Source organism: Desulfovibrio sp. SGI.102 (assembly GCF_050314315.1).
Lineage (GTDB): Bacteria > Desulfobacterota > Desulfovibrionia > Desulfovibrionales > Desulfovibrionaceae > Desulfovibrio.
Genome location: NZ_JBNPNC010000006.1, coordinates 1 through 56236, shown reverse-complemented (window position 1 = coordinate 56236; position 56236 = coordinate 1). Strand labels below are relative to the sequence as shown.

The 56236-nt window shown below is 65.1% G+C and carries 47 protein-coding genes, 1 tRNA gene and 1 pseudogene; 14 read left to right on the top strand and 35 right to left on the bottom strand.

What is annotated here, in order from left to right; genetic code table 11:
- Positions 1 to 69 precede the first annotated feature (69 nt).
- On the top strand, positions 70 to 2763 hold the full coding sequence (locus tag ACQRCJ_RS02830; protein WP_303994971.1) for a heavy metal translocating P-type ATPase: 2694 nt from the start codon (positions 70 to 72) through the stop codon (positions 2761 to 2763).
- A gap of 287 nt (positions 2764 to 3050) precedes the next feature.
- Here ACQRCJ_RS02830 and mutL read toward each other — a convergent pair whose 3' ends face one another.
- Positions 3051 to 5231: a DNA mismatch repair endonuclease MutL gene (gene mutL / locus ACQRCJ_RS02825; RefSeq protein ID WP_427799331.1), complete on the bottom strand. Its 2181-nt coding sequence runs from the start codon at positions 5229 to 5231 to the stop codon at positions 3051 to 3053.
- A 24-nt stretch (positions 5232 to 5255) separates the two neighbouring features.
- Between mutL and ACQRCJ_RS02820 the strand changes: the two genes are divergently transcribed.
- Positions 5256 to 5630 (top strand): hypothetical protein, encoded by a 375-nt coding sequence (locus ACQRCJ_RS02820; protein WP_239463824.1) that lies wholly within the window; start codon positions 5256 to 5258, stop codon positions 5628 to 5630.
- 110 nt (positions 5631 to 5740) lie between these two features.
- Here ACQRCJ_RS02820 and ACQRCJ_RS02815 read toward each other — a convergent pair whose 3' ends face one another.
- Positions 5741 to 6655, bottom strand: a complete 915-nt coding sequence (locus tag ACQRCJ_RS02815; protein ID WP_239463823.1) for a DMT family transporter — start codon at positions 6653 to 6655, stop codon at positions 5741 to 5743.
- A 281-nt stretch (positions 6656 to 6936) separates the two neighbouring features.
- Between ACQRCJ_RS02815 and ACQRCJ_RS02810 the strand changes: the two genes are divergently transcribed.
- Together ACQRCJ_RS02810 and ACQRCJ_RS02805 are read left to right on the top strand one after the other, a co-directional pair.
- Complete coding sequence (locus ACQRCJ_RS02810; protein ID WP_168935319.1) at positions 6937 to 8079, top strand: DegT/DnrJ/EryC1/StrS family aminotransferase; 1143 nt, start codon at positions 6937 to 6939, stop codon at positions 8077 to 8079.
- Positions 8080 to 8172: 93 nt separating this feature from the next.
- Positions 8173 to 9627: a glycosyltransferase gene (locus tag ACQRCJ_RS02805; protein ID WP_303933798.1), complete on the top strand. Its 1455-nt coding sequence runs from the start codon at positions 8173 to 8175 to the stop codon at positions 9625 to 9627.
- 386 nt (positions 9628 to 10013) lie between these two features.
- Here the strand turns inward: ACQRCJ_RS02805 and amrA are convergent, their stop codons facing one another.
- From amrA to dsrA (ACQRCJ_RS02765), 8 genes are all read right to left on the bottom strand, one after another.
- A complete protein-coding gene (gene amrA, locus ACQRCJ_RS02800) occupies positions 10014 to 10580 on the bottom strand; it encodes an AmmeMemoRadiSam system protein A (protein WP_303994964.1) in 567 nt (188 codons plus the stop codon).
- Positions 10581 to 11189: 609 nt separating this feature from the next.
- Positions 11190 to 11426 (bottom strand): dissimilatory sulfite reductase D family protein, encoded by a 237-nt coding sequence (locus tag ACQRCJ_RS02795; protein ID WP_168935316.1) that lies wholly within the window; start codon positions 11424 to 11426, stop codon positions 11190 to 11192.
- Positions 11427 to 11486: 60 nt separating this feature from the next.
- Complete coding sequence (gene dsrB, locus ACQRCJ_RS02790; RefSeq protein ID WP_168935315.1) at positions 11487 to 12632, bottom strand: dissimilatory-type sulfite reductase subunit beta; 1146 nt, start codon at positions 12630 to 12632, stop codon at positions 11487 to 11489.
- Between the two features lie 17 nt (positions 12633 to 12649).
- A complete protein-coding gene (gene dsrA / locus ACQRCJ_RS02785; RefSeq protein ID WP_168935314.1) occupies positions 12650 to 13963 on the bottom strand; it encodes a dissimilatory-type sulfite reductase subunit alpha in 1314 nt (437 codons plus the stop codon).
- A 378-nt stretch (positions 13964 to 14341) separates the two neighbouring features.
- Entirely contained in the window at positions 14342 to 15988 is a 1647-nt protein-coding gene (locus tag ACQRCJ_RS02780) for a sigma-54-dependent Fis family transcriptional regulator (protein ID WP_168935313.1), read from the bottom strand.
- A 624-nt stretch (positions 15989 to 16612) separates the two neighbouring features.
- Positions 16613 to 16849, bottom strand: coding sequence for a dissimilatory sulfite reductase D family protein (locus tag ACQRCJ_RS02775; RefSeq protein WP_168935312.1), 237 nt, complete (start codon positions 16847 to 16849; stop codon positions 16613 to 16615).
- 60 nt (positions 16850 to 16909) lie between these two features.
- Positions 16910 to 18055, bottom strand: coding sequence for a dissimilatory-type sulfite reductase subunit beta (gene dsrB, locus ACQRCJ_RS02770; RefSeq protein WP_168935311.1), 1146 nt, complete (start codon positions 18053 to 18055; stop codon positions 16910 to 16912).
- A gap of 18 nt (positions 18056 to 18073) precedes the next feature.
- Positions 18074 to 19387 carry a dissimilatory-type sulfite reductase subunit alpha gene (gene dsrA, locus ACQRCJ_RS02765; RefSeq protein WP_168935310.1) on the bottom strand — a complete coding sequence of 438 codons (1314 nt, stop codon included), beginning with the start codon at positions 19385 to 19387 and terminating at the stop codon, positions 18074 to 18076.
- Positions 19388 to 19979: 592 nt separating this feature from the next.
- Between dsrA (ACQRCJ_RS02765) and ACQRCJ_RS02760 the strand changes: the two genes are divergently transcribed.
- From ACQRCJ_RS02760 to ACQRCJ_RS02750, 3 genes are read left to right on the top strand one after another with little or no spacing between them, the layout of a single operon-like run.
- A complete protein-coding gene (locus tag ACQRCJ_RS02760) occupies positions 19980 to 20249 on the top strand; it encodes a hypothetical protein (protein ID WP_168935309.1) in 270 nt (89 codons plus the stop codon).
- Positions 20246 to 21079: a hypothetical protein gene (locus ACQRCJ_RS02755; RefSeq protein ID WP_006007091.1), complete on the top strand. Its 834-nt coding sequence runs from the start codon at positions 20246 to 20248 to the stop codon at positions 21077 to 21079. The genes ACQRCJ_RS02760 and ACQRCJ_RS02755 overlap by 4 nt, the downstream gene beginning before the upstream one ends.
- Positions 21076 to 21816 (top strand): septal ring lytic transglycosylase RlpA family protein, encoded by a 741-nt coding sequence (locus tag ACQRCJ_RS02750; protein ID WP_239465126.1) that lies wholly within the window; start codon positions 21076 to 21078, stop codon positions 21814 to 21816. The genes ACQRCJ_RS02755 and ACQRCJ_RS02750 overlap by 4 nt, the downstream gene beginning before the upstream one ends.
- A gap of 463 nt (positions 21817 to 22279) precedes the next feature.
- On the opposite strand, the gene ACQRCJ_RS02745 is transcribed toward ACQRCJ_RS02750, so the two are convergent.
- From ACQRCJ_RS02745 to ACQRCJ_RS02730, 4 genes are all read right to left on the bottom strand, one after another.
- A complete protein-coding gene (locus ACQRCJ_RS02745; RefSeq protein WP_427799330.1) occupies positions 22280 to 25873 on the bottom strand; it encodes a UvrD-helicase domain-containing protein in 3594 nt (1197 codons plus the stop codon).
- Positions 25874 to 26083: 210 nt separating this feature from the next.
- On the bottom strand, positions 26084 to 27061 hold the full coding sequence (locus ACQRCJ_RS02740) for a methyltransferase (RefSeq protein WP_427799329.1): 978 nt from the start codon (positions 27059 to 27061) through the stop codon (positions 26084 to 26086).
- Between the two features lie 462 nt (positions 27062 to 27523).
- Positions 27524 to 29695: a U32 family peptidase gene (locus tag ACQRCJ_RS02735; protein WP_427799328.1), complete on the bottom strand. Its 2172-nt coding sequence runs from the start codon at positions 29693 to 29695 to the stop codon at positions 27524 to 27526.
- Positions 29692 to 30699, bottom strand: a complete 1008-nt coding sequence (locus ACQRCJ_RS02730; protein WP_204626365.1) for an NAD-dependent epimerase — start codon at positions 30697 to 30699, stop codon at positions 29692 to 29694. Before ACQRCJ_RS02730 ends, ACQRCJ_RS02735 begins: the two co-directional genes overlap by 4 nt.
- 94 nt (positions 30700 to 30793) lie before the next feature.
- On the opposite strand from ACQRCJ_RS02730, the gene ACQRCJ_RS02725 reads away from it, so the two are divergent.
- Positions 30794 to 31801, top strand: coding sequence for a hypothetical protein (locus ACQRCJ_RS02725; protein WP_427799327.1), 1008 nt, complete (start codon positions 30794 to 30796; stop codon positions 31799 to 31801).
- 250 nt (positions 31802 to 32051) lie between these two features.
- Here the strand turns inward: ACQRCJ_RS02725 and ahcY are convergent, their stop codons facing one another.
- Positions 32052 to 33473: an adenosylhomocysteinase gene (ahcY, locus tag ACQRCJ_RS02720; protein ID WP_168935580.1), complete on the bottom strand. Its 1422-nt coding sequence runs from the start codon at positions 33471 to 33473 to the stop codon at positions 32052 to 32054.
- A gap of 246 nt (positions 33474 to 33719) precedes the next feature.
- A complete protein-coding gene (locus ACQRCJ_RS02715; RefSeq protein WP_427799326.1) occupies positions 33720 to 34646 on the bottom strand; it encodes an ArsR/SmtB family transcription factor in 927 nt (308 codons plus the stop codon).
- 2071 nt (positions 34647 to 36717) lie between these two features.
- On the opposite strand from ACQRCJ_RS02715, the gene ACQRCJ_RS02710 reads away from it, so the two are divergent.
- On the top strand, positions 36718 to 37446 hold the full coding sequence (locus tag ACQRCJ_RS02710) for a DUF721 domain-containing protein (protein WP_300705505.1): 729 nt from the start codon (positions 36718 to 36720) through the stop codon (positions 37444 to 37446).
- Positions 37447 to 37576: 130 nt separating this feature from the next.
- The gene (locus ACQRCJ_RS02705; RefSeq protein WP_168935577.1) at positions 37577 to 37948 is read left to right on the top strand and encodes a hypothetical protein; all 372 of its coding nucleotides are present in this window, start codon (positions 37577 to 37579) and stop codon (positions 37946 to 37948) included.
- A gap of 328 nt (positions 37949 to 38276) precedes the next feature.
- Here ACQRCJ_RS02705 and ACQRCJ_RS02700 read toward each other — a convergent pair whose 3' ends face one another.
- A complete protein-coding gene (locus ACQRCJ_RS02700) occupies positions 38277 to 38897 on the bottom strand; it encodes a DUF4125 family protein (protein WP_278337784.1) in 621 nt (206 codons plus the stop codon).
- 363 nt (positions 38898 to 39260) lie between these two features.
- Here ACQRCJ_RS02700 and ACQRCJ_RS02695 point away from each other — a divergent pair, with 363 nt between their 5' ends.
- Complete coding sequence (locus tag ACQRCJ_RS02695; protein ID WP_427799325.1) at positions 39261 to 39476, top strand: hypothetical protein; 216 nt, start codon at positions 39261 to 39263, stop codon at positions 39474 to 39476.
- A gap of 550 nt (positions 39477 to 40026) precedes the next feature.
- Here ACQRCJ_RS02695 and ACQRCJ_RS02690 read toward each other — a convergent pair.
- From ACQRCJ_RS02690 to ACQRCJ_RS02605, 18 genes and pseudogenes are all read right to left on the bottom strand, one after another.
- A pseudogene (locus tag ACQRCJ_RS02690) lies at positions 40027 to 40197 on the bottom strand (HGGxSTG domain-containing protein); the annotation flags it as partial.
- Positions 40198 to 40396: 199 nt separating this feature from the next.
- Entirely contained in the window at positions 40397 to 40861 is a 465-nt protein-coding gene (locus ACQRCJ_RS02685) for an ERCC4 domain-containing protein (protein WP_321030859.1), read from the bottom strand.
- The gene (locus ACQRCJ_RS02680; RefSeq protein ID WP_303995226.1) at positions 40858 to 41208 is read right to left on the bottom strand and encodes a hypothetical protein; all 351 of its coding nucleotides are present in this window, start codon (positions 41206 to 41208) and stop codon (positions 40858 to 40860) included. Before ACQRCJ_RS02680 ends, ACQRCJ_RS02685 begins: the two co-directional genes overlap by 4 nt.
- Complete coding sequence (locus tag ACQRCJ_RS02675; RefSeq protein ID WP_427799324.1) at positions 41201 to 41584, bottom strand: hypothetical protein; 384 nt, start codon at positions 41582 to 41584, stop codon at positions 41201 to 41203. Before ACQRCJ_RS02675 ends, ACQRCJ_RS02680 begins: the two co-directional genes overlap by 8 nt.
- 186 nt (positions 41585 to 41770) lie before the next feature.
- Positions 41771 to 44395, bottom strand: coding sequence for a DUF927 domain-containing protein (locus ACQRCJ_RS02670; RefSeq protein ID WP_427799323.1), 2625 nt, complete (start codon positions 44393 to 44395; stop codon positions 41771 to 41773).
- Positions 44392 to 44928, bottom strand: a complete 537-nt coding sequence (locus tag ACQRCJ_RS02665) for a hypothetical protein (protein WP_303995234.1) — start codon at positions 44926 to 44928, stop codon at positions 44392 to 44394. Before ACQRCJ_RS02665 ends, ACQRCJ_RS02670 begins: the two co-directional genes overlap by 4 nt.
- Positions 44918 to 45118 (bottom strand): hypothetical protein, encoded by a 201-nt coding sequence (locus tag ACQRCJ_RS02660; protein ID WP_303995237.1) that lies wholly within the window; start codon positions 45116 to 45118, stop codon positions 44918 to 44920. Before ACQRCJ_RS02660 ends, ACQRCJ_RS02665 begins: the two co-directional genes overlap by 11 nt.
- 286 nt (positions 45119 to 45404) lie before the next feature.
- Positions 45405 to 45851, bottom strand: a complete 447-nt coding sequence (locus ACQRCJ_RS02655; protein ID WP_303995239.1) for a high-potential iron-sulfur protein — start codon at positions 45849 to 45851, stop codon at positions 45405 to 45407.
- A 1-nt stretch (position 45852) separates the two neighbouring features.
- On the bottom strand, positions 45853 to 46080 hold the full coding sequence (locus ACQRCJ_RS02650) for a helix-turn-helix transcriptional regulator (RefSeq protein WP_303995241.1): 228 nt from the start codon (positions 46078 to 46080) through the stop codon (positions 45853 to 45855).
- Positions 46081 to 46202: 122 nt separating this feature from the next.
- Positions 46203 to 47213, bottom strand: a complete 1011-nt coding sequence (locus ACQRCJ_RS02645) for a virulence RhuM family protein (protein ID WP_303995243.1) — start codon at positions 47211 to 47213, stop codon at positions 46203 to 46205.
- 29 nt (positions 47214 to 47242) lie between these two features.
- On the bottom strand, positions 47243 to 47866 hold the full coding sequence (locus ACQRCJ_RS02640) for a hypothetical protein (RefSeq protein ID WP_303995247.1): 624 nt from the start codon (positions 47864 to 47866) through the stop codon (positions 47243 to 47245).
- A gap of 523 nt (positions 47867 to 48389) precedes the next feature.
- Positions 48390 to 48863 (bottom strand): DUF2442 domain-containing protein, encoded by a 474-nt coding sequence (locus ACQRCJ_RS02635; RefSeq protein WP_278337796.1) that lies wholly within the window; start codon positions 48861 to 48863, stop codon positions 48390 to 48392.
- Complete coding sequence (locus tag ACQRCJ_RS02630) at positions 48860 to 49087, bottom strand: DUF4160 domain-containing protein (protein ID WP_427799322.1); 228 nt, start codon at positions 49085 to 49087, stop codon at positions 48860 to 48862. The genes ACQRCJ_RS02635 and ACQRCJ_RS02630 overlap by 4 nt, the downstream gene beginning before the upstream one ends.
- Positions 49088 to 49275: 188 nt before the next feature.
- Positions 49276 to 50478, bottom strand: a complete 1203-nt coding sequence (locus ACQRCJ_RS02625) for a tyrosine-type recombinase/integrase (protein WP_427799321.1) — start codon at positions 50476 to 50478, stop codon at positions 49276 to 49278.
- A 174-nt stretch (positions 50479 to 50652) separates the two neighbouring features.
- A tRNA-Ser gene (locus ACQRCJ_RS02620) sits at positions 50653 to 50742 on the bottom strand.
- 237 nt (positions 50743 to 50979) lie between these two features.
- Positions 50980 to 51255, bottom strand: a complete 276-nt coding sequence (locus ACQRCJ_RS02615; protein WP_419521735.1) for an HU family DNA-binding protein — start codon at positions 51253 to 51255, stop codon at positions 50980 to 50982.
- 189 nt (positions 51256 to 51444) lie between these two features.
- Positions 51445 to 52275 (bottom strand): glutamate racemase, encoded by an 831-nt coding sequence (murI, locus tag ACQRCJ_RS02610; protein ID WP_297138785.1) that lies wholly within the window; start codon positions 52273 to 52275, stop codon positions 51445 to 51447.
- Between the two features lie 292 nt (positions 52276 to 52567).
- Positions 52568 to 53446 (bottom strand): sulfite exporter TauE/SafE family protein, encoded by an 879-nt coding sequence (locus ACQRCJ_RS02605; protein WP_297138788.1) that lies wholly within the window; start codon positions 53444 to 53446, stop codon positions 52568 to 52570.
- A 314-nt stretch (positions 53447 to 53760) separates the two neighbouring features.
- On the opposite strand from ACQRCJ_RS02605, the gene hisH reads away from it, so the two are divergent.
- From hisH to ACQRCJ_RS02590, 3 genes are read left to right on the top strand one after another with little or no spacing between them, the layout of a single operon-like run.
- Positions 53761 to 54399 carry an imidazole glycerol phosphate synthase subunit HisH gene (gene hisH, locus ACQRCJ_RS02600; RefSeq protein WP_006007168.1) on the top strand — a complete coding sequence of 213 codons (639 nt, stop codon included), beginning with the start codon at positions 53761 to 53763 and terminating at the stop codon, positions 54397 to 54399.
- A complete protein-coding gene (gene hisF, locus ACQRCJ_RS02595) occupies positions 54392 to 55171 on the top strand; it encodes an imidazole glycerol phosphate synthase subunit HisF (protein WP_303954424.1) in 780 nt (259 codons plus the stop codon). Before hisH ends, hisF begins: the two co-directional genes overlap by 8 nt.
- Complete coding sequence (locus tag ACQRCJ_RS02590) at positions 55165 to 55941, top strand: PP-loop family protein (protein WP_303956167.1); 777 nt, start codon at positions 55165 to 55167, stop codon at positions 55939 to 55941. The genes hisF and ACQRCJ_RS02590 overlap by 7 nt, the downstream gene beginning before the upstream one ends.
- Positions 55942 to 56236 lie beyond the last annotated feature (295 nt).

Here is a 56236-nt window from a genome sequence, read left to right as displayed (position 1 = left end):
CCTATGGTCTGTCTATAGCAAGAACGACCAGGGGACGCCGGACATCGGCATCCCCGCGGAGGAACGACCATGAGCAGTGAAACACTGTTTTTATGCCCCTGCGGTGCCCGGCACCCGCACGGCTTCGTATGTGACAAGGTACTTCATGCCACCCTGCCCGCCGGGCACGAACACCACGGCCACGAGCACGGCAGCCACAGCCATGACCACAGCCACGAGTGCTGCGGTCATGACCACGGACACGGCGACCACCCGCACGCCCATGCGGAAAGCTGCCATGCGCATGACCACGAAAGCTGCGACCACGACCATGCGCACGAGCACGGCTCCTGCTGCTGCGGCCATGACGCGCCCCAGGCCGTGGACTGGAGCACGCTGGCGGCCCCTTCCGCCACGCGCGCCGTATACCGCATCCTCAACATGGACTGCCCCATGGAAGAGGCGCTCATCAGGAAGAAGCTGGCCACTGTGCCCGGCATCACCGGCCTCACCTTCAACCTCATGCAGCGCGTGCTCACCGTGGAACATGAGCTCCCGTCCACCGCGTCCATCGAGGCGGCCCTGAAGGCCATCGACATGACGCCGGAGCCGCTGGATGCCGCCGAAGGCGCCACGGCCGTCTTTGCGGTGAGCGGCATGGACTGCCCCACGGAAGAACGCCTCATCCGCAAGGCCCTGGAGGGCCTGCCGGGCCTGCACGGCCTTGAGATCGACCTGATGCAGCGCCATGTGCGCGTACGGCACGAGCCCGCGGCCCTCCCGGCCATCACCGCCGCTCTGGAAGGACTGGACATGGGCGCCCGGCTGCTGGAAGGCACGACACAGGCGCACGATGCCATCCCGGCCCCCCGCATCCCCTGGAAGCGGCTGGCCGTGGCCGGCGGCTTTGCCGCCCTTTCCGAGATCCTGGAACTCATCCAGCACTGGGGGGCGCGTCCCTTCGGTCTCGACATGGCCTCCTGGAGCGTGGGCGGCTGGCCCGTGCTGACGCTCCTGCCCCTGTGCTGCGCCCTCATCGCCATCCTGCTGAGCGGCCTGACCACCTACCGCAAGGGCTGGCTGGCCGTCTCCAACCTCGACCTGAACATCAATGCCCTCATGTCCGTGGCCGTCACCGGGGCCGTGCTCATCGGGCAGTTCCCGGAAGCCGCCATGGTCATGGTGCTGTTCAATGTCTCGGAAGCCATCGAGGCCAAGGCCCTGGACAGGGCCCGCAACGCCATCAAGGACCTGCTGGCCCTGGCGCCCGATACGGCCACGGTGCTGCGAGAGGACGGCAGCTGGCAGGAAGCCGACATCCGCACGGTGGCCGTGGGCAGCCGTGTGCGCGTGCGCCCCGGCGAAAAGATCGCCCTGGACGGTCTGGTGCTGGACGGCCGTTCCCTGGTGGATCAGTCGCCCATCACCGGCGAGAGCATGCCGGTGGAAAAGCAGGCCGGGGACACGGTCTACGCCGGGACCCTCAATACCTCCGGCTCCTTTGAATTCCGGGTGACCGCCGCGGCCACGGACACCACGCTGGCCCGCATCATCCATGCCGTGGAAGAGGCCCAGGGCAGCCGCGCCCCCATGCAGCGCTTTGTGGATACCTTCGCGCGCTACTACACCCCGGCCGTCTTCCTGGTGGCCCTGCTGGCCGCCCTGGTGCCGCCCCTGTTCCTGGGCAGCGCCTGGACGGACGCCATCTATACCGCGCTGGTGATACTGGTCATCGGCTGCCCCTGCGCCCTGGTCATCTCCACGCCGGTGAGCATCGTCAGCGGCATGGCCGCCGCCACCCGCTACGGCATCCTCATCAAGGGCGGCATGTTCCTGGAACAGGGCAGACGCCTCGACTGCCTGGCCCTGGACAAGACCGGCACCCTCACCCACGGCAAGCCGCGCCAGACCGACTGCCTTTGCACGGGGCAGGAAGATGAAGCGGCCGTCCGTTCGCTGGCGGCCAGTCTGGCGGCCCGCTCCGACCATCCCGTTTCCGGGGCCATCGCCCAGGCCGCCCTGGCGGACCACATCCCCCTGCAGGACGTGGACGACTTCACGGCCCTGCCCGGTCAGGGCGTCAGCGGCATCATGGCCGGCCGGCGCTGGTATCTGGGCAACCGCGCCCTTGCGGCATCGCTGGGCCGGTACCCGGCAGCCCTCGACGAACGGATCTCCCGGCTGGAGCAGCAGGGCAAGACCGTGGTCGCACTCGTGGGCGACGACGGCATCCGGGCCCTGTTCGCCGTGGCCGATACGCTCAAGGCAAGCAGTCTGGAAGCTGTCAGGGAACTGAAGGCACTGGGCGTGACCACGGTCATGCTCACCGGAGACAACGAACACACGGCAGCGGCCATCGCCCGTCAGGTGGGCGTGGACAGCTTCAAGGCCGGTCTGCTCCCGGCGGACAAGCTCGCCGTCATCGAGGAACTGGAAGCCCGGGGACACAAGGTGGGCATGGTGGGCGACGGCATCAACGACGCCCCGGCGCTGGCCCGGGCCGACGTCGGTTTCGCCATGGCCGGCAACGGCACGGACACCGCCATCGAGACCGCCGACGTGGCGCTCATGGACGACGACCTGCGCAAGATCCCCCGCTTCATCCGCCTGTCCCGGGCCACCTTTGCCATCCTGGTGCAGAACATCACGCTGGCGCTGGGCGTCAAGGCGCTGTTCTTCGCCCTGACTTTCACCGGCCACGCCACCATGTGGATGGCCGTCTTCGCCGACGTGGGCACGGCCCTGCTGGTGGTGGCCAACGGCCTGCGGGCCATGCGGCAATAGAGATGCCCGGATGCGGCAGCTGCAGCCCCGGCTTCATGGGACTCTGCACTTGTCTGTGAGGCCCCGCTGCTTCCCATCCCCTGAATGACAGACCGGGACAGTCCCTGAGGGACTGTCCCGGTCTTTTTTTATCCATACGGCACCCGGATGCCCGTTTTCCCTGCACGGTCAGAACAACTGCCCGCCGGTCATGGGCAAATGCGCCCTGCGGCTGAGGCCCGTCGGCACCGGAACATGGCCTTCCCGCAGCGTATGGGAACGCCGCGCACGCCACAGGGCCGGAGGCCTCACTGCCGCCGCTTGAACAGTTTCTCCAGCGCCACGGCATCCCAGCGCAGGATGCTGGGGCGGCCGTGGGGGCAGTATTCCCGCTCCGGCGTATGCAGCCACTGGCGCAGCAGGGCTGCGGCCTCGTCATCGGCCAGACGCTGCCCGGCCTTGATGGCGCCCTTGCAGGACAGGGAAATGAACATGGCGCGAATGTCGTCCTTGCGACCGGCCAGCACCTCGCGCAGGAATTCCCCGGCCTCGCTGCGGGACAGAGAGGGCGGGATGCCCCGGGCCAGCAGGCGGCCGCCGGAGCAGGAGACATCGAAGCCCATGCGCTCCAGATTGTCGCGTACTTCCAGAAAGCGCTCTTCTTCCACCGGCTGCAGGGCCAGCTCCAGCGGCAGGGCCAGGCACTGGGCCGTGCCCGCGAAGGCCCCCTTGCGCAAACGTTCGTAGAGCACGCGCTCGTGCGCCGCGTGCTGGTCCAGCAGCATCAGGGCGCCGGAAGCATCGCGCAGGACAAGGTAGGTCTCGGCCACCTGGCCCAGATAGGTCAGGCCGCCCACCACCAGCTCATGCCGTCCGGCGACGCTTTCGTCCGTCACGGCAGTACCGGGGCCGCAGGCGGCATCCCCGGTTCCCGGCAGGCCCTCCGGCCCGCCCGTCTCCGGCACAGGAAAGCTTTCCGCTGTGGTCCCGTCCGAGCCTTCACGGCCCGTCACGGTCGTCACATGGTCGGGCGGCATGGCCATGCGGGCCGTCTGCCGGGCGCTCTCGAAAAATTCCTGTCTGTCGGCGGACAAACGTCCCGTCCCTTCCGCATCCTCCGCAAAGGACGCGGCCGAAAACGCCGAAGGAGGCACGGCTTCCCGCAGGCCCGCAGGGGCCGTCCGCCCGGAGGCGAAGGCCGCCGCACTGCCGGAAGATGACGGCATGGACGGGGCATCCGCCACGGCTCCCGTGCCCGTCATGGACTCAGGGGCCGTGCCGTCGTCCGCATCGGGCCGCCGCACCTGCCACTGGCCTTCGTCTTCCCGCGTCTCGTCCTCCGCATGCCGCATCAGGGGCGCGGCATCGGCACTGCCCCAAAAGCCCTGCGGGCGCGGGGGCAGGTCGTCCCACAGGCGGGACTGCGCCGCCACCGGACGGGCATCGTCGGCTTCGCGGGCCGCATCCAGCACGCTTTCCACGTCGCTGACCAGGGCCCCCTGCACGGCATGAAGCACGGCGGAAAAGACCGAGGACTCGTCCCGGAAACGGACCTCGCTCTTGGCCGGATGCACGTTGACGTCCACCATGTCGGGCGGCATATCCACAAAGAGCACCACCTGCGGATAGTCCCGGCTGGTGATGCGCCCCTTGTAGGCCTCGCGCACGGCAGCCAGCAGGCGCTTGTCGCTGACGCTGCGGCCGTTGACGTACAGCAGGATGCGGTCCCCGCGCTGCTGGCTCACCGACGGCAGGGCCGCCAGCCCCCGGGCCCGGATGCCGTGGCGTTCGGCATCGAACGGCCGCAGGGCCTCCACCACCAGACGCGGCCACAGCAGGGCCAGGCGGTCGCGCAGGCTCTGCCCGGGCAAAAAGCGCAGGGCCTCGCGTTCCCCGGCCCTGAGAGTGAAGCCCACGTCGCAGCGGGCCAGCGCCAGACGCACCAGCCAGTCCTGGGCCCGTTTGAGCTCCGTGGCCGGGGTCTTCAAAAACTTGAGCCGTGCGGGTATATTGGTGAACAGATCGCGCACTTCCACGATGGTGCCCCGATGCAGGGCCGAAGGCTCCACCGCCAGCAGGCGGCCAAATTCCACCACGATGCGGCTGGCCTCCGTCCCGCCGTCGGCTCCGGTCACGGCGGATTCCATGCTGAAGCGGGCCACCGAGGCGATGCTCGGCAGGGCCTCGCCACGGAAGCCGTAGGACGCGATATGCTCAAGATCGTCCATGCTGGCGATCTTGCTGGTGGCGTGACGGGTCACGGCCAGTTCCAGCTCGCCGGGGGCGATGCCCGCGCCGTCGTCCTGCACGCGGATGCAGCTCTGGCCGCCGTTCTCCAAAAACACGTCCACGCGCGTGGCGCCGGCATCCAGGCTGTTTTCCACCAGTTCCTTGACCACACTGGCCGGGCGCTCCACCACCTCGCCGGCGGCGATCTGATTGCGCAACTCAGGCGGTAACAAACGAATATGACGAGATACTCCAGACATGCGGCCACTCTATCCGGCCGCCAGATGCAAGGCAAGCGCGCCCTCCGGCGCCCCCTCAACCGCAGACGCCCCCTGCTGCACGGCAGCCGCTCCCTGAGCGCGCGGCAAGAGGCCCCCCATACGGTCAACGTGCCCGTGCTGCCGCAGCCGGAAGCCTTCGACCCCGACATGCTCTATGTGGAGTGCGGCCATTGCGGCGCGCCCATCGTCTGGGAAAAGGGGCGCACCCGCCGCCTGCTGGCGGCCGTGGGCATCGACCCGCTGGAACTGGATGCCAGCTGCGTGCTGATCACCGATTCCTGCCCCCTGTGCGGCGGCAAGGGCCGCTACACCATCCAGATCTACCGCATCAGCGCGGCCCGCAGCGCCCGCCACGTGTTCTACGCGGGCAATGCCTGATCCTTTCCCGCAGACCCAAAACAGGGCGCCCGTCTCCTTCAGGAGGCGGGCGCCCTGTTTTTTATATTTCCGAACCTGCCGGACATCTTCCCCAAAAATCCGCACAGCCCCTAACTATCCTCGCGCCGGCCTTTCTGACCGCCCCACTGGCTGAGCAGCACCCCGGCCACCACCATCACCGAGGCCATGTACTGGCCGGGCAAGAAGACCTCGCGCAGCAGGATGACGCCGCTGGCCAGGGTCAGGATGGGGATAAGGTTGGTGTAGGCGGCGGCACCGGCGGCGGAAAGACGGCTGACCCCCACGTTGTACAGGCCGTAGCCCCCCAGCGAGACCACCCCGCCCAGATAGACCACGCTGGCCCAGGGGGCCCAGTCCGGCACTTCCACATGCAGCAGCACGGGCGTGTAGTCCAGGGGCGCCAGCGCCAGCAGCCCGGCAAAAAAGCTCATGCCCACGAAGGACTGCACGGCCGTGATCTGCAAGGGCGAATAGGCGGCGGAAAGACGCCGGGCCAGCACGGTATACAGGGCGGCGCAGACCATGGCCAGCCCCTCGAAGAAATTGCCCAGCACGGGCGCCGTGGCGGTCTCGTCCACGGCCGACTGCAGGGAAAGCCAGACCACCCCGGCCACGGCCAGGGCAAAGCCTATCCAGCCGCGCAGGCTGACCCGCTCGCCCAGCAGGCGCCAGGCCACCACGGCGGTGATGAGCGGCAGCAGCGAGATGATCATGCCCGCCTGCGAGGCCGTGGTCAGGCACAGGGCGCGGGTCTCCAGCAAAAAGTAGCAGCAGGGCTCGGCAAAGGCCATGAGCAGGAGCCAGCGCCACTGTCCCTTGCGGCGCAGGTCGCGCAGCAGCCCGCCCCACAGCGGCAGGAACAGCAATGTGGCCACGCCCATGCGCCCGGCCATGACCGTGAACGGATCCAGCGCGCTGAGCGCGATGCGCAGGGCCACATAGGACGTGCTCCAGAAAACCATGGCCAGCAGCAGGGCCAGATGCGGCCAGATGCGAACCCACATGACGATATCTCCTCCTCGGTAGCCGGGGCCGGAGGCGCGGCCGGTCCGGGCCTCCGTGCGTCGCAGCAGCATGCCAAAGCCGGGGCAAAAGGTCGAGCGAAAGAGCAGCCCGTCCGCACACATACCGCAGGGTGCCGCCCCGGCACGGCGGCCCGCCCTGCCGCCCCGTACCGTGCACAAAAGTCCCCCACACCTTGCTTGCCCAGCCGTACGATAGAGCGTATTGCAAAGTTCCGGGCTGCCTCTGCCCGGTACTTTTCCATGAAACATGAGGAGATGCCATGAGCATGCGTCTTTCCCGTTCCATCGTGGGCGAAGCCGAGGCCGAAGCCGTCCGGCGCGTCATCGTCGAAGACGGTTATCTGGGCATGGGACACGAGACCTGCCTGTTCGAACAGGAACTGGCCGCCTATCTGGGCGTGGCGCCCGAACAGGTGGTGACCACCAACACGGGCACCGCCGCCCTGACCCTGGCCGTGGACGCCATCGCCCCGCGCGATGCCGCCCGCAAGCCGCAGATCCTGGTGCCGTCCCTGACCTTCGTGGCCTCCTTCCAGGCCATCGAGGCCGCCGGTTGCGAGCCCGTGGCCTGTGACGTGCTGGCCGAGACCGGCACCATCGACCTCAAGGACGCCGCCCGCCGCATCACGCCCGACACGCTGGCCATCATGCCCGTCCACTACGCCAGCAACCCCTGGCACCTGGACGAGGTCCATGCCTTCGCCAAAGAACACGGCCTGCGCGTCATCGAAGACGCCGCCCATGCCTTCGGCTGCCTGCACCACGGCCGCAAGATCGGCAGCTTCGGGGACGTGGTCTGTTTCAGCTTTGACGGCATCAAGAACATCACCTCCGGCGAAGGCGGCTGCGCCGTCTTCTTCAATGCCACGGAAGCCGGCTATGCCGCCGACGCCCGCCTGCTCTCCGTGGAAGGCGACACCCGATCCCGCTTTGCCGGTACCCGCACCTGGGACCCGGACGTGAAGCGCATCGGCTGGCGCTTCCACATGAGCAACATCATGGCCGCCATCGGCCGCGTGCAGCTCTCGCGTCTGGACGGGGAATTCATCCCGGCCCGCCGCGCCCTGGGCGACATCTACCGGCAGCGTCTGGCGGGGCTGGACGGCCTGCGCCTCCTGCAGGCCGACCCGCAGGACTTCGTAGTGCCGCACATCGTCTGCGTGCGCGTGCTCAACGGCCGCAAGGACGAGCTCAAGGCCGCCCTCACCGCCGCGGGCATCCCTGTGGGCGTCCACTACAAGCCCAATCATCTGCTGAGCCTGTTCCGTCCCGCTCCGGGCTCCCTGCCCCTGCCCGTGACGGAGCAGCTTTACGGCGAACTGGTGACCCTGCCCATGCATCCCGGCCTGAGCGCCGCCGATGTGGAACACATCTGCGACGTCATCACGGCAACCCTGGCCTGACCTTTCCCGATAACGGAGCCGCCGCAGGCGGCTCCGCCCGTCCGGCCCCTGCCGGTACGGGGCCATACCCGGCGCATGCCACCCGAACATGCCATGACGATACTGTCCGAGACCACGGCCTTTGCCCGCAGCCTGCTGTCCCGTTCCCTGCTCCGTTTCGGCATGGTGGGCAGCAGCGCCACCCTCTGCTATCTCTGGGCGGGCCATCTGCTCGTCAGCTGGGCCCGCTGGCCCGCCCCGGCGGCCCATGGCCTTGCCGGGCTGCTGGCCCTGCTGGCCGCCTATGCCGGGCACTGTTTCTGGACGTTCGGCATCAGGGGCGGCGACCACGCCCGCATGCTGCCCCGCTTCGTCCTGGTGCAGGGCGCGGGCCTCTGGCTGGGCGACCTGTTCGCCCGGGGGCTCGGCTGGTGCGGCGTCCCCCACGGTCTGGCCCTGCCTGCCGCCTCCCTGGCGTCCCCTCTCTTCCTCTATCTGCTGTGCCGTCTCTGGGTCTTCCGGCCCGTACGCTCCATGAACCTGTCGTCCCCGTCATCGCGAGGTACATCCATGCATCATGTCCCCATGCCCGAGGCCCCCGTGGTCTCCGTCATCATGAACTGCCTGAACAGCTCCGAACATCTGCAGGAGACCCTGGACAGCCTGGCCGCCCAGACCTTCACCGATTTCGAGGTCATCTTCTGGGACAACGGCTCCACGGACAGCAGCCCGCAGATAGCCCGGGGCCATGCCGGGCTGGCCGGCCGCCTGCGCTATTTTCGCGGCGAAGAGACCGTGCCCCTGGGCGCGGCCCGCAATCTGGCCATCGCCCGGAGCCGGGGCCGCTATGTGGCCTTTCTGGACTGCGACGACCTGTGGCGGCCCGAAAAGCTGGCCCGTCAGGTGGCCTGCTTCGAAGCCGATCCGCATGTGGGCCTGGTCAGCACCGATACCGAGATCTTCGACGGCAAACATGTGCTGAAGCGCCTGTTCGCCGAGTCCCGCCCCCAGCGCGGCAAGGCCTTTGCCGCCCTCATGGAACGGCAGTGGATCTCCATGTCCTCGGCCATGCTCTCCCGCGCGGCCCTGGACAGCGTGGTCTGCCCGCCCGCCCGTGAGGGAGGCGCGCCGGTCTGGTTCGACGAGAGCCTCAACGTTTGCGAGGAGGCCGATATCTTCTACCGCGTGGCCCATGACTGGGAACTGGATCATGTGGACGCGCCCCTGACCCTGTGGCGGGTGCACGGCAACAACACCACCTTCCGCAAGTTCGGCCAGTTCGCGGACGAGACCCTGTACATCCTGGAAAAGCACCGCCGCCTCTGGCCCGGCTATGATGCGGCGCATCCCGGGCTCGTCAGCCTGCTGACGCGCCGCGCCGCCTTCCAGAAGGCCGTGAGCCTGTGGCGCGAAGGGCGCGGCAGCGAGGCCCGCGCCGTCATCCGGCCCTGGCGTGACGGCTCGCGCAAATACCGCCTGTTCTGGTGGGCCAGCTATCTGCCCGGGGCCTGCTTCGACCTGGCCGCGCGTCTGTATTTTGCCCTGCCCTCCGTGATCCGCCGCCGCTAGGGGATATTGGATACATCAAGACCACCCGCACGGCGGGTGGTCTTTCGTTTCGGGCCGTGGCGCCGACAGGCTGATTTGTGGACTTTCGTCCGGGGCTCCGGACGGCGGACTGCAAGCCTTCCCGTATGGCGGCTGGGATATTTCAGGCGGCGGCGTTTCGTCTGTGGACCGATATATCGGGGAAAGGATAGAGGCGCGCGGGCTTCGAGAAGACCGCAGCCGTGGGGCATCCGCTGTCGGACACGGCGGCAGGATGCCGCCCCCGGCGTGGAGGAATCAAGAAGGCAGACCCCCGGTCCTTTGTGGAGACACTTCCCTGGAGAAAGCGCGCGAGGGGCACGGACAGCGCGGCAGGCAGGGATACTTCCTCCTCAGGGCTCTTTGGTTCAGGCCTCGAAGACCAGGCTTTCGAACCAGAAGAGCAGTGCCTGCGGATCACGCCAGCTGCCTGCGGGCAGACCGGCCTTGCGGCAGAGATGTTCCAGATATTGCCCCAGATCCCAGCCCTGTTCCACGGGCACCTGCGGCAGGAAGACGCCCTGGCGCATGCCCAGGCGCAGCAGCAGGCCGTGACGGCCGATGACGATCCGCGCCGGGTCCGGGCAAGGGCTCAGGGGGCCCAGCACGGAGATGTTCAGGTGGCAGTGCGGCCATTCCGCCGCATCCAGGGCAGGGAAGCGGGGATCCTCGAAGGCGGCGGCACGGGCCATGCGCCAGACGTTCTGCCAGAGCGGCTCCCGGCCCACCATGTTGCCGATGCAGCCCCGCAGGTCGCCGTCCTTGTTCAGGGTCACGAAGGAGCCCAGGGACTGGGCCAGCGTCCCTCCGGCCAGCGCGGACGGCAGGGGCGGCGGGACGTCCTCCCGGCCCTCAAGGGCCGTGGTGATGCTGTCCCGGGCCAGCCGGGAGAGCCATTGCCGTTCTTCGTCATTGAGGGAAAAGGTGACGCCCATGACAGACCTCCGTAACGGGCGCGCAGGAAGTGCGCGATCCCGAGGGGCTCGCGGCCGCCTGATGCCCGCACGGGAAGCTGTGAAGGGCGGCAGGTCGCGGCATATGGCCGCAGTGTAGGCGGGGCGGGCGGAGGATTCAAGCCGGCGGGATGTGATGCGGGCGCAGGAGGGCGGCATGGGGAGGAGGGACCGCTCAGCCCGGTACATAAGGACGTTCTCCCTGCGCGCGTACGGGGGCCGCTCAGCCCGGTGACTGGCAGTACAAGAGCGCTGCCCGGCGCAGGCAGGAGGCGGAGGGACTGGCGCAGGCCCTTGCCCAGCCCTGCCGCCGCCGGAAAGCGGGACGGGAAACACCGGGGGCGCTGTCGCCGCAGACCGCCGGGGACGATACGCGGGGCAGGGCCCCTTGCCTTCGCCGGACAGGCGTTGCATCCGTGCGGAAAACGGAAATGCCGCGATGGCTCGCGGCATTTCTGTGGGGTAAGGCAGAGCACATGCTCCTGAACGGTATTTGGCGGCATACCGTATGATATTTGCGTCCGTCGCGGTCCCGACTGCGTGGGGTGCGGACTGTTGCCGGTGCGGGAGGCACGACCGCCCGGCAGTCGCTTAATCTTCGCCCTCGGTATGGGCCTGTTTGCCGGCCCCCTTGAGGCCGTACATGGTGGTGGAACCGGAAGACCAGAATTCCAGCACTTCCTCATTCACCAGCCTGGTGAGGATCTTCTTCACTTCGCGGGGGCCCTTGTCGGGGAACAGGTCCGTGAAGTCCTTGAAGTAGAATTTGGACTTGGAAGCGGACTTGCCCTTCAGGAATTCGACGATGATGTCTTTTTCGTCAGCCATGTTTTTTCTCCTGGCCCCGGCGACACTGCGGCGCGCCGCCGGGGCGTTTTCAAGACCGGCCTAGAACTTGAACTGGGTGCTCTGGCGCCAGGTGTAGTACGCCGGGTCGCGGAAGTCGTCGATCAGGTGGTGGGTGAACTTCAGGCCGGTCAGCTTGAAGAAGCTTTCCCAGCCGATGCGTTCGGCCCAGTCGCCCAGACGTTCGTACTTGTTGGCGTTGGCAGCATAGACTTCGACGATGTGCTTCACCGTCTTGGTCAGGGTGGGCCAGCGCGGCGGCTCGTTGGGGATGTAGCCCACGACCACCTTGGAGAACTTGGGCATGCTGATGCGGTTGGACACCTTGCCGCCCACCATGATGGCGATGCCGTCGCCTTCGTGGTCGGCGATGGGCAGGGCGGGGCACATGGTGTAGCAGTTGCCGCAGTACATGCAGCGGTCCTGCTTGATGGCGATGGAGTTCACCTTCTGGCCGTTGTGTTCCACCTTGGTGGGACGGACGGCAGCGGTGGGACAGGCGGCCACGGCCAGCGGGATCTCGCACAGCTGGTCGGCCCATTCGTGGTCGATCATGGGCGGTTTGCGGTGGATGCCCACCAGGCCGATGTCGGAGCAGTGCACGGCGCCGCACATGTTGATGCAGCAGGCCAGGGAGATGCGCACGGGCGCGGGCAGGCGCATGTTCTTGAAGTCCTCGAACATGGCGTCCATGACGCATTTCACGGGGCCGGAAGCGTCGGTGGCGGGGGTGTGGCAGTGCACCCAGCCTTGGGTGTGCACCATGTTGCTGACACCGGCACCGGTGCCGCCCACGGGGAACTTGAAGGAGCCGCCGTCGAACTTGCGGCTGTTGAGCTCGTCGCGCAGGGCCTTCATGGTGTCTTCGTCTTCCACCATGAACTCGATGTTGCTGCGGGTGGTCCAGCGCAGGTAGCCGCCGCAGTACTTGTCGGCGATGTCGCACAGCTCGCGGATGTGGGTGATGGACATGGTGCGGGTGCCGCCCACGCGGACGGTGTACACCTTGTCGCCGCCCTCGGCCACGTGCATCAGCACGCCGGGCTCGAGGATCTCGTGATACAGCCACTTGCCGAAATTCTTTTTGATGACCGGCGGGAAGAACTCATCGTACTTGCGGGGACCGATATCGGTGATGCGCCCTTCCATGGGCTTGGCCGGATTGTAGCCGGAAGAAATAAAAGCCATGGTCTTTCTCCCTTACACTAGCGTTGATGGCGTTTGCGGAATTCGGCCAGGTCGCGGTTCCAGCCGCCGGGCACTTCCTCTTCCTTGAAGAAGATGTACGGGTTGGAGCGGGGAGCCGTGACGTGGTACGGAGCGGCCTCGGTGTCGGTGACTTCGAGCAGCTTCTGGAAGGAAAGACGCTTCATGGTCTCGCCCACGCGTTCGCGGTTCTTGCCTTCTTCCATCCACCAGTCCCAAATCTTTTCGATGACTTCCTTGATTTCATCGTAGGGAGCTTCACAGGAGATGAAGGGCACCAGCAGCGAACCCATCTGGGCGCCGTCCACCACGGGGGCCTTGGCGCCCACCAGGATGCTGGCGCCGCGTTCGTCACCGATGTGCAGGGCGCGGGGCATGGTGTTGATGCAGTGCATGCAGCGCACGCAGTCGGCGGTCTTGATGGACAGCTTGCTGCCGTCCCAGCTCATGCACTTGGAGGGGCAGCGGTCCACCACTTCGGCCTGGATGTCGAACTTGCCCCAGTCACGACCGGCGTGAGCACCGGCGTTGGGCTTGAATTCGCCGCCCACGTAGGCTTTCACGGCATCCTGGTCGATCTTAATGTCGTCCTTCCAGGTACCCACCACAGCGAAGTCGGAACGGGCCATGGCGCACACGCAGCCGTTGGGGCAGCCGTCGAACTTGAACTTGAACTTGTAGGGGAAGGCGGGACGGTGCAGTTCGTCCTGGTAGTCCTGAGTCAGCTGGTAGCACATGTCCTGGGTGTTGTAGCAGGCATATTCGCAGCGGGACTGGCCGAGACAGGCTTCGGGGGTGCGCAGGTTGGAGCCGGAACCGCCGAGGTCGTTGTGCAGCTTGTGGGTCAGATCGTGGAAGATCTCTTCCAGCTGCGGGGTCTGGGTGCCCAGGAGCACGATGTCACCGGTGGAACCGTGCATGTTGGTGATGCCGGAACCGCGCAGGTCCCAGATGTCGCACAGGTCGCGCAGGAATTTGGTGTTGTAGTACTTGGCAGCGGGCTGGGCCACACGCATGGTGTGGAAGTGGGCCACGCCGGGGAATTTTTCTGGCTGGTCGCAGTAACGGCCGATGACGCCGCCGCCGTAACCGAACACGCCCACGATGCCGCCGTGCTTCCAGTGGGTCTCCTTTTCTTCGTAGGAAAGTTCCAGGACGCCCAGCAGGTCTTCGGGGGCATCAGCGGGGATCTGATAGTCGAGTCCTTTGGGATTGGCCGCACGGGCGGCGGCTTCCTGTTTGATGTCGGATACAAAGCTCGGCCAGGGGCCGCTTTCGAGCTGGTCCAGCAGGGGAGTTGCATGTTTCGGCATTGCCATACCTCCATGAGTGCATATTTCAACGAAAAATCGTTGAATATTTTACCAAATGCTGAAAAATGGCGCATCCTCGGGGGTAAAGATGGCCTTTCCAGCCACGGTATGGCTTCTTGGTAACAAAAAATCGTTGCTTTTGGCAATAGAAAAAGAGGAATTTTCGTTTTTAGACAGCAAAATTTATGCTCGCGGTGTTATTTTAACGGAAAATCGTTGAAAAGGGGAGGGGTAAAGGGCGCGGGGCTCCGGCACGGTCAGGACCGTGCGAAGATGCGCCGCCATCCTGCGGTGTTGGAGTGGGCATGGCAGGACGGGCCGGGCCGTGAGGGCTGGCGCGGGCCGGGTTCCCCGGCGCGGCGTGCCTTCCGGCCCGGATCAGGCATCCTGTTTGCGGAGGCCGAACTTCTTGATGCGGGAGCAGAGCGTGGTGGGGCTGATGCCCAGCAGGGCCGCGGCCCCGTCCTCACCATAGATCTTGCCGTGGCACCGTTGCAGGGCATTGGCGATATTGGTCCGCTCCAGGGCCTGCATCTCCGCCTCGGTAAAGACGATGGCGTTGTCGTCGGCAGGCAGGACGGGCCGGGGCGCGGCAGAGGGAGGGGACGGCGGCAGGGCCTCCAGGTACAGGAGACCGTCCGTGCTGCCTGCGGCCGCGCGCAGGAGGCATTCCTGCAGTTCGCGGACATTGCCGGGCCAGGCATAGGCCTGCAGGCGTCCCGGAGCGTCGTCGGCAAAGGCCAGTTCCGGCCGCTGCAGGTGGGCCCGGTCATGTTCCAGAAAGGCCTGGGCCAGCGGCAGGATGTCTTCCGGGCGCTCACGCAGGGGAGCGATGCGGATGGGGAAGGCATTGAGGCGGTAATAGAGGTCTTCGCGGAAAAGCCCCGCGCGCACCAGCTCGTAGAGGTCGCGGCTGGTGGCGGCCACAAGGCGCACGCTAAGCCGGTGTCCGCTGTCCTCGCCGCCGCGGTGGAACTCCTTGTCCTGCAGGACGCGCAGGAGCCTGGCCTGCAGAGGCAGGGGGAGCTCGTCCACGGCATCCAGGAAGAGCGTCCCGCCCGAGGCGGCCTCCAGAAAGCCCATGCGGGCCGCATGGCCGAAGAACTCGTCTTCGAAGCTGTCGGGCGCGATGGCGGCACAGTTGACCCGCACCAGCGGCCCGCCGGCCACGAAACTTTGCCGGTGCAGCTCGGCGGCCACGGCTTCCTTGCCGCTGCCGGCTTCGCCGGTGATGAGGACGGGCACGTCCGTACAAGCCACCTGCCGGATCTTTTCCTTCAGCGTGCGCATGCAGGGGCTGTCCCCTGTCAGCGCCAGGGCGGCCGGGGGAAGGGCATCGTTCTTCAGGTAGGCGTTCTCGATCTCCAGCTGCCGCTTCAGGCGGGTCAGCTCTTCAAAGGCCTGGGCATTGGCGATGGAGACCGCCAGATAGTCCGCGATCATGCGCAGGCGGTCCATGGCCTGGGCATCCTGCACTTCGCGGCTGAAGACCGCGAAGACCCCCAGCACGCGGCCGCGGTGCACCAGCGGCTGGCCCAGGAAGGTGCGGATGCCTTCCCGGCGTATCCAGTCGGGCGAGGTCACCCAGTCCATATCCGGGCGGACGGCATCCACATGATAGGCGGTGCCTGACTGGGCGATGAGCCCCACCTTGCCCAGCCCCAGGGAAAAACGGCTGTGCTCGCCATCCAGAGCGGTCCAGGCATGCCCGTCCACGCGGGAACGCCCGGTGCTGGCCGCCAGCCGCAGGCACTGGCGATGGTCGCGGCAATCGTAGAAATGGCGGCAGCTGGCGCAGAGGCTCGGCTCGGTCTGTTCCAGCAGCCAGATGCGGCACAGGGCCACGTCCTGCCGGGCGGCGAAGGTCTCCGCCACCAGACGGAAGATCTGGTCCAGCGACTGGCAGCGGGCCATCTCCAGAAGCAGGGCCCGGATCTGCCCCATGTCCTGTTCGGGGGCCGGGGTTCCGGCAGGCAGGTCCGCTGTGGCTCCGGTGCGGGGAAAAGCTGGATGGTGGTCGTGCATGGTCTCTCCGTCTGATGGCTGCTGTATCCAGAGCTGATGGGAGCGCTAAGGCGCTCTCGTGCTCTTTGCGCCCGGCCAAATAGTGGTGGCCAGGATCGTTTGGGCGTGTCGCAGCCCCAGACTAATGGTGACGGCAGGCTTTTTCAACGAAAAATAGTTGGAGCGGCGACGATGCCGTCCCGTGGTCGTGGGGGCGCTCCTTCATGGCCAGAGGTGAGAGGGACGAATCTCTCTGTCCGGGCGGAGCTTCGCCGCCCGACATCGGGCGTAAGGCGTACTGTCCCGGAAAAAGGCGGCCGGTGCTCCCCGATGTCATGACTGGGAAGGATATGCCGCAGAAGAGGCGTGTGATGCCGGAACGGTCGCAAGGAAGGCTGGAAAGAAGAGTGGGGAGGGATGCGCGTTGAGAGGCTACAGGCGCCGGTAGGGAGCGTGTCGCGGGGATGGAAGGACGCTGCCGGAAGCTGGAGATGCCGCAGGCCCCGGAAATTTTTACAAGGACAAAAACAAGAAACGCCACAACAGAGGTTGTGGCATTTCTTGAGAAAGGAGTCGAAGCTCCAATGGCCTTTGTAAACGCACAGACGTTGCAGTCGGGGCGTTCAAAAGCCGAAGGCAAAAAGACTAGTCTTCGCCTTCGGTGTGGGCCTGCTTGCCAGCGCCCTTCAGGCCGTACATGGTGGTGGAGCCGGAAGACCAGAATTCCAGAACTTCTTCGTTCACCAGCTTGGTGAGGATCTTCTTCACTTCGCGGGGGCCCTTTTCGGGGAACAGGTCCGTGAAGTCCTTGAAGTAGAACTTGGACTTGGAGGAGGACTTGCTCTTCAGGAATTCGACAACAACGTCTTTTTCGTCAGCCATTTTTTTTCTCCTGAACCCGGCGGCGCCGGAAAGCGCCGCCGGGGTATTTTCAAGCTCGGCTTAGAACTTGAACTGGGTGCTCTGACGCCAGGTGTAGTAAGCCGGATCGCGGAAGTCGTCGATCAGGTGGTGGGTGAACTGCAGGCCGGTCAGCTTGAAGAAGCTTTCCCAACCGATGCGCTCGGCCCAGTCGCCCAGACGTTCGTACTTGTTGGCGTTGGCGGCGTAGACTTCGACGATGTGCTTCACCGTCTTGGTCAGGCTGGGCCAACGGGGAGGTTCGTTGGGGATGTAACCCACGACGACCTTGGAGAACTTGGGCATGCTGATGCGGTTGGACACCTTGCCGCCCACCATGATGGCGATACCGTCGCCTTCGTGGTCGGCGATGGGCAGGGCGGGGCACATGGTGTAGCAGTTACCGCAGTACATGCAGCGGTCTTCCTTGATGGCGATGGAGTTCACCTTCTGACCGTTGTGTTCAACCTTGGTGGGACGAACGGCAGCGGTGGGGCAGGCGGCCACGGCCAGAGGAATTTCGCACAGCTGGTCAGCCCATTCGTGGTCGATCATGGGCGGTTTGCGGTGGATACCCACCAGACCGATGTCGGAGCAGTGCACGGCGCCGCACATGTTGATGCAGCAGGCCAAGGCGATGCGCACAGGAGCGGGCAGACGCATGTCCTTGAAGTCATCAAAGATGGCGTCCATCACGCACTTCACCGGGCCGGAGGCGTCGGTGGCGGGGGTGTGGCAGTGCACCCAGCCCTGGGTGTGCACCATGTTGCTGATACCAGCGCCGGTGCCGCCCACGGGGAACTTGAAGGAACCGCCGTCGAACTTGCGGCTGTTCAGGTCGTCGCGCAGGGCCTTCATGGTTTCTTCGTCTTCCACCATGAATTCGATGTTGTTACGAGTGGTCCAGCGCAGGTAACCGCCGCAGTACTTGTCGGCGATGTCGCACAGTTCGCGGATGTGGGTGATGGACATGGTGCGGGTGCCGCCCACGCGGACGGTGTACACCTTGTCGCCGCCTTCGGCCACGTGCATCAGCACGCCGGGCTCAAGAATTTCGTGGTACAGCCACTTGCCGAAATTCTTTTTGATGACCGGCGGGAAGTATTCGTCGTACTTGTGGGGGCCGATGTCGGTAATGCGGCCTTCCATCGGTTTGGCGGGATTGTACCCGGAAGAAATAAAAGCCATGTTCTTCTCCCCCTTAAACTAGCGTTGATGGCGTTTGCGGAATTCAGCCAGGTCGCGGGTCCAGCCGCCGGGCACTTCTTCTTCCTTGAAGAAGATGTACGGGTTGGAGCGGGGAGCCGTGACGTGGTAAGGAGCGGCTTCGGTGTCGGTGACTTCGAGCAGCTTCTGGAAGGAAAGACGCTTCATGGTTTCGCCCACGCGTTCGCGGTTCTTGCCTTCTTCCATCCACCAGTCCCAAATCTTTTCGATGACTTCCTTGATTTCATCGTAGGGAGCTTCACAGGAGATGAAGGGCACCAGCAGCGAACCCATCTGGGCGCCGTCCACCACGGGGGCCTTAGCACCCACGAGGATGCTGGCGCCGCGTTCGTCACCGATGTGCAGAGCGCGAGGCATGGTGTTGATGCAGTGCATGCAGCGCACGCAGTCGGCGGTCTTGATGGACAGCTTGTTGCCGTCCCAGCTCATGCACTTAGAGGGGCAGAGGTCGATGACTTCCTTCTGGATGTCGAATTTGCCCCAGTCACGACCGGCGTGAGCACCGGCGTTGGGCTTGAATTCGCCGCCCACGTAGGCTTTCACGGCATCCTGGTCGATCTTGATGTCGTCCTTCCAGGTACCCACCACAGCGAAGTCGGAACGGGCCATGGCGCACACGCAGCCGTTGGGGCAGCCGTCGAACTTGAACTTAAACTTGTAGGGGAAGGCGGGACGGTGCAGTTCGTCCTGGTAGTCCTGGGTCAACTGGTAGCACATGTCCTGGGTGTTGTAGCAGGCATATTCGCAGCGGGACTGACCGAGGCAGGCTTCGGGGGTACGCAGGTTGGAGCCGGAACCACCGAGGTCGACGTTCAGCTTGTGGGTCAGGTCGTGGAAGACTTCTTCCAGCTGCGGGGTCTGGGTGCCCAGGAGCACGATGTCACCGGTGGAACCGTGCATGTTGGTCATACCGGAACCGCGCAGATCCCAGATGTCGCACAGGTCACGCAGGAACTTGGTGTGGTAGTATTTGGCAGCGGGCTGGGCCACACGCATGGTGTGGAAGTGGGCCACGCCGGGGAACTTTTCGGGCTGGTCGCAGTAACGGCCGATAACGCCGCCACCGTAACCGAACACGCCCACGATGCCGCCGTGCTTCCAGTGGGTTTCCTTTTCTTCGTAGGAAAGTTCCAGCACACCGAGCAGGTCTTCGGGGGCGTCAGCGGGGATCTGATAGTCCAGCCCGTCCGGATTGGCCGCGCGGTGAGCCGCTTCCTGTTTAATGTCGGACACAAAGCTCGGCCAGGGGCCGCTTTCAAGCTGGTCCAACAGGGGGGTTGCATGTTTCGCCATTGCCATACCTCCACATGGTTTGTTGTATCACATCGCGTGATGTGCCTTCGTCATGACGCTTGGGGCCGTAGTAGCCCGGAACCGCACACGACAAAACGCCGCCGGGGCGGCCTCGTCTTGCGGCCTGCACACATATGTGTGCCGCCCCAGGTGCTGTTCCCTGTCCGGCGTAGTCAGACGGGGGATCGCAGGCGCAGCGGCAGACGCTGTTGGACGTCCGGCACTGCGGACTGCAATGCAGTTCTGCTTCTTTTAGCGTATTTCTTTGGCGATGACAACCGCTGTTTCTTGTGATTGACCGCTTTTTCACAGCACAGTCACAATGCGGGCTGCGCAGGCATGTTGTTTGTATGGTGCGGATAACTATGTGAAAAAAATGTCATATCAACTTCTCCAAAAATATACGCTATGCCGCCCTGATAGACACGGTGCAGTCACGGGACCGGTCCATTGCCGGGCAGCCTGTGCAGAGCGTTCCGCTGTCCCGTGCGGGAGCGCTCCCTGTGCTCGCCTTGGCAAAAAAAACATTAGCGGCTATGGTTCGGGCAGTATTTCACAGTGCCGCCGGGAGCGGCCCAGCAAGGAAAAAAGCATGAAAGACGAGCGTGGTTTGTACTATTTCCCCAATGCCGCGGACCACAGGGCCCGCATGTACGTGCGGCGCGGTGAGGACGGCGGCGTGCAGTTCCGCCTTTGGCAGTCCGACCATCCCGAGGTCTGGGACCGCCACCAGTGGCTGGACCTGCAGGTCATCGAAGACGCGGCGCGCCTGTACCGTGAGGAGCGCAACGCCGATGCCGATCCCCTCAAGCTCTATGATGCGGCCGTGGCCCGCGCCCTGCTGGAGGAGGCCGGTCTGTGAACGGGCGCTGGTCGCCGGAACGCAAGGCCTTTTTAGTGCGCGACCTGGTGCGTGACTACTGCCAGGTCTATGAGGGGCTGGAAGAGCAGCGCCGCCGTTTCGATCACGAAGGCGCCGTTTCCTATTCGTCCATCCGCGACCTCCTGGGCGAGGCCATGCGCAAGGGCGTGTTCTGGCGCCTCAAGGACACGGCGCATCACCTGTTCCGCAACAGCCAGTCCCAGACCCCGGACAAGGACGCCATCCTGCTCTGGCAGTATTCCGGCAGCCGTCATCCCGACGGCCTGGTCAGCCAGCAGCCGGTGGAGGCGCTCATCGACTGGTGCGTGGGCTATGCCTTCCACGAGTGCGCCAAACTGCGCGAGGACGCCTTCCAGCGCCAGCACTATGCCAACCGTCTGGCCCAGCTGGGACGCCATCAGGGCGTGACGGCCGAGCTCTACGATCCTTTGCGCCAGCTGGGCGAGCAGACCGCCGAGAGCTCCGCGCGCGAGCTGCAGCGCATCCTGCATGTGCTGCGGCATGGTCTGTTCCTGCTGCTTCGCTATCTGGAAGGGCAGGAGGACAACACGCATCTGGCCCGCTGGCTGGTCATGGAAGAGGCCCGTGCCCGGGCGGTCTTCGCCGACCTGTATGACGACCTGCTCTCCGCCCTGTACGGGAGCCGGCCCCAGCGCCTGTACATGCTGGCGGCCTGGGACCTGCTGGAGGCCGGTCGCAGCGAGGAGGCCCGCTGCATGCTGGAATGCGCCGCCCGTATGGGGCGCCTGGATGCCGAGAGCCTGACCCTGTTGCGGCAGCTGGAACAACTGCAGGAAGAGGGACGATGATGACGGAGCGACAGTTTTCCTTCCCCCGTCTGCTGGTGAACCTGTCCTGCCTGTTGCTGGCGGCCGTGCTGCTGGCCGGTTGCGGCAGCAGGGACACCTCCTGGCGCAAGGGCGGCGTACCGGGCTCCAAGCCCTATACCGTGCGCGGCAAGACCTACTATCCGCTCAAGTCGGCCCACGGCTTCGTGGAAGAGGGCGTGGCCTCCTGGTACGGCCCCGGCTTCCACGGCAAGAAGACGGCCAGCGGCGAGCGTTTCAACCAGTACAACATCAGCGCCGCGCACAAGATCCTGCCCCTGGGCACGGAAGTGCGCGTGACCAACCTGGAGAACCACCGTTCCCTCATCCTGCGCATCAATGACCGCGGGCCGTTCGTGGACGACCGTGTCATCGACCTTTCGCGCGGAGCCGCCCAGCGGCTGGGCGTCATCGGCAAGGGCACGGCGCGGGTGCGCATCCAGAGCCTGGGCGACGTGCCCCAGGTGGAAGACGGCGATGTGGTGCGCGGCAACTTCTTCGTCCAGATCGGCGCGTTCTCCAAAAAGGACAACGCCCAGGGCCTCATCGAGCGTCTCACCCGCAGCGGCCAGAAGGGCCGCATGATCTTTGGCAGCAACAACCTCTGGAACGTGCAGGTGGGCCCGTGGGAAGACTCCCGCAAGGCCGACGAGATGATGCGCGTGCTGCGTGCCCTGTACCCCCACGCCTTCGTGGTGGGCGACGGCGGCGCGAGCTAGCTTGTTGCCATCCTTTGACATGTCGAACGGGCCGTTCCCTGCGGGGAACGGCCCGTTTTTTATGGGCATGGGGATGGCAGACCGGGAGAGGAGACGGCTTGAGGGGGTAAGGGGCCCCTTTTGAAAAAGGGTCTCCCTTCCCCCCTCAAACTCCCCCCATCCTCCCTAAAACTTTTCTTTTGGAGGCATGGCTGGTCTCCGTCGTTGTCCGGCAAGGACGATACCGCGCAAGGCTTGCTGCTCCGCTCCATCGGGTCCCGCCGTTGGGCGACAAGGGCGGCTATTTCCTGCTCGGTGAGGGCAGGACGGATGACGGTCATACGGAAACAGGATGATGGATCGTTCTGCGGGAATGGCTGGTTGGATGAAGCGCGCTGGGGAAGGGGGAGGGATCTTGAGGGAGGGGGGAGCCCCTCTCGCGTCAGTGGAGGGGGTCCCCCCTCCCTCAAGACAGCCTTTCCATCTAGAACAGCGACAGATGTTCCCGCACGGCCTTGGTATGCCGGGCCAGGGTACTCTGGCGGCAGAAGTCGCGCACCAGCGGCAGGAAGCTGGAGGGTTCCAGTGCCAGTTCCCGGCCGAAGAGGCGGCGCCCGGCGCTGTGGCTCACATACAGGGCGCGGGCGGCACGGGTCAGGCCCACATAGAACAGGCGGCGCTCTTCTTCCAGACGGGCGGCCTGCGCGGCGGGGGACATGTCGTCGTCCGGGTTCTCCAGCAGCAGATCCCGGCGCATGGGCAGCAGGCCCTCTTCCAGTCCGGGCAGGAACACGGCCTGGAATTCCAGGCCCTTGGAGGCGTGCAGGGTCAGGATCTGCACCTGTTCCGAGCGGGCGCGGATGAGTTCCGCCTCATGTTGCAGGCCCAGCTGCTGCACAAGGGCCTCCCACTGGCCGCAGTCCTGCCATGCACGGTAAAGCTGCTTCCATGCCGTGCCCTGCCAGAGCGGGGCGGGCAGGCGGCTGTGCCCGGAAAGGCGGGCCTGCAGGGCCTGGGGATCGGGCAGGGGCGCGTCCGGGGCCAGATCCAGCGCCTGTTCCAGCAGGGGCAGCAGGTCGTCGCTCTCGGCGTCGTCGCTGACAGGGACAGGGGCCTCGCCCTGGCCGCGGGCGATGGCCAGACGCAGCACGGCGGCGCAGAGGGGATCTTGCCAGCAGTCCTCCTGCGCGGGCGCGGCGCAGGGGATGCCCTCCTGCTCCAGCGCGCGGCGGATGACCGGTATCTGGGCCTTGAGGCGCACCAGCACGGCCACGTCGCCCGGAGAAAGGGTCCCGGCCAGCTCGTCTTCCTGCGCGATCTGGTCCATGAGCGTATGGGCCGTGGCCCCCAGCAGCTGACGGATGCGGCCCGCGATCCAGCGGGCCTCGGCCTGCTGGTCGGGGGCGGAGAAAAGATGCAGGCGGGCCTGCTCCCGGCGCATGGCTTGCAGGGCGCCGCAGTGCCCGCGGCCCTGCAGCAGGCTCTGGGCCATGTCCAGCACGCCCTGGCTGGCGCGGTAGCTCTGGCCCAGACGGCAGACGCGCAGGGAGGGCCAGAGGGCGCGCAGGCTGTCCTCGCTCTGGCCGCTGGCGCCACGGAAGCCGTAGATGGCCTGGTCAGGGTCGCCGATACCGAAAAAGCCGTTGCCGTCCTCGGGCAACAGGGCGCGGATCAGGCGCAGCTGCACCGGGGAAAGGTCCTGCACCTCGTCCACCAGCACATGCCGCCAGGGCAGGGCCGAAGCCCGGCGGGAGGGCGCAGGAACATGGGCGGGGGCTGCCGTGGCGGCCACCATGCCCAGCAGGGACATCTGGCGCGGCACGGCGTGGCCTTTGTGCGGGGCTTCATGATGTTCGGGCGTCGTGTCCGGCCCGGCGGAAGTCGCGGGAGAAGGGGCAGACGTCTGGGCCGGATGGTGCCGTTCCGTCACGGCGGCAGCCAGCAGGGCCCGGCAGGCGGGCGGCAGCAGGCTGTGCTCCAGGTCGGGCCGGATGTCCTCGCCCTGACGGGCGCGCAGATGGAAAAGGAAGAATTCCAGCAGGTCGGCGTAATCCAGCAGCGGGCTCTGGCTGCGCACGGTACGGGCGGCCTGCCAGTCGGCCACGGCGGCGCGCAGGTCGTCGGGGAGCTCGTCGGCGGACAGCCCCTGTTCACGAGACCACTGCAAACGCTCCCAAAGGCGACGCAGGGTCTTGCGTTCTTCGCGGCTCTCCGGGTGCCCGGCATCCACGAACAGGGCCTTGGCCGCGTCTTCGGGCAGGAGCAGCGCCGAGGGCAGCTCCCGCTGCACCACGCTCCAGGCCAGGGCATGCAGAGTGTCGCAGCGGGGCAGGGCCGCGGGGACAGCGCCGTCCCCGGCCGGGGCCTGCAGGCGTTGCCGCATCTCCTGCGCGGCGCGTCGGGTGAAGGTCACGGCCAGCAGCTGCGAGGCCGGTACGTCATGGGCCAGCAGATATTGCAGACGGCCCACCAGCACGCGCGTCTTGCCCGCACCGGGCCCGGCCAGCACCAGCACGGGCGTGCCCGTCTCCAGCCCGGCGGTCAGGGCCTCGGCCTGTGCCGGGGAAAAGCCGCCCAGCGTGCGTCCGTCGGGCGTGGCGGGCTCGGGTTCGCTTTCGGCAGGCGCGGCGCTGTCCTTCTTGCGGCGCACCCGGATGGCCGCCACCGTGGCGGCGGTCTCCTGCTCCGGGGCCTGCGGGGCGGGGTCCGCCACCTTTTTGGGCCGTCCGCGCTTGCGGGGCGCGGCACCGTCCAGCAGGCTGCGGCTGCGGGTCGACCCCTGCCATTCCGCGGCTTCTTCGGGGCTGAAGACGCGCACCACGCCGTATTCGCCGTCATAGCCGCCCTTGCGGATGACCTGGCCCCGGCGCATGCGGGCCACGGCCTCGCCCAGCGGCTCCCAGTGGCGGCGCACCTGCTCCTCGTCCATGCGGCAGAGGATGTCCAGATCGGGCCCCAGATCGCGCAGCAGGGCCGCGTACCTGTCCTGCACCTTGCGCGAGCCGCTGCCCACGCCCAGGATCTCGCCCACCAGTTCGGGCAGGGGGATCAGGGGCCGGGCCTCCGGCTCATGGAGCAGGCTGGCGGGCGTTTCGCGGTCGGCCAGCTCGCAGACGCGGTGCAGCACGCCGATGGTCAGGGGCTTGCCGCAGACCGGGCAGATGTTGTCCAGGGCCAGGGCCTCGCGCGGTTCCAGCACCACGCCGCAGGCCCGGTGGCCGTCCAGATGGTATTTGCCCTCTTCGGGGTAGAATTCCATGGTGCCCAGGAAGCGGCAGTCCTGGGGCTGCCGGTCGGGCGGCAGGCGACGGGCTGCGGCCCGCAGGGCGGCGAAGATGCCGTCATAGGAGGGCGCGCCCGCAAAGAAGTTGGCCTCGCGGCCCAGATTGGCCCCGGAGTGGGCGTCGGAATTGGAGATGAGCGCGTAACCGTCCAGCTGGCTGACCATGCGGTTCATGCCCGGGTCCGAGGAAAGGCCCGTCTCCAGCGCGAAGATGTGGGAGGAAAGGTCGTCGAAGCAGTCCTCCAGGCGGTCGAAACCGGACTTGGAGCCGAACAGGGCGAACCACGGCGTCCAGACATGGGCCGGGATGAGCACGGCCTCGGGGCAGACATCCAGCGTCATCTCCAGCAGGTCGCGGGAGTCCAGGCCCAGGATGGGACGGCCGTCGGAATGCAGGTTGCCCACCAGCTCCAGCCGCTGCGAAAGGCGGTCGGCATCGTCCAGCGTGGGCACGAAGATCAGGTTGTGGACTTTGCGCACCTTGCCCTGACGCTTGTAGATGGAGCTGATCTCGGTCTGGAGCAGGAAGAGCGGCCCGTCGGCATCCGGCGGTGTCTTTCCCTGCAAAAAGTCCAGCTCCTCCGCCGGGCCGGACAGGCGGTACAGGCCGCTGGCCTCGTCGCGCACCAGCTGCTGGCGCAGCTCGTCCCGCCATTGCGGGTGGGTGAAGTCGCCGGTGCCCAGCACGTTGATGCCCTTGCAGCGGGCCCAGGCAGCCAGATGCCGGGGCGAGAGCTGTTTGCTGGTGGCACGGGAAAAGCGGGAATGGATGTGCAGGTCGGCGATGAAATTCATGGACAGGCTCCGCGATGTCAGGATGAGTAAACCGATATTGTTATGGAAAGCCGGTCGCAAGGCAAGGGCGGTGCATTCTCGCGACCGCACCTGTCACCTGCGGTGAGGGGCTCGGACCGTCTTCGGGGATAGAGGCACTTCCGGGTGGCTGCCATTGCGACACCGGGCCGCTGGCCGTCGTGGCTCCCTGTTTTCAGGGATGGGAGGGCGCTATCTTTTTTCCTCATGGCCCGCGCCCAGCCAGGGGCAGAAGGCAAGGGCCCCGCGGCTCCAGGCCTGTCCGTCGTGCAGGGGCAGGGGAGCTTCCAGCCGGCATTGGGCGGCAGCGTCCTTGCGCGCCAGCACCAGCACCCGTTTGGCGGCTTCTCCGGCGCGGGGGCAGAGGGGCAGGATGCGGCGGCAGCCCAGACGCTCCCGCTCCAGTGTGGAGAGCAGGCGGGACAGGTCCTCCGCCGGGAAGATGCAGCAGAACAGACCGTGATGGCGCAGCAGGCGCCGGGCCGCATGGCAGAACACGGCCAGCGGATCAGACACGCCATTGGGGACGGGCCGCCGCTGGCGGGCGTGCGGGCCGTCGTGCAGAGAGGCGGGGCCGCGCAGGGCGGCGTCGCGCCGGGCACTGGCCGAGGGGCGGCCGCTGCCCGTCAGCGCATAGGGCGGGTTGGCCAGGACGAGATGGAAGGCATTTTCGCCGCAGTCCCGCAAAAAATGCGTGTCGGCAAGGTCGCCCTGCCGGAAGCGGCACACATCTTCCAGCCCCAGAAGGCGGGCGTTTGCCGTGGCCGCAGCGCATAAGGCCGTGTCCTGCTCCAGCCCCAGAGCGTGCAGGTGAGGGGCGTTGTGTCCTCCGCGGCCTTCTCCCACCGGCTGTCCGCCAGCGGCAGCGGATGGTGCTTCTGAAGGCTGCGTGCAGGGGCATTGGCGGGGCAGCGCGTCTGCCTGATGACAGTGCTCCGGCATCTCCGCCGTGCCGGACGAGAGATACAGGCACAGGCCCAGCAGGGCCGCACCGCAGCCGCTGCCAAGCTCCGCCACCTTCCGGGGGGCCGTTCCCGGCAGGGAGGCAAGGCTTTCCGCCGCGAAGGCCGCCAGCAGCAGGGCGTCCGCGCCGAAACGGTAGCTGTCCTGCGGCTGGTGCAGGCCCCGGGGGAAGAGGGCACGGGCGGTCGTGATGGCGGTATCGTTCATGGGCGTACGGTGGTGATGGCGGCTTGCTGGAGGGGAGGAGGGCGCTGTGGGCGATGCCGCGGTTCGTCCTGTTGCAACGGACATGGCGTTCGCGGGCTGCCTTCCGGTGACTTTCCGCGAAACATGGAAAAGCTTCCCCACCTGAAAGGGCGGTTACATGAAAAAACAGGGCCATGCCTGCGGCATGGCCCTGTGATGCTTTACGGTTGCGCGGGAGACAGTACCGGAAAACGTGCCGGAGCCATTTCCTTTGGGCACAGACGGTATCCCCGTGGGCAATACCGTTTGTCTTTCCTGTGTGCGGGTTTTGGGGAAGAAGGGGGGTACGGAGGGAACCCCTTTTTGCCGCCAGCAGCGACCGAAGGCAGCCGCAGGCCGTGCCCGTTGGCGCATAGGCACCTTACGGCATCGATAGCAAGGATTAAGGGGCTCCCTCCCCTGTTTTCCGTTTATTTTGATATGTTACAGCAAGGCACCGTCCCAGTTGAACAGGCCTTGGCGCCGCATCTCGGGCAGACTGGAGGGCGGGTTCTCTTCCAGACGGGCGAAGAAGCTGTAGCCTGCCTGCTGGAGCTCCTGCCGCTTGGCGGTGAGATCCAGGGGCCAGCCGGGATAGAGCCAGACATTGCCGCCGTACTGGCGGGCCCAGAAGACCTCGCCCTTGGGGCTCATGAACGGCTCGTTGGGCTTGATGCCCAGCAGGCCGAAGCGGCTGATGCCCACGGGCCAGAAGCCGCCCAGCACCATGCCCAGCGGCAGCGGGCTCTGGCGAGGCAGGGCCAGGATGTCGTCGGCGGGCAGTTCGGGGCTGATGTACGCGCCCTTGAAGCCCATGTCGGCCAGCACGCCCAGCGCGGCGGCATTGGCCACGTTGCAGAAGGGCCCGGCCAGCAGGTCGAGGGCATCGCTGTGCTTGGGATCCTCGGGCTCGTCGTTCATGCGGGCCAGCAGTTCCGCCGGGAACAGGTCACGCTGCCAGGGGGCGTTGCAGACGAAGTGGCGCGCGCCTTCGCGGGTCAGGTGGGCCAGACGGCGGCGGATGGCCTCTTCCTCTTCGGGCCAGATGACGGGCGGCAGCCACCAGCAGATGCGCGGAGCGATGGTACGCGAGATCTCGGCCGTGCGCGGCGAGAGCCACAGGCCGGTGTTCTGGCTGCGGCAGCCGCGGGTCTCGCGGCCCTGCGGCATGCTGGCGCGCACCACCATCTCGGGCCGGGGCGCGGGCCTGACGGGCCGGGGCAGACGGGGCTCGCTCTCCACGGCCTTGCTGGGCCGGGTGGGCATGCGGTCGAGCCGGGCCTGCCACTCCCTGAGGATCTGCATCAGCTCGGGCTCGCGGCGGTCGATGAGGAAGACCGGCGTGCCCGCCTTGGGCGTCTTGTGCTTGGGCAGGCGCAGCATCAGGGTGCCCGCCTTGGGCGTGCGGCGCGTCACGGGCAGGGTGGCGTGCCAGCGTTCGTCTTCCACGCCCACGCGCAGATAGTCCTGCGGCAGCAGCTCGAAATGGGGCTTGAGCAGCACCTGGCCTTCGGGCGTCACATTGATCTTGCCCGCCAGCAGACCGGAGCTGGTCTGCCCCGACGGGTCGGTGGGGATGAGGTTGTCCTTGTGCGGCAGGAAGCGGGCACGGCTGCCGGGACGGCCCAGCGCCATCTCAAGGATGGCCTCGGCGTCCTTGCGGGCCTGCGGGTCGCCGGGATTGTCGCGCAGCATGCGATAGGCCGTGACCACATGATAGACGTAGTGCGGGCCTTTCTTGCGGCCTTCGATCTTCCACGAGACCAGATGCGGGATGTGCAGCAGGGTCTTGGCCAGCACGTCCAGCGAAAGGTCCAGACAGGAGAAGAAGCGGCCGTCGCGCCCCTTGCTGGGGTTGCTGCGCTGGGGCCGGGGACGGCGCATGTCGCGGCCGCCGTCACGACCGTTGCGGCCCTGTTCGCGGGCCTGCTGTTCGGCCTGTTTGGCCATGGCCGCGGCAGCGGCGCCGCCCTGACGGTAGACGCGGCGGCAGGGCTGCACGCAGCGGCCGCGCAGGCCGCTCTTGCCGCCCATGTAGCTGGACCAGTAGCAGCGGCCCGACACGCAGTAGCACAGCGCGCCGTGGACGAAGCATTCCAGATCCAGCCCTTCGGGACAGGCCTCGCCCATGGCGCGGATCTCATCGATGGAGAGCTCGCGCGGCAGGATGACGCGGCTGGCGCCCAGGTCCTTGGCGGTCTGCAGGCCCTGCGGGTGCGTGATGTTGGCCAGGGTGGAGAGGTTGATCTCGCCCTCGAAACCGGCCTGCCGCGCCAGATCCAGCATGGCCAGATCCTGCACGATGATGCCGTCGGGGCGCACCTGCCGGGCCAGACGATGGATGAGACGGTAGGCCGCCGCGGTCTCCTGCGGCTTGACCAGCACGTTCATGGCCACATAGACGCGGGCCTGTTCCTCGTGGGCCAGGTCGGTGAGGCGCGAAAGGTCGGTAAGGCCGAAGTTCTCGGCCTGCATACGGGCCGAGAAGTGCTTCAGGCCCAGGTACACGGCGTCGGCACCGGCGGCCAGGGCCGCGGTGAAGCACTGGGCGTCACCGGCCGGGGCCAGGATCTCCGGGCGTTCCGGGGTAGGGGCGGGCAGGATGATGTCACTCATGCGTAATAATATTCCTTGAACCAGGCCACAAAGCGCTCGATGCCGGTCTTGAGGGGCGTCACGGGCGCAAAGCCCGTGGCCTGCGACAGAGCGTCGATGTTGGCCCAGGTGGCTTCCACATCGCCGGGCTGCATGGGCAGCAGGTCACGGATGGCCTTCTTGCCCAGCGCCTCTTCGAGGGCGGCGATGAAATCGTTGAGTTCCACGGTCTGGTTGTTGCCGATATTGTAGATGCGCCACGGCGCGGAACTGGTGGCCGGGTCGGGGGTGGCGGCATCCCACTGCGGGTCGGGCTTGGGCGCCAGGGGCAGCAGGCGCACCACGCCTTCCACGATGTCGTCGATATAGGTGAAGTCGCGGCGCATGCGGCCGCCGTTGAACACCTTGATGGGCTCGTCCTTCATGATGGCGTGGGCAAAGAGCTGCAGGGCCATGTCCGGGCGGCCCCAGGGGCCGTAGACCGTGAAGAAGCGCAGGCCCGTGCAGGGCAGGCCGTACAGGTGGCTGTAGGAGTGGGCCATGAGCTCGTTGCTCTTCTTGGTGGCCGCGTACAGGCTCACGGGATGGTCCACGTTGTTGTGTTCCGAGAAGGGCTGGCTGGTGTTGAGCCCGTAGACCGACGAGGAGGACGCGAAGACGAAGTGCTGCACGCCGTTGTGGCGGCAGCCTTCCAGCAGGTTGGCAAAGCCCACCAGGTTGGAATCCACATAGGCCATGGGATTGATGAGGCTGTAGCGCACACCGGCCTGGGCCGCCATGTTGATGACATGGGTGAACTTTTCGGCCGCGAACAGGGCGCTCATGGCTTCGCGTTCGGCCATGTCCTGCAGTACGAAGCGGAAACCGGGACGGCCTTCCAGCTGAGCCAGACGGTCTTTCTTGAGCTGGACGTCGTAATAGTCGTTGAGGTTGTCCAGGCCAACCACGGTGTGGCCCTGGGCCAGCAGACGGTCACAGAGATGATAGCCGATGAAGCCCGCGGCTCCGGTAACGAGAATATGCATGCTGTCCTCCTGTTGGCGCAGACTAAGCCAGAAGCGCTTCCGGGGCAAGGGTTTGCTCTTGCCTCCGCTGCCCCGCCCGGCTATGTTCGGGAACATGAAAAATAACGAATCCACCTTTGCGTCCAGCAACGCTTCCGAAATGCGCAACAGCGCCGCCGGGACCGGCAAGAAAGCCGCCGGTGCCGCCGCTGGCAAGACCGGAGCCGCTGCCGACGCCGGCAGGGACGAGGCCATCCGTCATTGGTACAAGGGCGAGAATCGCGACACCATCATCTATCTGCTCATCGCGATCTTCTTCCTTGAGCTGATCATCGGCGGTATCGCCTTCTTTTACGGCATCATGCACGCCAAGCCGTCGCTGGCCGGAGGCCCGCCCGAAGCCCAGTTCCCCATCCTGGGCTGGGCCATCGGCGCTGTGGCCGCTCCGGTGGCGCTGCTGCTCATCGTGCATCTTTCCGGCCTCTGGGTCTCCAATACCCTGGAGCGGGAGCGCCAGCCCGGCAAGCCCGGCTCGGAACGTATGGTGCCCAAGCGGCTGCGCTATTTCTACGCCTGTGTGCAGCACGCGCCCACTGTGGTCATCCTGCTGGGCATATTGCTGCTGGCCGCGGCCCTGGTCTTCGTGGACGGCATGTTCTCGGCCGTGGTGGCCTTCGGTGCCGCGCTCAAGCCCTACATCCCGTGGATCGCGGGCAGCATCGCGGCCCTGCTGGCGGCCTGTTATCTGGGGCGCCTGCTGCTCATCTACCGCCACCGCCGCATGGAGCAGGAATACGCCTACCGGCGCGAGGTGCTGGAAAAGACCGGCATCGTGCTGGTGAGCAAGGGCAGCATCCCCCTCAACCGGGGCATCGAACCCCTGCAGGCCGTGGATGGTGGCGGGTATGCCCTGCCGCCCGGCCCCGCCTACACGCCTGAGGAAGCCGCCGCCGATGCCGCGGCCCTTGAAGCCGGGGAGAAGAAGGGCGACGCGCCCGCCGAGGACATCGTGGACGTGGACCCCGAAGACCTGGGCGAAGCGCCCAAGAATACGACCGCCCCCCGCAAGGACGAGGTGACCGACGCCGATGTGGTCGTGGAGGATGGCAAGCCCAGGGCCTAAGCAACACGGGCTGAGGCACCGGCATTTTTGAGCGAAGGAGTTCCTCCTCCCTCAAAGGCGGCTGCTCCCGCTGCCGTGATCGCTTCCATCGCAACGGGGAGCGTGCGGGCGGCATCCGGTCGGCCCCGTCCCTTCCCGGCGCGTTTTATTTCAAAAAGGAGAGGCTCCTTGAGGAGCCTCTCCTTTTTATTTTTGCTTGCCGTCCGTGTCCCGGTGCGAGGCCCGGGCAAAGACGACGGCCCACTGCGGCCTAGTAGCGGTAGTGGTCGGGCTTGTAGGGGCCTTCGACCTTCACGCCGATGTAGTCGGCCTGTTCCTGGGTCAGGGTGGTCAGCTTGACGCCCAGACGGGCCAGGTGCAGGCGGGCCACTTCTTCGTCCAGTTCCTTGGGCAGGGTGTAGACCTTCTTTTCCAGGTCGCCCTTGGCCAGCTTGATCTGGGCCAGGGTCTGGTTGGTGAAGCTGTTGGACATGACGAAGCTGGCGTGGCCGGTGGCGCAGCCCAGGTTCACCAGGCGGCCTTCGGCCAGCACGATGATGCTGCGGCCGGACTTGAGGGTCCACTTGTCCACCTGGGGCTTGATGTTCAGCTTGGTGATGCCGGGGGTGGACTCCAGGTAGTGCATGTCGATCTCGTTGTCGAAGTGACCGATGTTGCAGACGATGGCTTCGTCCTTCATGCCTTCCATGTGTTCGCCGGTGATGACGCGCAGGTTGCCGGTGCAGGTGACGTAGATGTCGCCTTCGGCCAGGGCGTCTTCCATGGTGGTGACTTCAAAGCCTTCCATGGCGGCCTGCAGGGCGCAGATGGGGTCGATCTCGGTCACCAGCACGCGGGCGCCGAAGCCGCGCATGGACTGGGCGCAGCCCTTGCCCACGTCGCCGTAGCCCACCACGACCACGACCTTGCCGGCCACCATGACGTCGGTGGCGCGCTTGATGCCGTCGGCCAGGGACTCACGGCAGCCGTAGAGGTTGTCGAACTTGGACTTGGTCACGGAGTCGTTGACGTTGATGGCCGGGAAGAGCAGCTTGCCTTCGGCTTCCAGCTGGTAGAGGCGGTGCACGCCGGTGGTGGTCTCTTCGGAGACGCCCTTCACCTTGGCGGCCACTTCATGCCAGTGGTTGGGATCTTCCTTGTAGCGCAGGGCCAGACGATCCATGATGATCTGGAATTCCTTGTTGTCGTAGGTCTTTTCCAGCAGGGAGGGATCGTTTTCCACTTCCACGCCCTTGTGGATCATCAGGGTGGCGTCGCCGCCGTCGTCCACGATCAGGTCGGGGCCCTTGCCGTCAGGCCAGGTCAGGGCCATTTCGGTGCACCACCAGTAATCTTCCAGGCTCTCGCCCTTCCAGGCGAAGACCTTGGCCATGCCCTGCTCGGCGATGGCGGCAGCGGCGTGGTCCTGGGTGGAGAAGATGTTGCACGAGGCCCAGCGGATGTCCGCGCCCAGGGCGTGCAGGGTCTTGATGAGCATGGCGGTCTGGATGGTCATGTGCAGGGAGCCGGTCACGCGCAGGCCCTTGAGGGGCTTCTGGTCACCGTACTTGCGGATGCACTCCATGAGGCCGGGCATCTCGCGCTCGGAGAGCTGCATTTCCTTCTTGCCGAAATCGGCCAGGGCCATGTCGGCCACTTTGTAGGCCAGGGAAAGGTCCAGGGCTTTGGTCATCGTTCCATTCTCCTTGAGGAAGTATGTTGGGCCGCTCCACAAAAGGGCGGTCTGCGGCATGGTCGTTGTCCCCTGTTCGGGGATGGTGCGCAGCCTTCGGTAAGGCCGCGCGGGAAATCTTGTGTGCCTTTTCCGGGCCATATCCCCCCGGGACAGGTGCGCCGCTCCCCATCGGGGGCAGGCTTTCCTGAATGGAGCACGTTTGGGGGAAGATGGGGCACGGGGGCCTTCCCCCCGAAAATATCCCTAACAGGTGCGTGCCTGCACCAGCAGCAGAAACAGGCCGCGGCCCACGGCCTGCCGCGTACAGGACAGGACTTCGAAACCGGCCTGGCGCAGGCGTTCCTGCAGGCGTTCTTCGTCGAAGCCCAACCAGCGGTCGCCGTAGCGGCTGCGCATGGTCTCGTCGTGGTGCTGGAGGAAATCGGCCACGAACAGGTGCCCGCCCGTGGTCAGGCTGCGGCGGATCTCGCGCAGGCCCTCGCCGGGGTCGGACAGGTGGTGCAGGACAAGGTTGATGCAGGCGAAGTCCGCTTCCTGATCACGCAGGGGCAGGTGGTCCAGCTCGCCGATGCGCAGGGAGATGCGGTTCTCGTTGGCCAGATCCACGGGGTTGAAGCGGCGGCGGCACATCTCCAGCATGCGGGCCGAGCCGTCCACGCCGATGAGGCTCCGGCTGGCGGGCAGCAGGCGCTCCAGCACCGCGCCGGTGCCGCAGCCCAGGTCCACGGCCACGCGGCAGCCCTCGGGCACGGCGGCCAGCACGGCGGCGGGCAGGTCGAAATCTTCCAGCACTTCGCGGTTGAGCTCGTCCCAGTCCTCGGCGATGGCGTTGAAGAACTGGCGCGTCTTGAGGGCGCGTTCCTCCAGGATCTGGGCCGCCATGGCCAGATCCTCGCGCATGGCCGTGTCCGTATGCAAAAAGGGCCCCATGGCCTGCAAAAAGTCGCTGGCCTCGCCGCAGCGCGTGGCGGCATAGAAGACCCACAGGCCATCCCGGCGCGAGGTCAGCAGACCCGCTTCGGTCAGGATCTTGAGGTGGCGCGAGACGCGGGATTGCCCCATGCCGAGGATGCGCACCAGCTCGTTGACCGAGAGTTCGTAATGCAGCAAGATATGCACCAGTCGCAGACGGGTCTCGTCTGAAAGTGCCTTGAAATATACCAGTGCCATGCGTGCCCCCGTACGGCGCGCCGGGCGCGCCTGCGATCTATGTATCAAATTTGCTTGATGCAAATATCAGCCTATCTGGATATAGTCAAGGAGTTCCATGTCCTCGCCTTCCGATGCTGCCCCCGACCGGTCTTCCGCTGCCGGGGAGGAGACAAAAAGACGGTTGTCGCGCAAGCGGGTGACCGTCATCACGGCCACGGCCCTCTCGTTGCTGGAGGCCTGTGGTCTTGAGCCGTCTCCGGCGCGCTCGGAAAAGACGGCCGGGAAGGGGAAAAAGGCGACGCAGGGAGAACCGCCGGCCGAAAAGGCATCGGCGGATGGCCTTGAGGAACGGCAGGCGGCAGGCTCGGCGTCTTCCCGCGAGCGGAACGGCGGGCGGAAAAAGAGATCTGCGCCGGACAGGGCTCCCCGGGAAGCGGCGGACGCCGTCCCACAGGAAGATGCATCGCAGGGCGTTGCCGCCACCAAAGCCGCGCTCCCGGAAATCCCTCCGGTGATCCCGCCCGCCGAGACGACCGCGGCCGCGGTACCGCCGGAACCTGCCATCCCTCCGAAAAAGACGACTGCCCGGCGTCGTCGTGCGAGCGGCACGAAGGCCGCGCCGGTGACCGATACCGGGGCAGTTCCCGCTACCGAGCCGGCTCCCGCGTTCGGGTCTGTCGCACAGGAGGCCTCACCACCGGTAGTGAAGTCTTCTGCTGGCCAGTCCGCTGTGGAGGCGGCAGCATCCGTGCCGGGAGAGGATCAGCCTCACTCCGGCGCACGGCGGAGAGCCGTCTCCCGTGCCGGGCGTGCCCCCACTTCCGGCGGGCGCGACCGCAAGAAGGCTGCTGCGACCACTCCCGCATCCGCAGGAGAAGCCGGTCCGACCACAGCGCCGGTACCGGAGCAACAGCCTGCGGAACGTCCCATGGATGCGGCGGCACTGGCTGCCGAGGCGGATCGTCTGGCTGCGGAATACGGTCTGTCGTCATCGGGCGGCGGTCTGGTGGTGCTGCCCGGGGACGATGACTGGGATGATTTTCCCGCTCCTCCGGATAGGGAAGCGTCGTCCGCCCGGACGGCGGCCCGTGGTACGGAGACGGTCCCGGCCGTTGCTTTTCCTGAATCCGTACCGTCAGCGGCGCCCTTCGCTGCGGCGGCTCCTGTTGCCCCCGCCCCCGAAGCCACACCTGCGGCGGCAAAAAGCTCCCCCAAACGTCGTCGTGCGGGCAGTCCGAAGGCTGCACCTGTGGCCGAGGACGGGCCGGTTCCCGTGGCCGAGGCTGTCGCACAGATGGCCCCACCGTCAGAGGGATCTTTCGCTGTCCGGCATGCAGCTGATGCGGAGGCCGCTGTGCCTGATGCGGGGCTGCCCCAGCCTGCCGCAGGGCGGAGAGCTGTTTCCCGCGTGGGGCATCCAGCCGCATCCGGCGGGCGCGGCCGCAAGAAGGCTGTTGCAACCACGCCCGCATCCGCGGGGGAAGCCGGTCCGACCACAGCGCCGGTACCGGAGCGACAGCCTGCGGAACGACCCATGGATGCGGCGGCACTGGCTGCCGAAGCGGATCGTCTGGCTGCGGAATACGGCCTGTCGTCATCGGGCGGCGGTCTGGTGGTGCTGCCCGGGGACGATGATTGGGATGATTTCCCCGCTCCTCCGGATAGGGAAGCGTCGTCCGCCCGGACGGCGGCCCGTGGTACGGAGACGGTCCCGGCCGCTTCTTTTCCTGAGCCCGTACCGGCAGCGGCCCCCTTTGCTGCGGCGACTCCTGTTGCTCCCGCCCCCGAAGCCACACCTGCAGAGGGCAAAAGCTCACCCGGGCGCCGCCGTGGGGGCGGCACGACAGCAGCGCCGGTAGCCGGCAGCGGGAACGCTCCCGTGCCGAGGGCCGGAGGACAGGGGGGAGCGTCACCAGCCGTACCCCTTGGAGATGTGCGCATGCCGGAGGGAAGCCCTGCTCCCGTACCGGGGGCTGTTTCTTCCGCATCTGCCGGACACCGCGCAGAAGGGGAGGCAAACGGGACTGCCCGGCCCGCAGCGTCCCCTGTAGCCGGGGCCCCTTGTCCTGTACCGTCTTCCGGGACAGGCATGGGGCGGCGCGAGGCCGCGTTCCGGCAGTGGGCCGCGGACATGCAGTCCCGTTTCGATGCCGGGCTGGAAGCGGAGGAAGACCGGGCGGCACGGCGCAAAGACTCGCTGGTCGTGCTGCCGCCGCCGACGGATACGGGCGGGAGGAAACGCCGGACAGCAAAGAAGGCACAGGCCGACGCAGCGGAGGCCCCGCGCCCGCGGGCGTGGATCACGCGGCGGCGCAGCACCGAACCCGGGCACGAGGCCCGCTTCGAGGAATGGCACGGCCCGGCACGGACAGGGAGCGTGCTGGAAAAGGTTTTCATCTCTCTGGGCGCGTCCCCGGAGCAGGCGAAGCTGAGCCGCTTGTGGCGCAGCTGGGATGCCGTGCTGGGGCCGGATCTGGCGCCATTGGCCCGTCCGCTGGGCCACCATGACGACAAGCTGCTTATCGGCGCCGAAGACGCCGTGCTGCTGCAGGAGCTCTATTATATGGGGCCGGAGATCGTGCGCCGGGTCAATGAGTTCCTGCAGGAGGATTTCTTCACGGCGGTGAAGGTCTCCCTGATGCTGGACCATCAGGATCTGGATGCGCCCAGCCCGGTGCTGGAGCGCTCCGCCGGGCGTCCGAAGGAAGAGGTCCCCGCGCCTTCCGGGGCCAGTCTGGGGCTCATGGATCCCGAATCGGCCGTGGCCCGCTGCTATGCCCGCTTCCTGGGCATGGAGCTGCCCGATCCCCGCAAATGACGGGCTGGAGCCGCCGGGAGGCGGGATTGACAAAGCTTTTCTTGCGATGCTAGGGTCAGCCGGTGTCGTGCTGGCCTTGCTGCTTTGTCGCTGTGGCTGCCGTCACGCTGCAGCTCAAGGGGAGGGTGCCATGCAGGATACGCTGGAAAATATCAGCCTCAAGCACGATAATGGCGAGGACATGCGCTTTCGTGGAAGCCTTTCCTCCGAGTGTTCCTGGTATGACGAGGAGCATGGCGTGCTGTGCCGCCAGAAGCTGTATGTGACGGAGAACAAGGACCAGATCTACTACATCATGCGCACCGGGGCGGAAGAACACAGCCGCCGGGCTTATCGCCTGAAGGTGCAGGACCAGACCTGCATCATCCATAACGGCAAAGCTGAAGTGCGCATGCCCATTACTCTGCTGATGCTGGCTGTGCGCGGTCTGTGCGGCATGGATGCCCGGAACGCGACCAGCCTTGCCATGGTGGAAGAAATGCTCAAGGCTGCCAACGCCTAGCCGCCGTCCGTTTTTTCCCCGAAAAGAGAGGAAAGGGATGCTTCTTCGGAAGCATCCCTTTTCGTTTTTGCGGCCTCTGTTTCTGTACCGGTCATACAAATCAAAAGAGCCACCCATACGGGTGGCTCTTTTGATTTTCAGCCCTCATGGCGAGCCCCGGCAAGTCCAAGAGGTTCGCCGGGCAGATGCCCATCCCCAGGGGGGAGGCCGGAGCCTGTTCCTCCCGGGGCTTTGAAGGCGCAGCCTTTTCAAGAGCGGCAGTGCCCCTGCCGAAAGCGCATCGTCGGGACGGCTCCCGGCGGGGCGACGTCAGGCGCTGTCGGTGGCCTCAGCGACGGGCGCTGAAATGCTTTTCCGCGCTCTCGATGTCCTCGAAGCCGTACTGCTGCACCTGATGGAGCAGGTTTTGTTCGGCTTCGCTTTCGCCCTTGCGCAGACGTTCCATGGTGGCCCGATGATAGAGAGCGATAGTTTTGGGGGAATAGGTGCGCAGTTCCGCGCGCAGGTAGGTCTCCATGGAGACCCAGCCCGGACGGTCGTCACGGCTGCGCAGGGGGCGGCCCCTGTCAGCCAGCGAGGGGAAGCGGCTGTCGAGGTCTTCCTTCCAGGCCACATGGGCGGCCACGATGTCGTCCACCTGGGCCATGGCCTCAGGATCCAGCGGCGGCAGGCTGTCGGCCAGCTGGGCATATTCTTCGGGGAAGGTGGATTCCATCATGCGGGCGTATTTTTCCGTGACCAGGTTGCGGCCTTCCAGGCGGGCATTCAGCAGGTCTTCCAGATAGCTGCCCAGCAGTTCGTCGTCCCAGTTGTCCATCTGGCTGGAACGCATGATGCGGAAGGTCTTGGGATCCATCTGGCAGGAGGCCTTGCCGCCCACGTTCTGCACATTGCTGAACATTTCCCATTCGGCTGTGACCACGGCATCTACAAGGGTCTTGTGTTCCATAGCGTCTCCTTGGCCGGGATGGGGCGCGGGCATCGCGGCCATCCGGCCATCTTCAGCAAGCGAAGTTTTCCCGGCGTGGCCGGGATAATGAAAAAAGGGCGCCCTGCCGGAAGCAGGACGCCCTCGTGTCAGCACGTGGCGGGGGAGGGATACTATCTTACATAATAACATGCTGAAAATACTATCTTATTGTGTGCAGCAAAATGCCTCATACCCCCAAATGTACCCCCAAAAAATTTTGCTGCCCCTTTTTGCCCTGCTTATGGCATGGGCCATGCATAACATCCGGGGGAATGTCCGGCAAGAGGAAGGGCTTTTTTTTGAGGTAGCCCCCTGCTGCCATCACCGCGACCAACAGCCCACATGCCGGATCAGGTCAACGCAACCAAATTTGGTGGCGTTACCGTCCCGACGTTGGCTACAAGGGTCGCATTTCATTTGCTACCCTTCCTGCCCGGCAGGGACAGCGTGCCACGTTTACCCAAAAATCACCCGTATCAGCAGGGGTACATCAGCTCAAAAGAAGCGACCGGCAAGGGGAAAGAATTTTCTATAACCTATTGGAATTATGATACCTAGTATTTTAGTATGAAATGGTGGAAAGCTTTGTTTTTGAATTCAGTTTTGCCGGAAGGTGTAACAGTACAGTAGCACGATTGAAGGGCATGGATGGGTATGGATACCGTATGCATAGGGTATCCTCTCTCCTTGCCGGTCATTGTCTCCCCCGGCCCCTGGCTGTCCGCCATGATCCCCGCCCGTCCTGGATCATCCCGGCTTGTCCCGAAATATCCCGACTGATCCGGGCAGGCCCCAAGTTGTCCGTGCTTGCCGGATGATTGCCCGTCCTGTCTTTCGTTGTCCCTTCCAGTCCGTCATGGCCCGCAATGGCCCCGTAGAGCCTTGAAACAAAGAAAGCCGGACGCTTCATAGCATCCGGCCCGTTGTTGCCCTCTGGGGCTGTCTCAGGGTGTCCACAGTTTGGACGCCCCTTGATCTCTTGCGTTCAGGTCTTGCGTTTGCATTGCCGTCTTCCGTATCACCGCCGCCGGCAAGGTTTTCTTCTCCGGCAGGTATTGCGTTTGCTCCCTGCTCCTCTGGCTGCCGATACCAACTTTTCCCACCCCACTCATGGGCTTGGCTTTCCCCTATCTATCCTGCGCTTCCGCTTGGGACATTTCCCGTTGGCAGCGGAGCGCCGCTTTCCCTCTTCGGTCTTTGGCCCGGTGGAGAGCCCGCCATGCAGGCGGCACCGTCCATTGCCGTACAGGTCTTTCCTCTTGCAGGGCGTCCCGGCCCTGGTCTTGGCGCCTCATGTCTGGCCCGGCAAGGTACGGGGCGGGGGCGGCGGTACCTCGCGTTCTTCCTGTGCCGTAAGCCGTCTGATGTTGGCCCACAGGTCATCAATACTTCTTGCTTCCGACTTGCTTCGAACCGCCTTGCCGTGCATCCCGCCCCTCCTTTTTTTGAGGTCAACACCGTTGACAAGCCGTTGACTTTTAAGCCGCGTCATGGGCTTTCACGATGGCGGCCAACCTCTTCCGGGCCCCCTCAAGATATTGCCGGAGGAAAGACCATGTGCAGTATTCGGCGGCGGGGCGGCTTCCGGCAAAGAGGAAGGGCAAGCGGTAGCGCCCCATGAATGCCGCCACGCTCTGGCAGGCCGCATGCGGGTTCATCCTGCTGCGGTACTGCCCCCCGGCCAGATCGGCCCAGCTCGCTTCCACCACCACACAGAAGGCGTCCAGTGCCGCCCCTCTGGCAAGCTCACGTTCAAAGCGTTCCCGCTCCCTGCCCAGGCACATGACAAGATCCGGCAGGCTCTTGCGCTCCACCGCCACCCTGTCAGCAAGCCCGGCAAGGGAATAGTCGCCAACGCTCAGGGCTCCCACCTCCACCGTCACGCCTTCATAGCGCGGCCCCCGGAAGGGAAAGGGAGCCTGTTCCCTGCTATCCACAATCACGCGCACCGCCGCCCCCCTTTGGATGTATCAGGTACAGCCAGCCACACTTGCCGGGGCAGATGCTCCAGAGCCAGATTATGCAGCAGGGCCTCAATATTGTTCCGGGCATAGCGCAGGGCCGCCAGCTTCTCGGATCGCAGCAGGCCCGCCGCCGGATAGAGGACAAGACCGCTGTCATCATCGGCAGGCAGCGCCCCCACCTGGTATGTCTCGTTCAGCTCGTGCAGTACCGGCCATGGATGCCCTTGTGGCGGCTGCTCCCCCTGCCGTGTACATGAGGTTTTTTGAAGGTCCCGCCCCCTGTCATGAAGGGAGGCAAGCACCGCGTCGAACAGGCCTTCACGCATGGCCGCCCGCCCCCCGTTCCGTGTTCCATGCCGCCACCAGGAAGCGGGAGAACATCAATATGGATTCTCTCCCCAGCAGGAAGCACCGCCACCCGCCGCGAACCATCCGCCTGACGATGGGCCTGATCCGCCGTCCGCCAAGCATCTTTTCCGGCAAGGTGAGTGTGTGCCGTGTGCCGTTGGGATCCAGCCACTCCATAGCCAGCGCCCTGCCGTCCACTGCTGCATCGGCCACCACCTTCACTATGAGGGGCGCCCCCAGCAGCGTTGCCTCTTCCTTGCCGGTCGCCAGCACCTCCACCCTGTACAGCCCGGCCCGCTCCCCCTCGTGGACGATGCGGAAAAACTCCTGCCCCGGATATATGGTATCGTTCATGGTCTCCATGTCCGTGCCTCCTTCGGTACGTCCTTTTCAGTGCTGCCCTTACCTAGACCGTTTTGAAGGTGTAAAAGGTGTAAAGGTGTAAGCAAGGTGTAAGTAGGGTATTTGCCCGCAAACTCTTATGGATGTAGGATTTTTCACCTTTACACGTCTTACACGCCGGAAAACGGCGGGGCAGGTTTACGCATCCTCGTTTTCTCGATCTTCCGGCAAGGTGACAGCGTATACGCGCCGCTGTCCCATATCAGGAAGCGTACAGACAGCGGAGTTTTTGTTGCCGTTCCTGCGCAGCCATCCGGCATCACGCAGCACGGCGGCGGCCCGGCGTGGGGAGTAGCCCTTGACCACCTCTGCCCGGAAGGGCTCCGGCAGGATCAGGTACTCCGTCATGCCGTCCGCCCTCTTTTGCCGGAAACCAACACGATTGATACAGGTGGCGACGTTGGTGTCCATGTCCTGGAAGCGGCTTGCCCCGTGCTGCTCGATGAACAGACGCACCGCCGCAAGGATGGCGGCATCTTCAGCGGCTCCGGCCCCGCCCCTGGCCTCAAGCCAGTCGTCAAGGCAGCTCTGGACGTGGGGCAAGATCTCCATATCAGGGGGCAGCAGCCCGGCCCGTTGGGCGGCCAGGCCACCGGCAAGGACAAGAGCGAAGCGCTTTGCCACCCGTCGCACCTGTTCCGTGGCGTCCGGCGGGCAAATACTGTCCACGATCAGGGGGATGCTGGCCTGTATATCCTTGCCGGTTTCCTCACGATGGGCGCACAGCCATTGCAGGAAGGCCCGCCCGGCATGTCCGTAGTGTTCGGCGCAAAGCATCTTGAGGCGGTCGGCAACGGCCCCGGCGTCCGGCAGGCCGTGAAAATCCGTCAGCATGGCCTTGTCCACGGGCAGGCCCACAAAGCGCACTTCCTGGCCGCCTCTGGACTTCAGACCGTTCTCCGCAAGCTTGTCCGCAAGCCCCAGCTCACCGGATGACAGGAAGAGCAGCCGCCACGTCAGCAGGGCGCGGGGTGTACCGTCGCGGGCGGCGCGGCCCTTGGATTGTCCGTTTGCCAGCATGTAGGCGGCCTCAGACAGCGCCGCCGCCCCCACCTGCCCCACCTCGTCCAGGATCAGCACGTTGTCATTGTGGAGCGCCGCCACGCCTTCCAGCGCGTTGTCCGTCGTCCTCCATGAGCGCACATGCTCCGGCCCGCCCCAGATGGAAGCGGCTATTTGCAAGGCCGTGGTCTTGCCGGAGGATGAGCCGCCCTCAAAGCTGAAGCCGCCCCCCTCCATGCCGGACAGGCGCAGCAGGGGCCCGGCAAAGGCGAGGCACCGCGCGAAGACAAGACGGGAATTGCCCGCGCACAGGCCGGGGATCTCGCGCCAGCCATCCAGCATGCCGCCCGTCCTGAACATCTTCGCATGCCGGGCGGACTGGAGCACGACGGTATCCGCAGGGACGCCATAGGCTACGTCAGGCATGACATAGGCATCGGAATGCCAGCCGATGCGCTGAACGCAGGTCACAAAGCGATCCGTCCGCACGCCCTGGATGAATGCGGCGAACTTGGCCGCCTGTCCGGGGGCGATGGAGTAGCCGCCACGCGCAAGGATCTGGGCATACTCGCGCCCCTGTCCCTGCAACAGGTCATCCGGCAATGCCCAGCGGTGTTCCGTCCCGGCCGGGTCTTTCCAGGTCATGAGCGTGCCCCAGTTCTCCCACACGTCATCAAAGGTCTTGCCGATGATCCGCAGCGGCGGCCCTATGCGCAGGTCAAAGCTATCATCCCCCTTCGTCTCCACCTTGAACAGGCCCGGATGCTTGCCGGTTTCCCGGATGAAAAAGCCTTCTGGCAGATGGACGGCGAAGGTTTTCCGGCGGGCCTCCTCTATCACCCTGCGCACCGCTTCAAGGCTCCGGGCCGTGTGCAGGTCGTTGAAGTCCGCCTTACTGCCGTCCAGGGCGGGGCAGACGGCCAGCGTGCCACCGATGGCTTGCGCTGCCCTGGTTGCCGCCTCCACACCGGGGTTTCTGTCCCCACCGCCGCCACAATCGTTGTCGGCGCAAAGGATGATCTCCCTGTCGGGGTACTTGTCCCGGGCCATGCGGGCCACGGGCAGGAGGTTCCCGGCATTGAACGCCACAAGGCAGGCGTGGCCCGTGGCAAGGTGCAGGCTTGCAGCGGTGGCGTAGCCCTCCGCTATGAGCAGGGGGGCGTCCTTGCTCCCGTCCTTTGCCGGGATGGGGCAGTAGCCACCCGCCGTCCTGCCACCCTTCAGAAAGCGCTTGTCCGCCCCCTCAGCAGGCTTTTCCGGCAAGATGAACTGCAAGCTCACCAGTTGGCCGGATGCATCCAGAACGGGCAGCAGAAGCTCCGTTACGCCCCGCCATTCACGTTGCCGGATACCGGCAAGGGCAGGGACGCCTTTCCGTTGCAAGTAGGGGTGTGCATCCGATGCACTGCCCGCCGCATCCCAAATGGTCCGGGCCAGCTTGGCAGACGCGGCCCAGCGCGTGGCCTGTTCCTCTTCGGCCTCCTTCCGGGCGGCGGCGATGCGCTCCCGCAGGGCCTTGCGCTCGGCAGGGGTAAGGTCTTTTTCCGGCTTGGTCGTGTGTGATCCTTCATCACCGGTCCGCCAGTTCTTCCACCAGCAGCAGGCCGGGGCGTCCAGATGGATGCGGTAGGCCCCGTCCGTGCCGCGCGGTCTGTCCGTGGTGCCGCAGCGGTGCAGGTGGCCGTCCGTCCGGACGTGCTCCACCACCAGCCCGGCGGCGCGCAGGCTTTCCGTGAAGGCGTTCAAAATGTCGTCACTCATTCGCGCACCTCCTGCTGATCCAGACCACGGGCCAGCCGCAGCAGGCCCAGGGCCATGCCGGTTCCCCGGTCTTTGGTTGCCACCAGCTCGCGATCCAGGGCGGCAAGTTCACCGTCCAAAGCATCCACCAGCAGACCGCCCGCATTACCCGGCAGGGACAGGCGTCCCATGAGCAGGGGCAGCAGCTCACCGGCCACGGTCCGCACACCACGCAGGGCGTCCCGGTACTCATGAAGGGCATGGGCCGCCGCCTTCAGGTCATCCAGGGCGGCTTGTGCGTGGCGCTCCAGCTTGCCGCGTTCATCCGGCAAGGATCGCTGGGCGCACCAGTTCAGCACATGCCGGAAGCTGGCGGCGGGCAACTGGCGCAGGGAGGTGGCCCCCCATTCCTCCAGCAGTTCATCGAGAAGCATCTCATAGCGGGCCGCCTGTTCTTCGCCGCAAGGATTGCTGGCAGCGGCGGCGGTCAGGGCCGCCTTGACGGCGGACAACTGGTCTTCGGTCATCAGGGTAGGAAGGGAACTACGCAGCATGGCGCACCTCCACCACGGTCAGGACATGGCCGAGCATGGCCCAGCGCACACGGGCCGACGTGGACAGCGGCGTGCCCAGCAGGGCCACCAGGGCTGCGGTCTCACCGGCACGGGCCAGCTTGCGAAGAAGGAAGGACAGGGACGCACGGCCACCGCAGGACGCGGAGCGGAAAAGGGGGATGGAATGCATGGAGCACCTGTGTTGTTTGAGGGATTGAGGGTACAAAAAAAGACGGGACACGCTCCCCGGCCAACACAAGGCCGCCAGTCCTCGCGGATACTGGACGTGTCCCGTCGATATGTAGCGCCGCTCACAGGATGCACCTGTAGCGGGAATGCTGACGAAACAAAAAAGACCGCTCTTTTCACCGTGTGGGGCACGGCAAAGGCGACGGTTACGCCTTGTGTTGTTAGGGGCCTCAACCATGCCGGAAACAAGGGCATGCGTCAAGGCCCGCAGACGTTCAGCGGTGTTGCTACGCAACATGGCAGCCCTCCTTCACCTTGAAGCCGGGGCAGAGGACAGGCCAGCCGCGACCGTCCGGCAGGTAATGGGAACGGCATCCCACAAGGCCGATGACGGCGGCCCGGAAGGACGGCACGATGCCATGCCTATAGACACGGCAGAGCCAGCTTTGACGGGGGGCCGGTGCAGGATCGGCCCAGGTCTCTTCCCACTTGCCGGGCGCGAACAGGTCACACCACCCGGCGGCGGTGGTGAGCTTTGAACCGGTCATCATGCAGAGCTTGCGATCATGGCTGGAGGCCAGGGCCACGCGGCGGAAAAACTGGCAATTGGCGCAGCATTCGGCTTGTGCGGGGTGGGCAGGTGTGGCAAGATCAGAGGAAGCAAGAAACTCCTTGCCGCCTTTCTGATCTGCCCCCACCGCCGCCAAGCATCGGGGGCTTTTCTTTTGGGTCATGCTACGCCCCCTGTCCGGCATTGAGACGGTCGATCAGGGCACGCACATCCTCCACGCGGTAGCCGCGGGCACGCTTGCCCAGGGCCACGGGCTGGGGAAACAGCCCGGACTTCACACCGTTGTACCAGGCAGTCCGGCAGACAGGGACGAACCGCAGCACATCGGCCAGGCGCAGAAATCCGGTTTCCGGCAGGACAGGGGCGGGGGAGCTTTGGACAGTAGCGGGCATGAAAAAACCTCCGGGGATGAAATTGGACTTTCCCGGAGGTTACAAGAGGCAGTATGGTAGGACACAAGGTAGGACAGGGTGGGACAAATGCCTGTCCTGCCCAGGACAACGGGCAGGGGGTCCTATGATTGCTTCAGCATCTTGCGCACTTCCCTGTCAAAGTCAGACGTGATCTGTTGCGTCCTGTTGAAGACGGCATATTCTGTTTCAGCTTTGGTAACGGCCTGTTCTCTGGATATTCTGCCCTTGTCCGGCAGGATTTTGTAGCGCCGGAAGGTGAGGAACTCGTTTATGCTGGCCGCAAACTCTTCCATGGTGAACGTGTTTTCCCGTTCTATGAGGTCTTCGATATAATCAAAGTAACCGGAGACCGCCCTTTCAAGCTGTTTGATCTGCTGTTCTGTCAGATAGTTCTTGGCAATGGTCACGTCGGACTTCAGGATACGCCCATCCGGGGCATTCTTCCAAGTGGTCAACCCCATATGCTCTTTGGTCCGATCAGCGCCGGTATAGATGATCTCAGCAGATGTCTGGCCGGTGATGGCATAGTGGAACTTGTTCTGCACCATAGAATAGAATTGACGTGTCACCTGCGCGTGCCGGTCATAGTCTAGGCTGCATTCCGCAAAAACATCTGTGATTTGCTGCCATATGCGGCGTTCACTGGCTCGGATGGAGCGGACACGCTCCAGCAGTTCCCGGAAGTAGTCTTTGCCAAAAGCCGTCCGTCCCTGTTTGAGGCGTTCGTCATCCATGGCAAAGCCTTTGATCATGTACTCCTTGAGCACTCCGGTAGCCCAGATACGGAACTGGGTAGCCCGGCGAGAGTTCACCCGATAGCCAACGGATATAATGGCGTCCAGGTTGTAGCAAAAGGCCTCTCTCGTTTGGGTCTTGTCAGGAAGTGCCCCGTGGTGAGTGGTTATTTCCATTTTGGAAACAACCACTTTTTCATCCAATTCCCCCTCTGCAAAGATGTTCTTTAGATGCTTGCTGATGGATGGCGATTGTACGCCAAACAGATCGGCCATGGCCTTCTGCGTTAGCCAGATGGTTTCATCACGGATAACGGCATTGATTGAAACATCCTGATCCGCAGCCCGGTACATCAGAAAGTGAAACGTGTTGTCCATGCTGGTTCCTTTTGGGGATTCTGGGGATGTCAGGCCGTGCCCAAGAGGCGTTGCCCATGCTTCTGCATGGCGTCTTTGGAAACGCGTCCTTCCTTGAGATACAGCAGCGCCCCGATCTGGGCAGCGGAACACCACTTGCCGGCATCGGATAGGATGGCCGCTATCTCCTCCTCCGTCTTTCCTTCGCTCCGCCACATGATGATGCGCCCGCAAAGGCCGTGCTTTTCAAGATCGGCTGGCTCTTGGCCATGCCGGATCTTCTCCAGCTCAGCTTGCAAGGCGGCCTTCTCTTGCCGGGCCTGCTCAAGTTCCGCTTTCATGGCGGCAAGCTCACCGGCAAGGGCGGGGTCAGAATTGACGATGTTGAATGTACAGCCGTGGTACACGGCATGAGGAACATCATCACCAGGCGAATCATCCTTGCCGCATGTCGCAGGACGTGCGGCATTCCTTCGCCTGGGATTGCGCCCCATTCGCCTTGGGGCATGAGTGAATTGCGTTGGCGGGATATAGGGCCGCTTGAGCTTTGGCGGTCTCTGGCGGCCCCAAAGAAGATCGAAAATTTTTAATTGGGTACCGGCATCAAAGTGCACAGCGGCTTTTGAAAGGCCTAATTTGATTTTCTCAGCATCAAAACACACAACACCGTCCATAAAAGATAATGCACCTCTTTTGTTAAGACTGTCTCCCCTCTGTGCGGATTGTGCTTAAATATACGTTGGTGCATGTCTATGGTCAAACGTGTGTCGCGCCTTGACTGATTCGCGTTACTGCTCCCCGGCATGGTTCATGACGCCATGCCTAGCCGGGGAAAAGTCCAACAAATCCAGCTACGGCCCATCACCGCAGCGGCCTGCCGTAGCCCCCAAAGTTGGGCCGGTTATCCTCAAGGCCGCTGCGCTGATATTTCAGCTCAGGGCCATAATCGGACTATGCCCCCACGATGCCGGAGCATCCCGCAAGCAATGCCCGGAGCATAGCCAACGCATTCAGATCTGTGGGCGACTCACTGAGCCCAAAGTTGGGCGCAGTGCCCAAGGGGCTGCATATTGCGCAGATCCTTTTGCCGGGCAGAGGTGGGCCGCCTCTCAGCCCCGAAAAATGGAAGGGGGTGAAACGGATTCACACCCTGGCGGGCCGCCACGGTTCAACATTGCTCAATATCAGGGCAGCAACTCAGGCCACCTTTCCCGGCAAGGAGAGGGGCAGGCCGTCCTTGCATCCCGCCGCCTCCCATCCAAGACAGGCCAGCCACACATGCCGGGGGATGGGCTTCCGGGCCGTGCGGTAATAGGAGACCATGCGGCGGCTCATGCCCAGGGCAGCGGCGGCGGTAGTCAGGGAAAGGCCGTTGCGCCTCATCCATGCCGCCAGCATCTCATGGCTTGGCTGCCCGGCCTGCTCCTTTGCCCAGGCATAGACGTTATCCGCGCCCAGCTCGCTGTCAAACCATTCCACCGTGCCGCCCCATTCCCCCACATGCACCAGGGCGAAGGTCTCCGGCTCCAGCAGGGGGGCAAGCTCCGGCAGGCTGTGGAGTATCCCGGACACGTCCACGTCCAGCACTTCGCCGGTGCTCCAGCGCGTCCGCAGGCGATAGGGGGCCAGCGCCTCCACCCCCTGCAATTCGGGAAAGAAAAATCTGCTCATGGGTGGTAGTTCCTCCATATCGTCATCAGCTCCCCCCTGTTGTCCGCGATCCATGTCAGGACCTCGGCAAGGTCATGCCGGGGGATATTACCGGTAATGGCCAGCGTCTCCAGCTCTACCAGGACTTCCCGCCGATCTCTGGACAAAACATGCACATGGGGCGGCAGGTGGTCGCGGTAACGGATCTCGATCTTGAAGGATGGGAAGCGTTTCAATGTGGGCATGCCGCCATAATAGAGCAATGGTTGCACTATTACAAGCCCTGCGCTTACACCTTTACACCTTCAAAAAAGGTGTAATCCGAAAGGTGTAAGCCGCAAACCCTTGTGGCTGTAGGGCGCTTACACCTTTACACCTTTTACACCTCCAAAACGGCCAAGGTAGGCAATTCACCGGCAAGGGCAGGGGCTCATTATTCGTTACCCCCTTCACCGTCCCGCAGGCTGTCCAGGTAGTCGGCCCACTCCTGTATCATGCGGCGGCGCTCTTCCACATACTGGGCGCGGTTGTAGGCATCTCTCACGCTGTTCTTTTCAGCATGGGCAAGCTGGGCTTCGATCACGTCAGGGCGGTAGCCCATTTCATTCAGCCGGGTAGAGGCCATGCTGCGGAAGCCGTGGACGGTCATTTCATCCCGGCCATAGCCCAGACGGCGCAGGGCGTTGAGCAGGCCAACGTCCGATATGCAGCGTGTTGCGGAGGCCGTACCGGGGAAGACAAGCTCTCTGTTGCCGGTGATGGCGTACAGGGAGCGGAACATCTCCACCACTTGCCGGGCAAGCGGAACAAGGTGGGGCCGCCGCATCTTCATGCGTTCGGCAGGTATCAGCCATTCCGCTTTGTCCAGGTCGATTTCCGTCCAGGAGGCCCGCCGCAGCTCGCTGGAGCGGACAAAGACATACGGCATGATCTTCAGGGCGAAGGAAACGGACACGTCCCCCGGATAGTCATCTATGGCCCGGAGCAGGGCGCCGATCTCCTGCGGTTCGGTGATGGCGGCATGGTGGCGCACCGGCTTTGTGGTCAGGGCTTCGGTCAGATGGCTTGCAGGATCTGCGACGATCATCCCGGCAAGGCGGGCGTAGCGTGTGACCTGTCCGCATATCTGCGCGAGGCGGCGAGCGGTTTCCAGGTGGCCTTGCCGCTCCACCTTGCCCAGCACAGCCAGAAAGTCCGGTGCCCCCAGCTCGGCAATGGGCCTGCTGCCAAGATCAGGAAAGGCCAGCGTCTCCAGTCGCCGGATGATCTGCCGGGCATGGTTGGGCGTCCAGCCCGCCAGCTTCTTCTTGTGCCATTCCCGCGCCACCACTTCAAAGGTCAGGCTCTTGGCGAGGGCTTCCGCCTTGGCTGCCTTGCGTGCGGCACAGGGGTCTATGCCGCGTGCGATCATTTCCTTTGCCGTGACCGCCCGGGCCCGCGCCTCCTTGAGGGAAACGGCAGGATAGACGCCGATGGCAAAGAGACGTTCCTTCCCCTCAAAGCGGTACTTGAGACGCCAAAGCTTGCCGCCGCCTGGATTGACCAGCACATACAGCCCGTCACCATCCGCCATCTTGTACGGCTTTTCCTTGGGCTTCGCCGTCCTGATGGCGGTATCCGTCAGTTTCTTGGGCATTGGGGGTACTCCTAGTTTCACAGGGGGTATGTTTTTTCAGATACCCCACAAAAGTACCCCCTCTTTTCGCGGCTGTCTATGAACCTTGGCGGACTTCAACGAACCTCAAAAACGAAGAAAGTCCGCGCAGCTCAAGGCTTTGCGGACTTCTACGAACTTTAGTGAACTTTAGTTTGGCGGAGGGGGAGGGATTTGAACCCCCGGAAGGCGTGAACCTTCAGCGGTTTTCAAGACCGCCGCAATCAACCACTCTGCCACCCCTCCGTGCGGAGCAGACCGCGCCGTCACCTGAGCCCCCTGAGGGCGGCGATCATGGCCGGGGACGGTGCTTCGTCTGCGGGCTGTCGGGCCACGGCGCAGGGCCTGCCCGTCAGAACAGCCAGAAGCATATAGCACTTTTGGGCCCGGAGCGCAAAGGGCAAGCTGCCGGAGAGCCCGGCGGACCATAAAAAAAGCGGCGCCCTCCGGAAGAGGACGCCGCCGGATCCGCTGAGCGAAATACTACTTGATGGCGTCCTTCAGGCCCTTGCCGGGGGTGAACTTGGCAACCCTGCTGGCAGGGATGGTGATTTCCTTGCCGGTGCGGGGATTGCGACCCTTGCGGGCGGCGCGCTCAACCACCCTGAAGCTGCCGAAACCGGTGAAGGTCACGGATTCGCCGGAAGCGAGGGCTTCGCGCAGAGCAGCCACGACGGCGTCGAGGGCTTCTTCGGCCTTGGCTTTGGTGGGCAGGCCGGCCTTGGCATGGATCTTTTCAACAAGCTCAGCTTTGGTCATCGTTATACTCCAAAAAAAGAGTTTCGGGTTTCAATCTGTAGGCCAGACAGGGCATCCATACGTTATGGGCTTGGCCCGTGTCAATGGAAAATGCCCATATATCAAAGTTTTCCGGGCATCAGAGCCTTTTCGGGCATACTTTTCGCATTGCTTTCGGGCGAGGCGGCCCCGGGACGCATCAGCGGATGGTCAGGAAAGGTCCACCAGGCTGACTTCGGCGCTTTTGAGCGGGTGCCCCAGGAAAAGGCTGCCGGTGCGGATGAAGCGCAGCACGTTGTCCGTGGTCATGAAGCGGTGGGAGCCCGGGGCGTCTTCCCCGCGCAGCAGACCCAGCTCGCGCAGGCGGTTCTCCACGGCCACAGCGGCGGTCTCGGCCGAATCCACGATGCGCACGTCATCGCCTACCACATGGCGCAGGGCTTCGCGGAACAGGGGGAAGTGCGTGCAGCCCAGCACCAGGGTGTCGGGCCTGTCGGGCCGTCCCGGGGAGAACAGGTCGCCCAGATAGCGGCTGGCGATGCCCTCGACGATGGGGCCGTCCATCCAGCCTTCCTCGGCCAGGGGCACGAAAAGGGTGCAGGCCCTGCCCTGGACGCGGGCCTCGGGGCACAGGGAGGCGATGGCCTGCTGGTAGGCGCCGCCGGCGATGGTGGCTTCGGTGGCGATGACCACGATACGCTTGTTGCGGCTGGCGGCCACGGCGGCCTCGGCACCGGGGCGCACGACCCCGAGGACGGGCAGGGGCGCGAAGTGTTCGCGCAGTTCCGGCAGGGCGGCGGAGGTGGCGGTATTGCAGGCCACCACCAGCATCTTGACGCCTTCGTCCACCAGGCGTCCTGCAGCCTTGAGCGTGTAGCGGATGATGGTGTCGCGGCTTTTGGTGCCGTAGGGCAGGCGGGCCGTATCACCAAGGTAGAGCAGGTTCTCGCCGGGCAGGCGGCCGGAGATGGCTTTGAGCACGGTCAGGCCGCCCATGCCGGAATCAAAGATGCCGATGGGCAGGGTAGCTGAGGGATTCATGACGTTCCTTCGATGGGGGACGGCTCCGGTGGGGACTCCCCGGGCTGGCACGTTGTGGGGACAGAAGGGCGCAAGGCGCCCCTGCCTGCCGGTAGGGCGGGACGCGGCCTCCTTTCCGGGCGTGCCCCGAGGAGGGCGACGGCATCCGGTCAGGGGCATCCATGTCCCGACTGCGGAAGGATGGCTTTTTTCAGGCGGCAGGGCAAGGGAAAACGGGCGCCGGAGGCTTACGGGACGCACTTCTCCTGTCCCGGGGCGTCATACCGGCGTGCCGGCCGGGCGGTACGGGCCGCTAGAATCCCTGCCACAGATAGCGCAGGGACGTGAAGAGCAGGATCAGGGCCAGCCCCCACTTGATGCGGCGCGCGGGCACGAAGCGCTGGCAGCGCGCCCCCAGATAGCTGCCCATGAGCCCGCCCAGGCCCAGCAGCAGGCCCAGCAGGGGATCGGCGCCGATGCCGTCCAGCGAGGAGAACAGGCCCAGGAAGCCATAGCCCAGCACTCCGGCCAGCGAGGCCAGGAAGGTGCCCAGCAGCAGGGCCCCGGCGATGGCATGGACGGGCAGGCCGAAGATACTGACCAGGAAGGGGGAAAGGATGGCGCCGCCGCCGATGCCGTAGATGCCGCCCGCCAGGCCGATGCCCAGGCTGAGGGCCGCCAGGCGCGGGCAGCTGACGGAGTGCCGCGCCTCACCGAACGTGAAGACCAGGCGGGACCGGTCCCAGCGCTCCACATGGATCCGGGCCATGCCGCCCCCCTTGCGGGCGGGCGCGGCGGGCCTGCGCAGGTCGCGGAACATGCGCCAGAAGATCCAGAGCAGCAGCAGACCGGCAAAGACCTTGAAGCGGCTCTCGTCCGGCAGCCAGTAGACGCGGATCAGCGAGCCCAGCACGATGCCGGGCAGGGTGCCCACGGCCACGGTCAGGGCCAGCGGCCAGAGCAGGCGCCCTTCGCGGGCATAGCGCACGATGCCGCCGGGACAGGCCAGCACGTTGAAAAGATGGTTGGTGGCGCTGACGCCGGGGCTGGTGTAGCCCAGAAAGCTCATCTGGAAAGGCAGGAGCAGGAAGGCTCCCGACAGGCCGCCCATGGACGTGACGAACGAGATGCCCATGGCCGCCAGGACGGGCACCAGGGGGTGACACTCGATACCGGAAACGGGAAAGAACATGGACCACCTCCACAGGTTGTGCGACGGGGTAAAAGCAGAATAAACTGATATGGATATTTTTGTCACGTTTTATTTTTTTACTAACCTATGGAAAATAAAGAGATAAAAATAAAATAAGCGTGATTTTTCAGGGTACTTTAATCACTATTTTGTATAAAATAGTGATAAATTTGGCTATGCGGCGGCCCTCCGGCCCCGCAGGGCCGGGGCTGCGGCCCGGTCACGCAGCGCGTCCCCCGGAGGCACATTGCCTGTGCCGGGCGAAACGCGTATATTTCAGGCTTTCCCATCACCGTGCAGCAAAGGATTTTTTCATGCTCGCCATTCTCGAATACAAGGCAGGCAACCAGACCAGCGTGCGCCGTGCGCTGGAACATCTGGGCATCCCCTGCCGCATCACCGCCGATCCTGCGGAACTGGAGCAGGCCCAGGGCATCATCTTTCCCGGTGTGGGCGCCGCCGGGCAGGCCATGGAGGCCCTGACCTCCGCCGGTCTGGACAGCGTGCTGCGCCGTGCCGTGGCCGAAGGCCAGCCCCTGCTGGGCATCTGCCTGGGCTGCCAGATCCTGCTGGAGCACAGCGAAGAGAACGACGTGCGCACCCTGGGCATCGTGCCCGGCCGCTGCGTGCGCTTCCCCGATCATATGAAGGAAGAGGACGGCAGCCCCGCCCCCGTGCCGCATATGGGCTGGAACAGCCTCGATGTGGTGCGTCCGGGCCGTCTGCTGCACGGCATCGAGCCCGGTGCGGAATTCTATTTCGTCCACAGCTATTATGTGGAGCCCGCGCCCGAGCTGGTCATGGCCACCACGGTCTACGGGAAGGAGTTCTGCTCGGTCTACGGCCGTGACGGCCTGTGGGCCGTGCAGTGCCATCTGGAAAAGAGCGGCCGTCCCGGCCTGACCGTGCTGCGCAATTTCTACGATTACTGCGACGAGGTGCGCCATGCTTAGCAAACGAGTCATCCCCTGCCTGGACGTGCGCGCCGGCCGCCTGACCAAAGGCATCAAGTTCCAGGGCAACGTGGACATCGGCGACCCTGTGGAGAGCGCCCGCCGCTACTATGAGGAAGGTGCGGACGAGATCGTCTTTTACGACATCACGGCCTCGGCCGAGGAACGCGGCATCTTCCTGGACGTGGTGGAGCGCGTGGCCTCGCAGATCTTCATCCCCTTCAGCGTGGGCGGCGGCATCTCGTCCGTGGCCGACATGCGCGCCGTGCTCAACGCCGGGGCCGAGAAGGTCTCCATCAACTCCGCGGCCGTGCGCAATCCCGATCTGGTGGCCGACGGCGCGGCGGCTTTCGGCTCGCAGGCCATCGTGGTGGGCATGGACGTGCTGCGCGTGCCCGTGAGCGAGAGCATCCCCTCCGGCTACGAGATCGTCATCCAGGGCGGCCGCCGTCGCATGGGCATCGACGCCATCGAATGGGCGCGCCAATGCCAGGAACTGGGCGCGGGCGAGCTCTGCGTCAACTCCATCGACGCCGACGGCACCCGTGACGGCTACGAACTGACCCTGACCCGGGCCATCGTGGACGCCGTGTCCATCCCGGTCATCGCTTCCGGCGGCGCGGGCGCGCCCGAACATATGTACGATGCCGTGAGCAAGGGCGGTGCCTCGGCGGCGCTCATCGCTTCCATCGTGCACTACGGGCAGTACACCATCCGCCAGTGCAAGGAAGTCATGGCCGAGAAGGGCGCCAAGGTCCGCCTGGCGTGGTAGCTCCCGAAGCCCGCTGGCAGGCCCTGCTGCCCGTGCTGCGGCACTGGCCGCTGGCCGTGGCCTTTTCCGGCGGGCTGGACAGCCGTTTCCTCTGTTTCGCCCTGCGGCGTGCGGGCTGCGACGTGCTGGCCCTGCACGCCACGGGGCCGCATGTGCCGCAGGCCGAGAGCGAGGCGGCGCGGCGCTGGGCCCGGGCGCAGGGGCTGCCCCTGCTGGAAGCGCGGCACGATCCCCTTTCCCTGCCCGAAGTGGCGGTGAACAGCCGGGAGCGCTGCTATGCCTGCAAGCGGGCCCTCATGCGCCGTCTGCGTGACGCCCTGGCCGCCGCGGGCGGTTGCCGCATCCTCTGTGACGGCAGCAATGCCGACGATCTGACCGCCTTCCGGCCTGGGCAGCGGGCCGTGCGCGAGGCGGGCGTTCTCTCGCCCCTGGCGCTGGCCGGGCTCCACAAACAGGAGTTGCGCGATCTGGGCGCGTCCTGGGGCCTGGACGACCCGCAGCAGGCCGCCCGTCCCTGCCTGCTGACCCGGCTGGCCTACGGCATGAGCCCGGAACCGGCCCTGCTGGCCCGTCTGGCCGCTGCCGAGGCCGATCTGGCCGCCTTGCCCGGCCTGGGGGATTTTCGCCTGCGCCTGACGCCGGAGCCCGTCCTGCAGGCGGCCGTGCTGCCTGACGGCCTGCGGCCGCAGGTCATGCAGGTGCTGGACGCCCACGGTTTTGGCGGGGCCGGGATGGTAGAAGGGACGGTCAGCGGCTTTTTTGACCGCTGAGCGTGATGTTTTTGGGGGAATCCCCTCATCTTTGCTGTCGATGCCCGCAGCTTTCTGCATCGTGCAACGGGTAGGGCCTCCTCCCGTCGCTGCCGGTACACGAAGGCCTTCCCGGCGCCCCGATGAAGGGGGGAGGATATTTTCCCCGGAAAAAATAAAACGCGCCCGCGAGACGGAGTTCTCGCGGGCGCGTTTGTTTTTGACAGGGATATGCCCTCCCATGAGCTGGAGGGATGTCCTGTTATGAAAGCGCGCTGGGGAAGGGGGAAGTTTGAGGGGGGAACCCCTCTGCTAG

What these genes read in the sequence shown, in the direction of transcription:
- ACQRCJ_RS02660 (WP_303995237.1), bottom strand. Translation starts at nt 45,118, where the DNA reads ATGCATTCCATCCCCCTTTTCCGCTCCGCGTCCTGCGGTGGCCGTGCG.
- ACQRCJ_RS02675 (WP_427799324.1), bottom strand. Translation starts at nt 41,584, where the DNA reads ATGAACGATACCATATATCCGGGGCAGGAGTTTTTCCGCATCGTCCAC.
- murI (WP_297138785.1), bottom strand. Translation starts at nt 52,275, where the DNA reads ATGAATCCCTCAGCTACCCTGCCCATCGGCATCTTTGATTCCGGCATG.
- amrA (WP_303994964.1), bottom strand. Translation starts at nt 10,580, where the DNA reads ATGGGCGTCACCTTTTCCCTCAATGACGAAGAACGGCAATGGCTCTCC.
- ACQRCJ_RS02635 (WP_278337796.1), bottom strand. Translation starts at nt 48,863, where the DNA reads ATGAGCAGATTTTTCTTTCCCGAATTGCAGGGGGTGGAGGCGCTGGCC.
- ACQRCJ_RS02655 (WP_303995239.1), bottom strand. Translation starts at nt 45,851, where the DNA reads ATGACCCAAAAGAAAAGCCCCCGATGCTTGGCGGCGGTGGGGGCAGAT.
- ACQRCJ_RS02730 (WP_204626365.1), bottom strand. Translation starts at nt 30,699, where the DNA reads ATGCATATTCTCGTTACCGGAGCCGCGGGCTTCATCGGCTATCATCTC.
- ACQRCJ_RS02780 (WP_168935313.1), bottom strand. Translation starts at nt 15,988, where the DNA reads ATGCACGACCACCATCCAGCTTTTCCCCGCACCGGAGCCACAGCGGAC.
- ACQRCJ_RS02640 (WP_303995247.1), bottom strand. Translation starts at nt 47,866, where the DNA reads ATGGACGGTGTTGTGTGTTTTGATGCTGAGAAAATCAAATTAGGCCTT.
- ACQRCJ_RS02670 (WP_427799323.1), bottom strand. Translation starts at nt 44,395, where the DNA reads ATGAGTGACGACATTTTGAACGCCTTCACGGAAAGCCTGCGCGCCGCC.
- ACQRCJ_RS02700 (WP_278337784.1), bottom strand. Translation starts at nt 38,897, where the DNA reads ATGGAACACAAGACCCTTGTAGATGCCGTGGTCACAGCCGAATGGGAA.
- dsrB (WP_168935315.1), bottom strand. Translation starts at nt 12,632, where the DNA reads ATGGCTTTTATTTCTTCCGGCTACAATCCGGCCAAGCCCATGGAAGGG.
- ACQRCJ_RS02625 (WP_427799321.1), bottom strand. Translation starts at nt 50,478, where the DNA reads ATGCCCAAGAAACTGACGGATACCGCCATCAGGACGGCGAAGCCCAAG.
- ACQRCJ_RS02775 (WP_168935312.1), bottom strand. Translation starts at nt 16,849, where the DNA reads ATGGCTGACGAAAAAGACGTTGTTGTCGAATTCCTGAAGAGCAAGTCC.
- ACQRCJ_RS02630 (WP_427799322.1), bottom strand. Translation starts at nt 49,087, where the DNA reads ATGCCCACATTGAAACGCTTCCCATCCTTCAAGATCGAGATCCGTTAC.
- ACQRCJ_RS02830 (WP_303994971.1), top strand. Translation starts at nt 70, where the DNA reads ATGAGCAGTGAAACACTGTTTTTATGCCCCTGCGGTGCCCGGCACCCG.
- mutL (WP_427799331.1), bottom strand. Translation starts at nt 5,231, where the DNA reads ATGTCTGGAGTATCTCGTCATATTCGTTTGTTACCGCCTGAGTTGCGC.
- ACQRCJ_RS02725 (WP_427799327.1), top strand. Translation starts at nt 30,794, where the DNA reads ATGAAAAATAACGAATCCACCTTTGCGTCCAGCAACGCTTCCGAAATG.
- ACQRCJ_RS02735 (WP_427799328.1), bottom strand. Translation starts at nt 29,695, where the DNA reads ATGAGTGACATCATCCTGCCCGCCCCTACCCCGGAACGCCCGGAGATC.
- dsrB (WP_168935311.1), bottom strand. Translation starts at nt 18,055, where the DNA reads ATGGCTTTTATTTCTTCCGGGTACAATCCCGCCAAACCGATGGAAGGC.
- ACQRCJ_RS02815 (WP_239463823.1), bottom strand. Translation starts at nt 6,655, where the DNA reads ATGTGGGTTCGCATCTGGCCGCATCTGGCCCTGCTGCTGGCCATGGTT.
- ACQRCJ_RS02760 (WP_168935309.1), top strand. Translation starts at nt 19,980, where the DNA reads ATGAAAGACGAGCGTGGTTTGTACTATTTCCCCAATGCCGCGGACCAC.
- ACQRCJ_RS02740 (WP_427799329.1), bottom strand. Translation starts at nt 27,061, where the DNA reads ATGAACGATACCGCCATCACGACCGCCCGTGCCCTCTTCCCCCGGGGC.
- ACQRCJ_RS02680 (WP_303995226.1), bottom strand. Translation starts at nt 41,208, where the DNA reads ATGCGTGAAGGCCTGTTCGACGCGGTGCTTGCCTCCCTTCATGACAGG.
- ACQRCJ_RS02805 (WP_303933798.1), top strand. Translation starts at nt 8,173, where the DNA reads ATGACGATACTGTCCGAGACCACGGCCTTTGCCCGCAGCCTGCTGTCC.
- ACQRCJ_RS02615 (WP_419521735.1), bottom strand. Translation starts at nt 51,255, where the DNA reads ATGACCAAAGCTGAGCTTGTTGAAAAGATCCATGCCAAGGCCGGCCTG.
- ACQRCJ_RS02750 (WP_239465126.1), top strand. Translation starts at nt 21,076, where the DNA reads ATGATGACGGAGCGACAGTTTTCCTTCCCCCGTCTGCTGGTGAACCTG.
- ACQRCJ_RS02710 (WP_300705505.1), top strand. Translation starts at nt 36,718, where the DNA reads ATGGGGCGGCGCGAGGCCGCGTTCCGGCAGTGGGCCGCGGACATGCAG.
- ACQRCJ_RS02605 (WP_297138788.1), bottom strand. Translation starts at nt 53,446, where the DNA reads ATGTTCTTTCCCGTTTCCGGTATCGAGTGTCACCCCCTGGTGCCCGTC.
- ACQRCJ_RS02665 (WP_303995234.1), bottom strand. Translation starts at nt 44,928, where the DNA reads ATGCTGCGTAGTTCCCTTCCTACCCTGATGACCGAAGACCAGTTGTCC.
- ACQRCJ_RS02650 (WP_303995241.1), bottom strand. Translation starts at nt 46,080, where the DNA reads ATGCCCGCTACTGTCCAAAGCTCCCCCGCCCCTGTCCTGCCGGAAACC.
- ACQRCJ_RS02820 (WP_239463824.1), top strand. Translation starts at nt 5,256, where the DNA reads ATGCAAGGCAAGCGCGCCCTCCGGCGCCCCCTCAACCGCAGACGCCCC.
- ACQRCJ_RS02695 (WP_427799325.1), top strand. Translation starts at nt 39,261, where the DNA reads ATGCCGGATCAGGTCAACGCAACCAAATTTGGTGGCGTTACCGTCCCG.
- ahcY (WP_168935580.1), bottom strand. Translation starts at nt 33,473, where the DNA reads ATGACCAAAGCCCTGGACCTTTCCCTGGCCTACAAAGTGGCCGACATG.
- ACQRCJ_RS02715 (WP_427799326.1), bottom strand. Translation starts at nt 34,646, where the DNA reads ATGGCACTGGTATATTTCAAGGCACTTTCAGACGAGACCCGTCTGCGA.
- dsrA (WP_168935314.1), bottom strand. Translation starts at nt 13,963, where the DNA reads ATGCCGAAACATGCAACTCCCCTGCTGGACCAGCTCGAAAGCGGCCCC.
- hisF (WP_303954424.1), top strand. Translation starts at nt 54,392, where the DNA reads ATGCTTAGCAAACGAGTCATCCCCTGCCTGGACGTGCGCGCCGGCCGC.
- ACQRCJ_RS02810 (WP_168935319.1), top strand. Translation starts at nt 6,937, where the DNA reads ATGAGCATGCGTCTTTCCCGTTCCATCGTGGGCGAAGCCGAGGCCGAA.
- ACQRCJ_RS02745 (WP_427799330.1), bottom strand. Translation starts at nt 25,873, where the DNA reads ATGAATTTCATCGCCGACCTGCACATCCATTCCCGCTTTTCCCGTGCC.
- hisH (WP_006007168.1), top strand. Translation starts at nt 53,761, where the DNA reads ATGCTCGCCATTCTCGAATACAAGGCAGGCAACCAGACCAGCGTGCGC.
- dsrA (WP_168935310.1), bottom strand. Translation starts at nt 19,387, where the DNA reads ATGGCGAAACATGCAACCCCCCTGTTGGACCAGCTTGAAAGCGGCCCC.
- ACQRCJ_RS02645 (WP_303995243.1), bottom strand. Translation starts at nt 47,213, where the DNA reads ATGGACAACACGTTTCACTTTCTGATGTACCGGGCTGCGGATCAGGAT.
- ACQRCJ_RS02795 (WP_168935316.1), bottom strand. Translation starts at nt 11,426, where the DNA reads ATGGCTGACGAAAAAGACATCATCGTCGAATTCCTGAAGGGCAAGTCC.
- ACQRCJ_RS02705 (WP_168935577.1), top strand. Translation starts at nt 37,577, where the DNA reads ATGCAGGATACGCTGGAAAATATCAGCCTCAAGCACGATAATGGCGAG.